44 protein-coding genes (1 of these 44 running past the window's edge) are annotated in these 57,671 nt (G+C 54.2%); 34 read left to right on the top strand and 10 right to left on the bottom strand.

Annotation, left to right across the window (positions count from 1 at the left end):
- From QZ554_RS00220 to QZ554_RS00145, 16 genes are all read left to right on the top strand, one after another.
- Positions 1-676, top strand: partial view of a GH32 C-terminal domain-containing protein gene (locus QZ554_RS00220; protein WP_297193258.1) — the 3' portion only. It extends 1,205 nt beyond the left edge of the window; only the last 676 of its 1,881 coding nucleotides appear in the window; the start codon falls outside the window, past its left edge; it ends in the stop codon at positions 674-676.
- An 800-nt stretch (positions 677-1,476) separates the two neighbouring features.
- The gene (gene rlmB / locus QZ554_RS00215) at positions 1,477-2,214 is read left to right on the top strand and encodes a 23S rRNA (guanosine(2251)-2'-O)-methyltransferase RlmB (RefSeq protein WP_297193256.1); all 738 of its coding nucleotides are present in this window, start codon (positions 1,477-1,479) and stop codon (positions 2,212-2,214) included.
- Positions 2,215-2,249: 35 nt separating this feature from the next.
- On the top strand, positions 2,250-2,885 hold the full coding sequence (locus QZ554_RS00210) for an L-threonylcarbamoyladenylate synthase (RefSeq protein WP_297193254.1): 636 nt from the start codon (positions 2,250-2,252) through the stop codon (positions 2,883-2,885).
- A gap of 21 nt (positions 2,886-2,906) precedes the next feature.
- Positions 2,907-3,356 carry an rRNA maturation RNase YbeY gene (gene ybeY, locus QZ554_RS00205; RefSeq protein ID WP_297193253.1) on the top strand — a complete coding sequence of 150 codons (450 nt, stop codon included), beginning with the start codon at positions 2,907-2,909 and terminating at the stop codon, positions 3,354-3,356.
- A 120-nt stretch (positions 3,357-3,476) separates the two neighbouring features.
- Entirely contained in the window at positions 3,477-4,211 is a 735-nt protein-coding gene (locus QZ554_RS00200; protein ID WP_297193250.1) for a type III pantothenate kinase, read from the top strand.
- Positions 4,208-5,518: a hypothetical protein gene (locus QZ554_RS00195; RefSeq protein ID WP_297193248.1), complete on the top strand. Its 1,311-nt coding sequence runs from the start codon at positions 4,208-4,210 to the stop codon at positions 5,516-5,518. Before QZ554_RS00200 ends, QZ554_RS00195 begins: the two co-directional genes overlap by 4 nt.
- A gap of 72 nt (positions 5,519-5,590) precedes the next feature.
- A complete protein-coding gene (locus tag QZ554_RS00190; protein WP_297193246.1) occupies positions 5,591-6,940 on the top strand; it encodes a hypothetical protein in 1,350 nt (449 codons plus the stop codon).
- 16 nt (positions 6,941-6,956) lie between these two features.
- Positions 6,957-7,694, top strand: a complete 738-nt coding sequence (lptC, locus tag QZ554_RS00185) for an LPS export ABC transporter periplasmic protein LptC (protein ID WP_297193244.1) — start codon at positions 6,957-6,959, stop codon at positions 7,692-7,694.
- 12 nt (positions 7,695-7,706) lie between these two features.
- Positions 7,707-8,957 carry a hemolysin family protein gene (locus QZ554_RS00180; protein WP_297193242.1) on the top strand — a complete coding sequence of 417 codons (1,251 nt, stop codon included), beginning with the start codon at positions 7,707-7,709 and terminating at the stop codon, positions 8,955-8,957.
- Between the two features lie 280 nt (positions 8,958-9,237).
- Positions 9,238-10,923 (top strand): putative transporter, encoded by a 1,686-nt coding sequence (locus QZ554_RS00175; RefSeq protein WP_297193240.1) that lies wholly within the window; start codon positions 9,238-9,240, stop codon positions 10,921-10,923.
- A gap of 19 nt (positions 10,924-10,942) precedes the next feature.
- On the top strand, positions 10,943-11,602 hold the full coding sequence (queC, locus tag QZ554_RS00170) for a 7-cyano-7-deazaguanine synthase QueC (RefSeq protein ID WP_297193239.1): 660 nt from the start codon (positions 10,943-10,945) through the stop codon (positions 11,600-11,602).
- 59 nt (positions 11,603-11,661) lie between these two features.
- Complete coding sequence (locus QZ554_RS00165; protein WP_297193237.1) at positions 11,662-12,414, top strand: exodeoxyribonuclease III; 753 nt, start codon at positions 11,662-11,664, stop codon at positions 12,412-12,414.
- 36 nt (positions 12,415-12,450) lie between these two features.
- The gene (gene tsaB, locus QZ554_RS00160; protein WP_297193235.1) at positions 12,451-13,143 is read left to right on the top strand and encodes a tRNA (adenosine(37)-N6)-threonylcarbamoyltransferase complex dimerization subunit type 1 TsaB; all 693 of its coding nucleotides are present in this window, start codon (positions 12,451-12,453) and stop codon (positions 13,141-13,143) included.
- Between the two features lie 11 nt (positions 13,144-13,154).
- Positions 13,155-13,628: a single-stranded DNA-binding protein gene (locus QZ554_RS00155; RefSeq protein ID WP_297193233.1), complete on the top strand. Its 474-nt coding sequence runs from the start codon at positions 13,155-13,157 to the stop codon at positions 13,626-13,628.
- Positions 13,629-13,862: 234 nt separating this feature from the next.
- On the top strand, positions 13,863-15,086 hold the full coding sequence (locus QZ554_RS00150) for a cysteine desulfurase (protein ID WP_297193231.1): 1,224 nt from the start codon (positions 13,863-13,865) through the stop codon (positions 15,084-15,086).
- 4 nt (positions 15,087-15,090) lie between these two features.
- Positions 15,091-15,696 (top strand): ribonuclease HII, encoded by a 606-nt coding sequence (locus tag QZ554_RS00145; protein ID WP_297193229.1) that lies wholly within the window; start codon positions 15,091-15,093, stop codon positions 15,694-15,696.
- 77 nt (positions 15,697-15,773) lie between these two features.
- On the opposite strand, the gene QZ554_RS00140 is transcribed toward QZ554_RS00145, so the two are convergent.
- The 3 genes from QZ554_RS00140 to QZ554_RS00130 are packed head-to-tail and all read right to left on the bottom strand — an operon-like array spanning position 15,774 to position 18,199.
- Entirely contained in the window at positions 15,774-16,484 is a 711-nt protein-coding gene (locus QZ554_RS00140; RefSeq protein WP_297193227.1) for a DUF4476 domain-containing protein, read from the bottom strand.
- Positions 16,485-16,503: 19 nt separating this feature from the next.
- The gene (locus QZ554_RS00135) at positions 16,504-17,493 is read right to left on the bottom strand and encodes a DUF4476 domain-containing protein (RefSeq protein ID WP_297193225.1); all 990 of its coding nucleotides are present in this window, start codon (positions 17,491-17,493) and stop codon (positions 16,504-16,506) included.
- A 25-nt stretch (positions 17,494-17,518) separates the two neighbouring features.
- Positions 17,519-18,199 carry a DUF4476 domain-containing protein gene (locus QZ554_RS00130; RefSeq protein WP_297193223.1) on the bottom strand — a complete coding sequence of 227 codons (681 nt, stop codon included), beginning with the start codon at positions 18,197-18,199 and terminating at the stop codon, positions 17,519-17,521.
- A gap of 641 nt (positions 18,200-18,840) precedes the next feature.
- Between QZ554_RS00130 and dapB the strand changes: the two genes are divergently transcribed.
- The 9 genes from dapB to QZ554_RS00085 all read left to right on the top strand — a co-directional run bounded on the left by dapB (position 18,841) and on the right by QZ554_RS00085 (position 32,209).
- Positions 18,841-19,569 carry a 4-hydroxy-tetrahydrodipicolinate reductase gene (gene dapB / locus QZ554_RS00125; RefSeq protein ID WP_297193221.1) on the top strand — a complete coding sequence of 243 codons (729 nt, stop codon included), beginning with the start codon at positions 18,841-18,843 and terminating at the stop codon, positions 19,567-19,569.
- Between the two features lie 16 nt (positions 19,570-19,585).
- Positions 19,586-21,031, top strand: coding sequence for a signal peptidase I (gene lepB, locus QZ554_RS00120; RefSeq protein ID WP_297193219.1), 1,446 nt, complete (start codon positions 19,586-19,588; stop codon positions 21,029-21,031).
- Positions 21,021-21,680 carry a signal peptidase I gene (lepB, locus tag QZ554_RS00115; RefSeq protein ID WP_297193217.1) on the top strand — a complete coding sequence of 220 codons (660 nt, stop codon included), beginning with the start codon at positions 21,021-21,023 and terminating at the stop codon, positions 21,678-21,680. Before lepB (QZ554_RS00120) ends, lepB (QZ554_RS00115) begins: the two co-directional genes overlap by 11 nt.
- A 10-nt stretch (positions 21,681-21,690) precedes the next feature.
- Complete coding sequence (locus tag QZ554_RS00110; RefSeq protein ID WP_297193215.1) at positions 21,691-22,347, top strand: WbqC family protein; 657 nt, start codon at positions 21,691-21,693, stop codon at positions 22,345-22,347.
- Between the two features lie 12 nt (positions 22,348-22,359).
- Entirely contained in the window at positions 22,360-24,444 is a 2,085-nt protein-coding gene (locus QZ554_RS00105; protein ID WP_297193213.1) for a S9 family peptidase, read from the top strand.
- A gap of 195 nt (positions 24,445-24,639) precedes the next feature.
- Positions 24,640-26,247, top strand: a complete 1,608-nt coding sequence (locus tag QZ554_RS00100) for a DUF4836 family protein (RefSeq protein WP_297193210.1) — start codon at positions 24,640-24,642, stop codon at positions 26,245-26,247.
- Positions 26,248-27,382: 1,135 nt separating this feature from the next.
- Positions 27,383-28,711, top strand: coding sequence for an alpha-L-fucosidase (locus QZ554_RS00095; RefSeq protein ID WP_297193209.1), 1,329 nt, complete (start codon positions 27,383-27,385; stop codon positions 28,709-28,711).
- Between the two features lie 8 nt (positions 28,712-28,719).
- Positions 28,720-29,472: a copper homeostasis protein CutC gene (locus QZ554_RS00090; protein ID WP_297193207.1), complete on the top strand. Its 753-nt coding sequence runs from the start codon at positions 28,720-28,722 to the stop codon at positions 29,470-29,472.
- A 28-nt stretch (positions 29,473-29,500) separates the two neighbouring features.
- Positions 29,501-32,209 (top strand): transglutaminase-like domain-containing protein, encoded by a 2,709-nt coding sequence (locus QZ554_RS00085; protein WP_297193205.1) that lies wholly within the window; start codon positions 29,501-29,503, stop codon positions 32,207-32,209.
- 288 nt (positions 32,210-32,497) lie between these two features.
- Here the strand turns inward: QZ554_RS00085 and truA are convergent, their stop codons facing one another.
- Positions 32,498-33,256, bottom strand: coding sequence for a tRNA pseudouridine(38-40) synthase TruA (gene truA / locus QZ554_RS00080; protein WP_297193203.1), 759 nt, complete (start codon positions 33,254-33,256; stop codon positions 32,498-32,500).
- Between the two features lie 21 nt (positions 33,257-33,277).
- Complete coding sequence (topA, locus tag QZ554_RS00075; RefSeq protein ID WP_297193201.1) at positions 33,278-35,632, bottom strand: type I DNA topoisomerase; 2,355 nt, start codon at positions 35,630-35,632, stop codon at positions 33,278-33,280.
- Positions 35,633-36,385: 753 nt separating this feature from the next.
- Here topA and QZ554_RS00070 point away from each other — a divergent pair.
- From QZ554_RS00070 to QZ554_RS00030, 9 genes are all read left to right on the top strand, one after another.
- Positions 36,386-36,991 carry a TetR/AcrR family transcriptional regulator gene (locus QZ554_RS00070; protein WP_297193200.1) on the top strand — a complete coding sequence of 202 codons (606 nt, stop codon included), beginning with the start codon at positions 36,386-36,388 and terminating at the stop codon, positions 36,989-36,991.
- Between the two features lie 34 nt (positions 36,992-37,025).
- Entirely contained in the window at positions 37,026-37,772 is a 747-nt protein-coding gene (gene fabG / locus QZ554_RS00065) for a 3-oxoacyl-[acyl-carrier-protein] reductase (RefSeq protein WP_297193198.1), read from the top strand.
- Between the two features lie 417 nt (positions 37,773-38,189).
- Complete coding sequence (locus QZ554_RS00060; protein WP_297193195.1) at positions 38,190-42,455, top strand: cobaltochelatase subunit CobN; 4,266 nt, start codon at positions 38,190-38,192, stop codon at positions 42,453-42,455.
- Between the two features lie 26 nt (positions 42,456-42,481).
- Entirely contained in the window at positions 42,482-43,162 is a 681-nt protein-coding gene (locus tag QZ554_RS00055) for a hypothetical protein (RefSeq protein ID WP_297193194.1), read from the top strand.
- Positions 43,163-43,171: 9 nt separating this feature from the next.
- Entirely contained in the window at positions 43,172-43,771 is a 600-nt protein-coding gene (locus tag QZ554_RS00050; protein ID WP_297193192.1) for a MotA/TolQ/ExbB proton channel family protein, read from the top strand.
- Position 43,772: 1 nt separating this feature from the next.
- A complete protein-coding gene (locus QZ554_RS00045; RefSeq protein WP_297193190.1) occupies positions 43,773-44,138 on the top strand; it encodes a DUF2149 domain-containing protein in 366 nt (121 codons plus the stop codon).
- A 376-nt stretch (positions 44,139-44,514) separates the two neighbouring features.
- Positions 44,515-47,649 (top strand): SusC/RagA family TonB-linked outer membrane protein, encoded by a 3,135-nt coding sequence (locus QZ554_RS00040; RefSeq protein ID WP_297193188.1) that lies wholly within the window; start codon positions 44,515-44,517, stop codon positions 47,647-47,649.
- A 6-nt stretch (positions 47,650-47,655) separates the two neighbouring features.
- Positions 47,656-49,086: a RagB/SusD family nutrient uptake outer membrane protein gene (locus QZ554_RS00035; protein ID WP_297193186.1), complete on the top strand. Its 1,431-nt coding sequence runs from the start codon at positions 47,656-47,658 to the stop codon at positions 49,084-49,086.
- A 124-nt stretch (positions 49,087-49,210) separates the two neighbouring features.
- The gene (locus tag QZ554_RS00030) at positions 49,211-50,452 is read left to right on the top strand and encodes a DUF4929 family protein (protein WP_297193184.1); all 1,242 of its coding nucleotides are present in this window, start codon (positions 49,211-49,213) and stop codon (positions 50,450-50,452) included.
- A gap of 163 nt (positions 50,453-50,615) precedes the next feature.
- On the opposite strand, the gene QZ554_RS00025 is transcribed toward QZ554_RS00030, so the two are convergent.
- The 5 genes from QZ554_RS00025 to QZ554_RS00005 all read right to left on the bottom strand — a co-directional run bounded on the left by QZ554_RS00025 (position 50,616) and on the right by QZ554_RS00005 (position 56,976).
- On the bottom strand, positions 50,616-51,503 hold the full coding sequence (locus QZ554_RS00025) for a YicC/YloC family endoribonuclease (protein WP_297193183.1): 888 nt from the start codon (positions 51,501-51,503) through the stop codon (positions 50,616-50,618).
- A gap of 733 nt (positions 51,504-52,236) precedes the next feature.
- The gene (locus QZ554_RS00020) at positions 52,237-53,232 is read right to left on the bottom strand and encodes a hypothetical protein (protein ID WP_297193181.1); all 996 of its coding nucleotides are present in this window, start codon (positions 53,230-53,232) and stop codon (positions 52,237-52,239) included.
- Between the two features lie 40 nt (positions 53,233-53,272).
- Positions 53,273-55,018 (bottom strand): hypothetical protein, encoded by a 1,746-nt coding sequence (locus tag QZ554_RS00015; RefSeq protein ID WP_297193179.1) that lies wholly within the window; start codon positions 55,016-55,018, stop codon positions 53,273-53,275.
- Positions 55,019-55,058: 40 nt separating this feature from the next.
- The gene (locus QZ554_RS00010) at positions 55,059-56,129 is read right to left on the bottom strand and encodes a hypothetical protein (RefSeq protein WP_297193177.1); all 1,071 of its coding nucleotides are present in this window, start codon (positions 56,127-56,129) and stop codon (positions 55,059-55,061) included.
- 280 nt (positions 56,130-56,409) lie between these two features.
- Complete coding sequence (locus QZ554_RS00005; protein WP_297193175.1) at positions 56,410-56,976, bottom strand: hypothetical protein; 567 nt, start codon at positions 56,974-56,976, stop codon at positions 56,410-56,412.
- Positions 56,977-57,671 lie beyond the last annotated feature (695 nt).

The raw sequence follows: 57,671 nt of genomic DNA, 5'->3' as shown, positions 1-57,671 counted from the left end.
GGCAAGCAACTGGCAGTATGCCAATGTCACCCCCTATAAGCAGAGCCGAGGTGTCAACGGCCTACCCCGTGAACTCTTCCTCTTCGAGGCTGGAGGACGCTCCTATGTCGGGGCACGTCCTGCCTCAGAGGTGACCAAGCTCCGTAAGGATAGCATCACCCTCCCCGAGGCTCGTCTCTCCGAGCGAGTGCGCCATGAGGATCTGCTTGCTCCGTACAGTGACGCCTTTGAGCTCGAGCTTGAGCTAACCCCTGAGGCAGGGGTTACTCAGGCAGGGGTTGTCCTGACGAATAAGCAGGGGGATCGCCTGCCTATCTTCCTTGACCTGTCCAAGGGACGTGTCGTGATGGATCGGACACAGAGTGGGCTGATCGCCTTCGGAGAGCAAGCTACCCCGCACGAGCGGGAGAGCGCAGACTGGCGCAAGGGGGATGGACTGAACTACCAGAACGACTTCGCCCTCTCCACTTGGGCTCCACTCGGGCTCTGTGCACGCAAGACCTACCGTCTACGTCTATTCATTGATCGTAGCCTAGCGGAGCTCTTTGTTGAGGGAGGGCGGATCGCTATGTCCAACCTCATCTTCCCCCGTACCCCCTACACCTCTCTGGAGCTCTTCAGCGAAGGAGGGAGCACCCAGATACGAGGCCTACACCTTTACCGCCTCGGGCTCTAGCCTCTAGGTTACTCCTGACCTATCCTCCCATATACTATAAACAAGAGGAGGGATGGCAAGCGGGGCATAGCTACGAAGGTATTATCCTCCCCCAAAGCCCCGATCACACTAGCGATGTAGAGCTCATCTCAAGTGCCCCTCATAGAGCCTATACTCACCTCATCTGAGGACACAGTATGTTCGCCCCCGTCACCTTACAGAGGCGATGGGGGCGAACGTTATATATCCATATCCCCCTCTCGGTATGTCCTCTAGCCTCCCTCTCTCGGAGTGTTCGATATAGGGCGAATTAGAGTGGAATAATTCACGCCTTACGCTCTCTAGCCACCTAAAGCAGGTGGATGTTCGGCTCCTCGGGATAGAGCTGACTCATGAAGTCTGGAGAGGGGGGAGTGCAATGTGGTCAAGCAGCATATACTCAAGACAGAAATATCTGTATCCTAGGAGTATACACACCAAGCATATACCTACTACCTAGGAGGGGTAAGTATACACGTGTGTACACAATAGTGTACCTGCGTGTACACAACTGTATACACACGTGTACACAACATCGCTCTAAGTATGTCCTCTGTAGAGCTCTCCCGTATGTTCATTCCTCGGGGATAACGCCTAGACATTCCATATATGGACCTATGGCTTCCTCGGACATGGACTAGCCACCCATAGAGCCAAAGGGCAGAGCATCCCCAATGAGAACAAGCATCGGAACTACCCTCTTCGGGGGGAGGGAAATGCGGGAGAGCTAATCTTTTGTTACCTTTGTCTTATAGAGATTAGAAACTCTAGGACTGTACTTAATGGGAAGAAATAACTTGATCTTCGGTATGCACCCCCTGCTCGAAGCACTAGAAGCAGGGCGTGAAATCGACAAAATACTACTAAAGCGAGGGCTAAGAAGCGACGAAGTAAATCGTATCATGGCTCTGGCACGTGAGCGTATCATCCCCCTACAGATGGTACCCGAGGAGCGTCTATCACGTCTGACTCGTGGACAGCATCAGGGGGTCATCGCCTTCGTCAGCGAGATCGAGTACACGTCACTAGAGCAGCTCATCCCTATGATCTACGAGCAGGGACGATCCCCGTTCGTTGTGCTGCTGGACGGCTTGACCGATGTGAGGAACTTCGGGGCGATAGCACGTACTGCAGAGTGCGCAGGCGTCGATGCCATCATCATCCCCGAGCGTGGGAGCGTGAGTGTGACAGCCGATGCCATCAAGACCTCGGCTGGTGCTCTGCACCGCCTGCCCGTATGTCGTGTCAGCTCTATTGCCTCCGCAGTAGCTCTACTGCAGCAGAGCGGACTCCAGGTGGTCGCAGCCTCAGAGAAGGCGAGTGACCTCTACACGGAGACGGATCTACGCCTTCCTCTGGGTCTCGTGCTCGGAGCCGAGGATCATGGGGTATCGACAGACGTACTGCGTATGGTAGACCACATAGTACGTATCCCCCAGGTAGGAGCTATCGGTTCGCTGAATGTCTCCGTCGCTGGTGGTATCCTCATCTACGAGGTCGTACGCCAAGCGAAGAAGTAGAAGTAATCCCCCTTGCCCTAAGACCTATTTAGACCATGCTCATCAAGCTCTACGCCGACAACCCCGACTATAGGCTACTTAGCCAGCTCATCGATCGGCTACGTGATGGGGAGATCTTCATCTATCCCACAGCCTCGGGCTATGCCTACTGCTGCGATGCCCTGAATGCAAGAGCCATCGAAGAGATCTGTAGGCTCAAGGGGATAGATGTGAAGAAGAAGGCCCTCTCCATCGCCTGCAACTCGCTGAGTCAGGTCTCCGAGTACTGCAAGATGAATGATCGTGCCTTCAAGTTCATCAAGGATCATGAGGTGAACTACACCTTCATCCTCCCAGCCTCGGGAGCTCTCCCCAAGATCTTCAAGCATCGTCGGGAGGTGGGTGTACGCCTAGCCCAACACCCGATCGGGCAGCTACTCAGTGAGCACCTAGGCAACCCTCTGATCACAGCCTCACTCCCCATAGAGGATAGTGAGGAGCCAGAGTATGCGACCAACCCCGAGCTCATCGACGAACGTTTCGGGGCACAGGTAGCAGGAGTCTTTGACGCTGGAGATATACCACTCGCCCCCTCTACGGTCGTTGATTGTACAGAGGAGCCCTTCGAGGTGCTCCGTATGGGACATGGTCGCCTAGCGGACGAAGAGCCATTATTGAAGAAGGAATATTAAGCCATAGAGATAGATATCATCATGATAGCCTTTTATTCGGATGAAGACGTCGAGGAGCCGAGACTCCGCAAGAAGCTCGTCCGTAGCTGGATCGAAGAGGTAGCACGTAGCTATGACCGCAAGGTAGGCGAGCTCTGCTACCAGTTCTGCGGGGATGAGCGTATCCTCCAGACGAATCAAGACTTCCTAGACCACGACTACTACACAGACATCATCACCTTCGATGAGAGTGAGGGGGATAGGATAGCAGGCGATATGCTCATCAGCCTAGATACGGTCAGGAGCAATGCCGAGCAGATCGGGACGGACTACGCCGAGGAGCTACATAGAGTGATCATCCACGGTGTACTGCACCTCTGCGGACTCAACGATAAGACGGATGAGGACGAGGAACGCATGCGCCAGGCTGAGGAGTCAGCCCTATCCCTCCTGAGAGCAGAGCTCGGGGAGGGAGAGTCTCTCCTCGACTAGGCATAGTGAGGTATATGCAGGGAGAGATGGGACAATGAATTATAGTGCCAGAGCTCAGAGAAGGGGGTTATTCCAAGGAAAAAGCGTTTCTTTGTGGTCTAATTGACTCTACCATTCTAAGTGAACTTAATCATTGACCAAGGGAATACCGTGTGCAAGGTAGCTGTAGCAGCCGAAGGAAGGCTCATACAGCACTATACCTACCCACACCTATCCCTACGCGAAGCCGGACAAGTGCTCTCTGCTCACCCAGGCCTAGAAGCAGCGATCTACAGCTCCGTAGCGAGAGTGGACAAGCCTCTACTAGGACTCCTCTCGGAGCGTCTGCACACAATGGTCAAGGTGGACGAGAAGACTGCCATCCCTCTGGAGGTGGCCTACGACCGCAAGCGACTGGGTAGTGACCGCCTAGCAGCTGTCGTCGGAGCATATTCCCTAGCACCAAAGGGAAGTGACTTACTGGTCATAGATTCGGGGACTGCGATCACCTTTGAGCGCATTACCCAGCTGGGAGTGTACCTCGGGGGGAATATCTCCCCAGGCCTCTACACGAGGCTCAAGGCGCTGAACCACTTCACCTCTCGCCTCCCCCTGCTCTCCGACCTAGAGGATACGACCCTAGGCTTCGGAGTCACGACGCAGGAGGCCATCAGTAGAGGTGTCCTACAGGGGCTCATCTACGAAGTAGAGGGCTACATCAAAGCTCTTCGTCAGACCAACCCCGAGGCAGTAGTCTTCCTGACGGGAGGCGATGCCCAAATGATACAAGAGCTCCTCAGCGAAGAGGTCTGTGTGGAGCCCGACCTAGTCCTCTATGGGCTAAACAAGATATTGGAGTACAATAGAGACAAATGATAACAAGGAAGAAGATCATCCACCAGCTCGTCTGGGCTGGGCTCATCGGAGCACTCAGTGCATCCTCTCTATACGGACAGGGCAATAGCGAACGCTCCCCCTACAGCCGCTACGGCTATGGGCGACTAGGCGAACGCCAGACCGCTGGTGCCCGTGCTATGGGAGGACTAGGTGCTGGGCTACGAGACCCCAACATCACCAACCCTGCCAACCCCGCATCCTACACGGCTGTAGACTCCCTGACCTTCATCATGGATCTAGCCGTATCTCTGCGAGGCTCCTACCTAGCAGAGGGGAGCAAGAAGGATAGCCGTATCCTAGGGAATATCGACTACCTCACGATCCTCTTCCCCGTGAGCAAGCACCTCGCCATCAGCGCAGGGATCACCCCCTACTCTACCGTTGGCTATCGCTTCGGTAGCACAGAGAAGCTCCAGGGTGATGAGAACCAGAGTCTCTATCAGCGAGCCTACTCAGGTAGTGGTAGCTTCAATGACCTCTACCTCGGGATCGGTGGACGTATCGGGCAGTTCTCCCTTGGGGTGAATGCCTCGTACCTCTTCGGCTACACGACCCAGCAGCATCAGGTGGTCTACAGCTCAGGGAAAAATGCGATCAACCCGATCGACCAGTCCCAGCTACACCTAAAGGGCTTCAAGTTCGACATCGGTGCACAGTATGAGCTGACCCTAGATGCCAAGCGTGGGCGTAGTCTCGTCCTAGGGGCGACCTTCGCTCCAGAGACGAAGCTCCGCTCCGAGGCTGTCTCTATGCAGTATCAGTACGACACCAAGACACAGCGTAGTACGCTCATCAAGGCTGACACGCTGACCTCTAGCGCACAGCATCTGAGCCCCATGAGTCTCTCCGCAGGGCTCACCTATCGCTATCAGGATGTCTTCAGTGTAGGAGCTGACGTCTCCTATATGAAGTGGAGTCGAGCAGGCGAAGCTGGTGCCGGTGCACAGTTCACTGACCGCTATCGTATCGCCCTAGGTGGCTCTTGGATCCCAGACTATCGTGGACGAAGCGTATTCAGTCGCTCCTACTACCGCTTTGGACTCAATGGCTCCAACTCCTATGTGAAGGTGCCTGCTCCTAATGGGGAGCTAGCTAGCTACAACCAGTACGGCGCTTCACTCGGTATCGGGATGCCACTCATTGATCGTCGCTCTCTAGTCAGCCTAACGCTCGACTACAGTTACCTGAAGCCTCGTGTCTCAGGCATGGTGAGCGAGCACATGATCGGTCTCACCGTGGGGATAACCTTCAATGAAGGATGGTTCCGCAAGGCGCGAATCAATTAAACTCACTAGGCAAAGAATAATCAAACACAGTATCGATCTATATCGATGTAACTAAATAGAAAACTAGACACAATGAAACTGAACAGAATGATCCTGGTAGCAGCCCTTGGACTCTTCTCCACGGCTGCTTATGCCCAGACGGGTAAGGCTTCAGGGACTCCTTTTGGCTCAGGACAGGACAGTATCCGTTGCCGCCAAAGCATCAGCCTATTCACCAGTCTCGGGAAGACAGGTAACTACCAAGATGCCTACGAACACTGGAAGAGAGCTTATGACGAGTGCCCTGCGTCCTCTAAGAACATATACATCATCGGGGCTAAGATCCTACAGTGGAAGCTCAAGCAGGCCAAGGACGATGCCAGCAAGAAGAAGGCTGTCTCTGCCCTAATGAAGCTCTACGATGATCGTGCTACCTACTTCGGCGATGATCCCAAGATGGGCGCAGATCAGATCATGCTTACCAAGACGAAGGAGTATGTAACAGTTATGGGTGACAAGGCTGACTTCACCGAGGTCTATACCTGGCTCAAGCCCGTCGTAGCTCGCTACAAGGGACAGACTCCTGCTGAGCTCCTCTACTACTTCGCTTACTCATCTCGTGCAGTAGCCCTACGTGACAAGACCAAGGCTGAGCAGTACATCAAGGACTACCTAGATGCAGCTGAATATGTCGAGGCTTCAGTAGAAGCAACGGCTAACAACCCAGAGGCTCGTAAGGCTGTCGATACCTTCAAGAATGGTATGGATGCTGAGTTCGCCCAGAGTGGTCTCGCTGGCTGTGAGATGCTGACGAAGATATACACTACTGCTAAGATCGAAGCGCACAAGAAGGATAAGTCCTATCTGACGACCGCCGTATCGCTCTTCAGCCGTGCAGGATGTAACAGCAACGAGTCTCTCCACGCCAGCAAGTACCTCTTCGACATCGAGCCCTCTGCTACAGCCGCTATGCAGCTAGCAGGTGCAGCGATCGAAGGGAACAAGCTCTCTGAGGCCTCTGAGTACCTCAACAAGGCTATCGAGCTAGCTAAGTCCTCCAGCGAGCGTATCAAGTGCTACGAAGTACTGATCCAGCTATCGATGAAGCAGAACAACATGGCGCAGGCTCGTAACTATGCCAATAAGGTACTAGCAGAGAACCCCAACTCAGGTCAGGCTCTCATCGTACTAGCACAGATGACGGCTAATGCTGCATCAAGCTACTTCCCTGATGACAAGATCAAGCAGCGCTGTGTCTACTACCTCGTCATCAACAAGCTCCGCCGTGCAGCTAGCGTAGACCCCAAGGTAGCAGGCCAGGCAAACCGCCTCATCGCCACCTACTCTCGCTTCCTCCCCTCGGCTCAGGACATCTTCATGCACCCAGAGATCAAGAAGGGTAGCACGCTCAACATCGGTGGCGAGTCTGTCGTCATCCCTTAATCTCATAGCTTAGACTATGCTTGACCTTCCTTCGCCGAGAGCGAAAGGGAAGCTATTAGGACTCCCTACCAAGGACATTCTGCCCTTGGTAGGGGGTCTCTTTCGTTCCCCTCTGGCTCCATTAGCTCAGACAGCACTCACCCTGCTGGCTATCCTCTTCATGGCAGCCTGCTCCAAGGAACGTGTGGAGACGAAGAGTCTCAACGTCAATATAGACTCTCTCTACACAGCCCGTATGATCAAGCTCAATACGCTCATCTCTGACTCGGGGCTGATACGCTATCGTATGACTGCTCCCGTCCTACTGATCTATGAGCGTCCCGAGCGTAATGAGTGGGTATTCCCTAAGGGACTACTCCTGCGCCCCTATGACACGATCAGCGGTAGCAAGGTCTTCATCAAGGCCGACTCGGCTATACGAAGCACCGCTAACGAGGAATGGGAACTGATCGGCAATGTCCAGGTACAAGGCCCCCAAGGACAGCGCCTACACACTCATCGCCTCTTCTGGCAGCGAGATCAGCGGCGTCTATTCTCGCACGACACGACCTATTTCTTCACAGAGGGGAGAGAACTACGTGGCTCCAGCTTCGAGGCCACAGATGACCTCAGCTGGTATCAAATCCTCAATAATAAGGGAGTCATCGAGTACGATGAAGAGGCTACAACCACTACACCAAGTCCTACTCCGACTCCCACCACTGTCCCCACTCCGAAGCCTGACAGCCTTCCGAAGAAGGTTCCATCTAAGTAGTCACTCTTGGCAATGCTGTATCTATATATCCTACTTACCCTCGTTGCCTCCGCCCTCTTCTCGGGGATGGAGATCGCCTTCCTCTCCTCGGACAAGCTACGTCTGGAGCTGGATAGGAACAAGGGTGGACTCTCCGCCAAGATCCTAGGGCTCATATATAGTCGCCCTGACCGCTTCATCACGACGATGCTCCTAGGGAACAATGTAGCCCTAGTCATCTATGGACTCCTGATGGCAGAGCTCATGGAGCCTTGGCTTATATCTATCCTGGGAGACAATGATGGGATCATCCTCCTAGCACAGTCCATACTAAGTACACTACTCATCCTCTTCGTAGGAGAGTTCCTCCCAAAGGTTACCTTCCGAGCCAACCCCAACCGGACGATGCGATTCTTCTCGGGGCTGGTATTCCTTATCTATATCTTACTCTACCCCTTTGTACTGATCATCGGGCTCATCACCCGTGGAGTACTCCTACTAGCAGGTCAAAAGACGAGCAGTGTCGCTATCCGCCCAGCCTTGTCCGCCCTCGACCTCGAGTACTACCTCACCCACAGCTCCGATGATGGGCAGGCCTCTGGCATAGAGACCGAGGTCAAGATCATTCAGAATGCCATCTCCTTCTCTGGCCTTCAGGTACGAGACTGCTTACTTCCCCGCAATGAGATCGTTGGGGTAGAGTACGGCGTGACGGAGGCTCACCTAGAGGAGCTCTTTGTCCGCACTGGACTCTCGAAGATCATTGTTTATCGAGAGAATATTGACGATATCATCGGCTATATACACTCCAGCGAGATGTTCCGTAGTGGGGACTGGAGGGAGCGCATTGTCCCCAGCATCTTTGTCCCTGAGAGTATGCAGGCCAGCACGCTGATGAAGCTCCTCATGCAACGCAAGAAGAGCATCGCCATCGTCATCGACGAGCTCGGCGGGACAGCAGGCATGGTCACCTTAGAGGATGTCGTAGAGGAGATCTTCGGAGATATTGAGGATGAGCACGACCACAAGAAGCGTATCGCTAAGCGAGTGGACGACCGCACCTATATCTTCAGTGGGCGTATGGAGATAGACGACATCAACGAGCAGTTTGAACTCTCGCTACCCGAGGATGAAGACTTCATGACGATAGCAGGCTTCATCCTACATCACCACTCAAGCATACCTTCGCAGGGCGAGATCCTAGAGATCAACGGCATTCGCTTCGAGATCCTTCGTTGCACCTCTACGAAGATTGTGCTTGTGAAGATGATCCTCCCCGAATAGCTACCTCCCCTTCATCTCCCCCAGTGCAAGATGCTAAGGGCTATCTCTATGATACAATAGGCTAGCGAGTGACTTCCTGCCAACAAATGGTATCAAGTAGCCTAGGGGATCTATACAGTTGTATAAGTGGCTATCAAGTACAGATAGATCCTGGCACAGCGTATATCAATAGTCACGCTGTAGAACAAGGCGATAAGTAACCAGCCTTAGCCAAAAAGTGGTAATTTTGTCGATGCTGAGACCTTACTTGCGGGTCTAGCTCGTGTAGATAGTAGACAGAATGGATACAATCAATGCTTGGCTACGTGATGTCTTCGTCACTCCCTCCGTCCTACAGACCCTCGTGATGCTCACATTGGTCTCGGCTATTGGCTTGATACTTGGCAAGCTACGAGTCGGGAAGTTCTCCCTTGGGATCACATTCGTATTCTTTGTGGGGATCCTAGGGGCACACTTCGGTGTGAAGGTGAACGCAGGGATGAATAGCTTTGCACAGACACTTGGCTTGACGCTCTTCGTCTATGCCCTAGGAGTGGAGGTCGGCCCCTCGTTCTTCCCCTCACTGAAGAGGCAGGGCTTACTCTACAATGGGCTGGGACTACTCTTGATTGCACTAGCACTGATGCTCGTCATCATCCTGCATTATGTCTGCAATGTCTCCATGCCGAACATGCTCGGGATTATGTCAGGAGCAGTGACCAACACCCCAATGCTAGCCGCTGTACAGAGTACCCTACAAGATATCTTGGGCTCAGGTGGGGCCCGACAGGTAGCAGACCTTGCTCTAGCCTGTGCCCTAACTTACCCCCTTGGTGTCGTTGGGGTAATCCTTGCACTCATCTTCCTACATTACATAGATCCTAACCGAGGAAAGGATACACAGCAGTCAGAGTCGAAGACCACCTACATCACAGAGCTAGAACTGACGAACCCAGCCCTCTTCGGCCGAAGTGTCCTAGAGGCAGTAGGACTGATAGAGAAGAAGTTCATCATCTCCCGTATTTGGCGGGGGAACAACCTAATCATACCCTCCTCTCAGACCATCCTTGAGCAGGGAGACCACCTACTGGTCTTGATCCACAAGGATGATCTACGTGTCCTAGAGGTCTTCTTCGGACATCGAGCTGAGTCCAGAGACTGGAATAAGCCTGACATCGACTGGGATGCCATCGATGCCCAACTCGTATCCAAGCGTATCATTATCACCAACTCCAAGGTCAATGGAGTCAAGCTCGGAGCTCTTCGCCTACGCAATGAGTATGGAATCAACATCACACGTATCGACCGAGCAGGTATCGAGATCCTAGCTACACCCGACCTACGTCTACAGCTAGGTGACCGCCTGACTGTCGTCGGGGAGCTACAGCAGCTAACCAAAGTAGCCTCCTACCTCGGAGACTCCATCAATACCCTCGACAAGCCCAAGCTCGTGAGCTTCTTTGCTGGGCTTACCCTAGGGTGTATCATCGGCTCTATCCCCATTGCCATCCCAGGGCTAAGTATGCCCATCAAGCTGGGGTTAGCTGGTGGGCCTATCATTGTAGGAATCCTGATGGGAGCCTTTGGCCCTCGCTTACGTCTAGCGACCTACATGAGTAATAGTGCCACTCAGCTCCTCAAGCAGTTTGGTATCATCATCTACCTAGCGGGGCTGGGACTAGCTAGTGGAGAGCATTTCTTTGATACGATTATACATGGTGATGGATTCCTGTGGATAGGGCTTGGCTTCTTGATCACAGTCCTACCTACAATACTCGTCGGTCTCCTCTCCCTCTTTGGCTATCGCAAGACACACGCAGAGACCGTAGGAGTACTATGTGGAGCTATGGCGAACTCTATGGCGCTAGAGTATGCAATGAGTATCAATGAGTCTCGCTCCAGCTCTGTAGCATACGCCATCGTCTATCCAGTAGCGATGTTCGTACGCATCATCTCTGCTCAGATTCTCCTTAGCTTCTTTGTCTAAGCCCCCAATCACTCGAAGAATGAATAACAAGCATGGGCTCATCGTCCTCTCTGGTGGGATGGATAGTGTGACCCTTCTCTACGAATATCAAAAGGATATTGCGCTGGCAGTCTCCTTCGACTACGGCTCTAAGCATAATGCACGGGAGCTCCCCTTCGCTCGCCTACACTGTGAGCGACTCGGCATAGAATATCTCGTGATCCCACTTGGCTTCATCGGTCAATACTTCCATAGTGCTCTCCTCTCTAGTGGAGGAGCCATCCCTAAGGGAAGGTACGATGAGGATAATATGGCCTCGACAGTCGTTCCCTTCCGCAATGGCATCATGCTCTCCATCGCTGCTGGGCTGGCCGAATCCAGAGGACTTGACCGAGTATATATCGCTAACCACTTCGGCGATCATGCCATCTACCCCGACTGCCGTAGCTCCTTCATCCGTCCTATGCATGAAGCTATTCATGAAGGCACGGGAAATCATGTCTCTATCTCTGCACCCTACACTGATCTAACAAAGGGTGAGATAGCCGCTCATGGCAAGAAGCTCGGTATCGACTACGCAGAGACCTGGAGCTGCTACGAAGGGGATACGATCCAGTGTGGCACCTGTGGCACCTGCATCGAGCGCAGAGAAGCTATGCAGGAAGCAGGGATTATAGACCCAACACAGTACAAAGAATAGCATAATAGCCTCGGGCGAACAAATGATCTAAGCCGAGGACAAACAATTCAAGACAATCAATGAAGTTTATTTCGTGGAATGTGAATGGCCTACGTGCTGTCTTCGGCAAGGGCTTCCCAGATATCATCAAGGACTTAGATGCTGACTTCGTCTGCCTACAAGAGACAAAGATGCAGGCTGGACAGCTAGATGCTGATCTACCCAGCTATATGAGCTACTGGAACTATGCCGAGAAGAAGGGCTATTCTGGTACGGCTATCTATACCCGACATGAGCCTCTGAGTGTCTCCTACGGCATAGGCATCGAGCACCACGACACGGAGGGTAGAGTAATCACACTCGAATACCCAGACTACTACCTCGTCACCGTGTATGTGCCTAACTCTCAGGATGACCTTCGCCGTCTCGGCTATCGTATGACGTGGGAGGATGACTTCCGAGCCTATCTGATGGAGCTTGACCAAAAGAAGCCTGTGATCATCTGCGGAGACCTCAATGTGGCGCACAAGGAGATTGACCTAAAGAACCCCAAGAGCAATCGACGCAATGCAGGCTTCACCGACGAGGAACGAGGGAAGTTTACCGAGCTTCTTGGCTCAGGCTTCATCGACACCTTCCGCTTCTTTCATCCTGATCAGGTAGACATCTACTCCTGGTGGTCGTACCGATTCAAGGCTCGCGAACGTAACTCAGGCTGGCGCATTGACTACTTTGTAGCCTCCGAGCGACTGGCTCCTCGTCTCCGCTCAGCTAGCATACATACTGAGATCTATGGCTCTGACCATTGCCCTGTAGAGCTCATCCTAGAGTAAGACGTGTCAGACCTCACCACATACATTCATACGGATATGATACTTTGCATAGAGACCTCTACTACTCGCTGTAGTGTCGCCATAGGCTGGGGGACAGAGGTCATTGCCCAGCGTGCTATCGAGGCTCCCGAGGGCGGACACGCCTCAGCTCTCGCACCAATGGTAGAAGAGGTACTTCAGGAGATGAAGGCTAGAGACCTCTCTCTCAGTGCCATCGCCGTCAGTGCTGGCCCAGGCAGCTACACAGGGCTACGTATAGCGACCTCCCTAGCTAAGGGACTCTGTCTCGGGCTACGGCTCCCTCTTATAGCAGTCGATACCCTTGAGCTCTTAGCTCGAGGGGCTATTGTCCAGCTTCCAGAGGGAAGCCCTGTGACGATTGTCCCCATGCTCGATGCTCGACGTATGGAGGTCTATACCGCACAGTTCACAGCAGAGGGCAGACGTCTCACCGAGGATGCTCCTCTGGTACTAGACGAGCAAGCATCCCCGCTAAAACAAGGCAAGTACATCCTCGTCGGTAATGGAGCGACCAAAGCACGAGGCCTATGGCCCGAGCGGGACTACGAGGTCTGGGACGAAGGCTTTGCACCCGAAGCCTCGGTAATGATCCCACTTGCCACTGCTCACTATGAGGCTAAGGACTTCGTGGATACAGCCTACTGGACGCCCAACTACCTCAAGGAGTACGTTGCGGTCATTGCCAAGAATAAAGTACTGGGCCGCTAGCCTATCTCCTTGTGAGTACCTCCAACATTCCGATTAACCAAGTCATCCTAACGGGGGTGGTAACGGACGAACCTATCGTCCGTTACCTTGCCCCTGATTACCCCGAGGTACGTCTAAGGCTCATGACCAGCGAGCAGCTATCCCAGCGTCTCGTAGGCAAGACCTATGAGCAGAGGTACTGGCACCGGATAGTGCTGCGTGGCGAGGCAGGGAAGTACGTAGAGACCCACGTGCATGAGGGGGATACTATCTCTGTCGCTGGGCGAATCGAGTATGCGACAGAGAGTGATCGTGCTGGTAATCTCTCCCACATCACCGAGATCGTCTGTCAGCATGTACAGCTGCGGGAGGAAGCTATCCCAGCTCAGCAGACCAAAGTCTCGCCCTCTACACCTTCCCCCCCCGATCAGGAGACGACGGCAGACTCCCCTAAACTCGACTATAGCGACTACTCTCCCTCCACGGATGAAGACCCTCTAGCCTAAGGGATAGGCTCTTACTGAATAAAGGATAGCCTTTCCTAATCTGTCGGGATAAGCTATTGCGCCTCTCTCCCGAGACCTCTATTACCACCCCTACACACCTCCCCTACACGCTCTTACTTCTCCCTAGATATATACCCATCCACAGCCAAAGACGGACGCTGGGGGAGGAGAAGTCTTGTTTTCCGTACTTTTGTCGTGCTTTTAATGGTATAACAGACTAGGATAAATCAAGCTATGTACAGCTTAGAAGATATAAGAAAAGAGTTCCCCATACTGAGTAAGGAGGTACACGGTAAGCCCCTTATCTACCTCGACAATGCAGCTACAACCCAAAAGCCCCTATGCGTAGTAGAGGCCATCAACGAAGCCTACTACTCGGCCAACGCCAATGTGCATCGAGGGGTACACTATCTCAGCCAGCTCGCTACTGAGCACCACGAGGAGGCTCGTCGGCGTGTCGCTCGTTTCATCGGAGCACCTTCACCTGAAGGCCTCATCTTCACACGAGGCACGACCGAGGCCATCAACCTCGTAGCCTACTCCGCAGGTGAAGCCTTCTTCCTGAACGAAGGTGATGAGATCCTCATCAGCACGATGGAGCATCACTCCAACATCGTCCCTTGGCAACTCCTCGCAGCTCGTCGTGGCGCCAAGCTCAGGGTCATCCCGCTGACTCCCGATGGAGAGCTCGATATGTCCGCCTACCGAAGCCTACTCTCCCCACGCACACGCCTCGTCTCAGTCGCCCATGTCAGCAATGTCCTCGGCACGGTCAATCCCGTAGAGGAGGTCACACGTCTAGCCCACGAGGTGGGCGCACTTGTCCTCATCGATGGGGCACAGGCTGTGGCACATACTCGGGTGAATGTAGAGGAGATCGGGGCGGACTTCTACGCATTCAGTGCGCACAAGATCTATGGGCCTGTAGGCATCGGTGCCCTCTGGGGTCGTCCCGAGGTACTGGAGCAGATGCCCCCATATATGGGAGGGGGAGAGATGATCGAAAAAGTAAGCTTCGAGAAGACGACATACAATGTACTCCCCTTCAAGTTCGAGGCAGGCACACCTGACTATGTCGGGTCTACTGCCTTCTCCGTTGCCCTAGACTTCGTCGAACGGCTAGGGATAGAGGCCATCGCACATCACGAGGAGGAGCTCCTAGCCTATGCGACAGAGCGACTACTGAGTGAGTTCCCAGAGAGCTACATCCTTGGCACTGCTCCCCACAAGGGGGGGATACTATCCTTTGGGATCGGGAAGATACACCCCTTCGATCTAGGTACGCTCCTTGATCACATGGGAGTAGCTATTCGCACGGGGCATCACTGCGCCGAGCCCCTCCTGCACAGCTACGGGTACGAGGCTGTGGCACGTGCTTCGTTTGGGCTGTATAACACTCGGGAGGAAGTAGATTACTTCTTCGAAGCACTCCATCGGGTCGTCCCGATGCTCCTCTAGGTGTATGGCTAGGCAAGCAAAGGTACACACGCCCCTACTCCCTACCTTCGGCCACGAAGGACTCATCGAGTGTGGCTGTGACGAAGCTGGTCGTGGCTGTCTGGCAGGGCCCGTGGTGGCTGCTGCAGTAATCCTCCCCGAGGGCTTCTCTCATCCCCTACTCAACGACTCCAAGCAGCTGACAGAGCGACAGCGAGAGCTCCTACGCCCCATTATCGAGCAGGAGGCTCTAGCATGGGGAGTAGGAAGTGTATCCCCCGAGGAGATCGACCAGATCAATATCCTACGGGCTTCCTTCCTAGCGATGCACCGAGCGATCGATGACCTTATCCTCCGTCCCCAGCTCCTACTCATTGATGGTAATCGCTTCACCCCCTATCCAGATATTCTCCATGAGTGTATCGTAGGGGGAGACGGCAAGTATATGAGTATCGCTGCGGCCTCGGTACTAGCCAAGACCCACCGAGATGCCCTAATGCTTCGCCTAGCTACCGAATACCCTGGCTATGGACTAGAGGTGCACAAGGGGTACCCGACCCCGGCACACAAGGCAGCTATCCGTAGGCTTGGCCTCACCCCCATTCACCGGAAGACCTTCGCCATTCGCTAGGCAGCCCCAGCCTAAATAGCAGAGCCCCCTATCGACCTCGGTCGATAGGGGGCTCTGCATATCTGTGGGGATCATACCTACCACTCTGAAGAGGGGGAGGAAGTAGACCTCCGCTCTAAGATCTTCCGAGCTTCGTCTCGTTCCATACCTTCGTCAAAGAACTCAAGTAGGCGACCGATGTTGTAGCCCCTCCTTAGCCGTGGTGCTATAATCCGCAGGGCATCTAGCTGCTCCTCCTCGAAGTCGAAGACCCCAAGAATCTGTATCGCTTGCTTCACGGAGTAGGTGCAGCGTAGCGATGTCTGTCGTAGGAGGGCTAGCTGCTCCTCGGGGAAAGCCTCCTCTCGTAGCTGACGAAGGAAGTCATTGAAGTCCTGCTCCTCTTCGTTAAGCCTCCTCTGCTGCCGTGATGCGGGTGGTACAGGCCGAGGTGTAGGAGTCTGTCCGGGCTGGACAGTGAGGGTACGTGGCATACGCTGATTAGAGAAGTAGTCAGCCCCCTTCCCCTCGACGAAGCTGTAACGAACCAGGCTATCCTGAAGGAAGGCTGCCTCGATCGTCAGTGAGTTGCGATAGGTATCAAGGAAGTAATAGGACCAAATCTCCTTTCCTCCCGCTGCCACCTCTTTCCCTCTTGGTGATCCAAGCAGTGTTAAGACCTGCTGCCGAGTCATCCCCTGAGCCATCTTATGCACCGCCGTACGCTGGCGAGCTATCGTAGCGCACGAAGAGGAGAGAGCAAGCACCCCCACCACGAGAGCTAGGACCTTCATTGCATGTCTCTTCATAGGGTCTATCTTGTTGGGCTTATTCTGTGAGACCTAGGATACGGCGAGCCTGCTGCTGGGCGTTGTCGAAGTCGAAGAGGTCTATGAGGCGATAGGCATTATAGCCATCCCGTATACGTAGGGCGACCGCCTCTAGTACCTGTAGCTTCTCCTTATCCCAGGTAAAGAGCTTGAGTAAGCGAGCTACCTGAGCGACAGTGAACGAGTTGTATCGTGCGGCATCTTGGATATAGCGGATCTTGTCCTTGTCCCAGGTCTGTCGCTCTACTACGCTTAGGAATTCCTCGAAGCTCTCCCTTGGCTCGACCTGACCGCCATAGCGGGGATCATACTCCCTCGGTACGGGAGGCACACGCTCTAGGATCTGGCGAGCCCGATCCTGGGCTGGTCCATAGGAGAAGAGCTCCAGCAGACGGAAGGCATTGTAGCCATTCCTCAGTCGTGGAGCAAGTGCCTCTAGTAGAGCGAGACGCTGTTCGTCCCAGTGGAAGAGGGTAATAAGCCGTCCAGCCTGATCGACCGTGAAGAGGCTGCGCCGAGCCACACTCTGGATGAAGCCTATACGCTCCTCTTCGAAGGGGATACGACGTACCTCACCGTAGAAGTCCTCGAAGGCTCGAGCCTCCTCCTCCAGCACCCTCGGGTCTGGATAGCCTCCTGGTACTGGGGTTGGGACGGGGCTAGGAATGGGTACTACGGGACCCGAGCTCACATGACGATCTTGCTCCACTACACTCTGACGGCTGTCATACTTGGAGACACGATCCTGAGCGAAGGTCACCGTCACATCTAACTGCCTAGATAGGATGTCTGTGTAGACGTACTCCCAGGTCTCGGTGCCATCATCCTGGACACTCTTGTTCTTAGGTGCACCCAGCAGAGCTGTGATCTGCCCCTTGGTCATTCCTCGTTCGATCTGATTGACTTTGCTCCGAGCCTTCCCCACACCCCCACAGGAGGTCGTGAGGGCGAGGACTAGGCATACGAGAGCCCATGCATATTTCTTCATTGGTAGTATTATGTTGGGGGTTTCTTTAACGTGTCAGGCCGAGGATGCGCCTAGCCTTCTCCTGATTGCTAGAGAAGGTGAATAGGTCTACGAGCTTATACGCATTGTAGCCATCCCTCAGACGTGGAGCAAGGGCTTCCAGCACCTCGAGCTTCTCGCTATCCCAGGTGAAGAGGCGCAGAATGCGGGCAGTCTGCGCCACAGTGAAGACGTTGCGACGAGCAGCATCACGGATGAAGCGTATCTTATCCTTAGTGAAGTGCTTATCTGCGATCGCCCTTAGGAAGTCCTCAAAGGATTCTCTATCACGCTCGTCCTCATAGCGAGGATCCTGTGGATAGCTTGGGTAGCGAGGGTTAGAGGGGTAAGTAGGGTTAGATGGGTAGCTTGGGTAGTCCCTCTGTGAGCGGCGACGCTCCCAGTCGTCTCCGTTGTAGGAGTCCATACGTACGACACGGTTGTCATAGAAGGTGACGACCACGACCGAGGTCTCCCCTAGGATGTTGGTACGGCGATACTCCCAGTCCTCAGAGCCGTCTGTGGCGAGACGACGATAGGAGGGTGTGCCAAGAATATTGGTTACCTCACGCTTGGTCATACCACGCTCAATGCGGTTCGTCTCACTTCGATTAGTGAGCATAGACAGATCGCAAGAGGTCAGACTGAGTCCGAGGGCAAGAGTGCAGATGCTGAGGAAGATCTTCATATCTATATCCTAATTAAAAGGTTCATCGGCAGGACAGTGACGATGTACTACATGGAGTCGTCCCACCTACCTGCCGTAAAATTACACTTTTTTCCCCGCTCACATACTATCCTCCTGCTCCACACCTCATCTTTACATTCCACTCCACTGTACGACTCATGGTCAAGGGATCGGGGCAAGCCCAACAGCGACTCGGGCTATGGAGCTCCAGCCCCCCTAGCTGTGCCCTGTGGCTAGTGTGGTGACGCCTTTTCTACGGGTGTGAGATAAGCCTCCCCTAGGACATACCGAGAGCGCACTTGTGTACACGTGTGTATACAGTAGTGTACACGCCTGTATACAAATGTGTACACGCGTGTACACATTTGTCTCCTCGTTATAGGGACTGAGGCGGGGTAATTAGGGGGGCTCCCCCCTGGCTGAGGAGGAGCGTACCCGAGCACTGTAGAGAGGGCTGGCTACAGGCAGAGGAGATGAGGGTGAGGGGTCAGAGGTGAAGGCCTTCACCAGACACTCTGTCTCGGTGGACGGGGGGTGTGAGTAGGCTGTTTTCGTTATCTTTGCGAGTAATACGAATGCGCTAAGCGTGAAGGGCTGGCACTAAGGGAAGCTCCATGCAGCCCCCACACCCAACAAATAAGATGAAGAAGCTAAAGATCGTACTCATCGGCTACGGCAAGATGGGACATGTCCTAGAGCAAGTAGCCCAGAGGCGAGGACACGAGATCGTACTAACGATAGATAAGGGAGACGAAGATCGCTTTGACGACCTGCGTTTCCTCACGGCAGATGTAGCGATAGAGTTCACTGCCCCACAGATGGCCTATGCCAATTGCCTCAGAGCCCTAGAGCGTGGCATCCCCACTGTCTCTGGCACGACTGGCTGGAGCGAGGATCTGCCGAAGCTAAGGAAGCTATGCAAGGAAGGGGGTAAGACCTTCTTCTGGGCTTCGAACTTCAGTATCGGAGTGAACCTCTTCCTCCAGATCAACCGTAGAGTAGCAGAGCTCATGAAGGCTGCCCCTAGCTATCAGCTAAGCCTAGAGGAGACCCACCACATACACAAGCTCGATGCCCCTAGTGGCACAGCCATCACACTAGCTGAGACGATCCTAGACGAGCGTCACGAGCTCAGGAAGTGGGAGCTCACCGATGAACCCAGCCCACATGTCCTGCCCATCAAGGCACACCGTGAGGGCGAGATCGCTGGCATCCATACCGTACACTATACGTCAGAGGTAGATAGGATTAGCTTGACTCATGAGGCCTTTGGACGTGAAGGCTTTGCCCTAGGAGCGATCCTAGCTGCAGAGTACGCCACCAAGCACACCGGCTGGCTCACTATGGAGGATATGCTGAACGTACACTAATCAAAGCACCCAAGGAATGAAAAGATACCCGATCGAAGGACAGAGTGCACGCCGACAACTATGGACCCGCATCAAGGGCGGGATTATCATCGTCCTCTTCATCATCTTTGCCCTATGGGCTGGGCTATGGTGGCTTCTGCTCCTGCCCCTACTCATCGACTTCTACTTCACGAGGTTTATCAATTGGCGTTACCTGCGCAAGCACCCCAATCCTCTGGTACGTACCCTAGGGGCTCTGCTGGAGGATGTGGTCTTCGTCGTGCTGATGGTGACCCTCATCTTCACCTACTTCTTCCAGAACTTCGCTATCCCCTCTTCCTCGCTGGAGAAGACACTCCTTATCGGAGACTACCTCTTCGTCAATAAGCTAAGCTATGGGCCTCGTGTCCCGATGACACCGATCGCCCTACCGCTGGCACACAATACAGCCTTTGGGCGAAAGTCCTATCTGGACAAGCCTTCACTGCCCTATCGCAGACTTCGTGGCCTAGGACAGGTAGAGCGCAACGACCTCGTGGTCTTCAACTTCCCTGCTGGAGACACCGTTGCCCTCAACATGCCCAACCCCGATTACTACACCCTCTGCGCTGCCTACGGGCGTGATGCCGTGTGGGCAGACAGGGCACAGTTTGGGGAGATCGTCTACCGCCCCGTAGACCGTCGTGACCACTACGTCAAGCGGTGTATAGGGCTACCTGGGGAATTCTTCGCTATCAAGAACAACCAAGTCTACATCAATGACAAGGCGATCGAGAACCCGAAGAATATGCAGCTGAACTACTTCGTCCAGACCGATGGCACCCCGCTCCCCCAAAGCCTACTTGACGAGCTCGAGATCAACGACCGTGATGTACAGCTCCTCTACACCTATCAGGCAGGCGATCAGGCAGATCTATCGGGATTCATCCGCCAGATGCGCCTCTCGATGACTCCGATCGAAGGGCGTGGCTATGGACTCATCTATCACCTGCCTCTGACCGAGGAGATGAAGGGACGACTACAGGGCGAGCCCTATGTCCGTACAATAGATGTGGAGATAGCTCCTCGGGAGAGCACTGGAGACGTCTATCCCCTTGGACTCAAGACCGGTTGGACACGTGATAATTATGGTCCTCTCTTCATCCCCCGTCGAGGCATGAAGATCAACCTCACTCCCACGACTGTGGCTGCCTATAGCCGTTGTATCCGGAACTATGAGGGCCACAGCCTAGAGCAGAGGGCAGACGGCACCTACCTAGTGGATGGGACTCCACAGACGACCTATACCTTCGGCATGAACTATTACTTCATGCTCGGGGACAACAGACACATGTCAGCTGATAGCCGTTACTGGGGCTTCGTACCCGAGGATCATATCGTCGGTAAGCCTGCCTTCCTCTGGCTATCGATCAATAACGAACGCCCACTGCTGAGCGGAGGTATCCGTTGGGGCAGGATGATGAGACTGATCCATGGCAAGTAAGGATAATAAGGTTCGGAACTGGCTCCTATACGGGGCACTACCGCTGGGGATTCTCGTCCTCGTAGTCGTACTTCGCCTCTTCGTCCTAATTCCGTTTAGGGCACATACACGTACGATGGAGCCTAAGATACGGCAGGGAGCATGGGCTCTTGCCTTGAGGGGGAAGACACCACATAGAGGGGATGTCGTCCTACTGCAGGTGCAGCAGGTCACTGGAGACAAGCGTCATCATCAGCTGGCTCTAGGTCGGGTCATTGGCCTACCAGGAGACTCGATAGAGCTCCTTAAAGGCAAACTCTACGTCAATGCACGACCACAGAAGGACTATCGAGCCAAGCGCACCGATGAGAGCTACGCTCTTCGTGTACCCCGACGCAAGGGTGTATATACGATCTCTCCCCGTAGCCTCGTAGCCTATCGCACGGCACTCCTCAGTGAGGAACGCCTAGGACTGGCTCGTGACCGCCGAGAGCGACTAGGGACAGATACCAGTACCTGGATCGAGAAGCTACGACGTGACCCTCGTCGCACCTTCTACCGAGACTACTACTGGGTGCTCATTGATCAGCCAAGTCAAGCCCCAGACTCACGTCATCTAGGGATCATCCCAAGCGAAGCCATCGAGGGAGTCGTCCTCTTTGCCCTCTAAGCCCTAGTACGTGCAGTCTCCCTTCTCGCTCCTCCTCTCTACGGCCTACGCTCCACCTGTGAGCTACTTCACCAAGCTCTATCATATAGGTGAAGGGCTCGTGGGGATCGAGGCTGAGGAGAACTATATCAAGCAGACCTACCGCAACCGCTGTCATATACTTAGTCCCAACGGACTGCAGGCGCTGACGATCCCCGTGGAGCAGTCCCCGAGTCTCAAGACTCCTATCCGTGAGGTACGTATCTCGGAGCATGGCTCGTGGCGACACCTTCACCTACAGGCATTGAGCACGGCATACGGCTCTAGTCCTTTCTATGAGTATTACATAGATGATCTACTGCCGATCTATGAGCGGGGGTATAGGTATCTATGGGACTTCAACGAAGCCCTCTTCACACAGCTCCTACAACTCCTACACCTAGAGGTGTCCTGGCAGGAGACGGAGGCCTTCACACCTCTGGGCTCACATCCAGAGGATTGGCGGTATGGCTTACGTCCCAAGCATCCCGAGCCTAACCCGACCTTCGTGCCCCGTCCCTATCATCAGGTCTACCGAGACCGCTTTGGCTTCGTCCCTGATCTCAGCATCCTCGATCTACTCTTTGATATGGGCCCGGAGGCTCTACTCATCCTTCGGGACAGCTACGTCTGTCCCACAATCCCCTAAACGAAAGTAAGCGTGTACAAGCAATCCCACTTCCCTACTCCCCCTCAGGCAGAGGCTAGACCCGAGCTACTACGTCACCTAGACACAGAGCGCACAGACCCCTTCTACTACATGCGAGATAAGTCCTCCCCCGAGGTGCTCTCTTATCTACAGGCAGAGAATGCCTACACCGAGGAGGTCATGCAGGGGACAAAGGAGCTGCAGGAGACGATCTATCAGGAGATCCTCGGGCGTATCAAGGAGGATGACCAGAGCTACCCTACCCTACGCCGAGGCTACTATTACTACACCTGCACGGAGAAGGGGAAGCAGTACCCGACACACTACCGCTACGAGGCTAAGGCCTTCGAGGCCGAATGGGGCGAGCATCCAGAGGCTGTCACAGGCGGAGAGCTCCTCTTCGATGTCAATGCCTTGGCCGAGGGCAAGCCTGCCTTCATCTTTGCAGGCTATGCCATTAGCCCAGACAATCGTCTAGCAGCTTATTTCTCCAACGATACGGGCTCCTACGCGGAGTTTGAGCTACGCATCCGGGACCTCGTGCGGGGCGAAGACCTCGACTTCTGCCTGCAGGGTGTCTCTTCGTTGGCTTGGGCAGAGGACAGCGAGACCATCTACTACAGCCTCATAGACGACACTCTGAGGTCCTCGCGCATCTATGTCCAGCACCTATCGGAGCCCGGGGCTGAGCTCCTATATGAGGAGCTAGACGGACGCTTCTCCTGCAGTGTCAGCGAGACGAAGACACGTGAGTTCATCTTCATCTCTACCTCCAGCAGCACGACCAGCGAGGAGTACTACCTCTGGAGCTCGGGCGAGGATAGAGACCCCAAGCTCTTCCTGCCAAGAGAGGCTGACGTACGCTACTCAATCCTCTCGCACAGAGACCGCTTCTACATCTACTACAAGGATAAGGAGCACCTAAATGGCATGGTCTATACCGCCCCACAGGCAGAGGTCTCTGAACGTCTAAGCTGGACGCTCCTCATTCCCCACCGAGAGGATGTACGCCTTGATAGCATCGGTGTCTACCAGGACTATATCGCCCTAGAAGAGCGACGAGAAGGACTGACCGAGATACGTATCCTCACCAGCCAAGGTCAGGAGCAGGGCAAGATCCACTTCCCCGAACCCGTCTACACGATCAGTCTACGTGGCAATAGCCAGTATGAGGCCACGACGATACGCTATGTCTATTCCTCGCTCAATCGCCCCTCCTCCCTCTACGAGTACGACCTCACGACAGGCGAGAGTCGCCTACTGAAGGAGCAAGAGGTCGGCGGAGGCTTCTCCCCCGAGCGCTACATCGTGGAGCGCAGATGGGCGACAGCACCTGATGGGGCACGTGTCCCGATGGCTCTACTCTATCGTCGAGACCTCGTACGGGATGGCTCTGCCCCCGCTCTCCTCTATGGCTATGGGAGCTATGGGATAGCGATGGATGCCCACTTCGGGGTATCTATATTCAGCTTGGTCGATAGGGGCTTTGTCTATGCCCTCGCACAGGTACGTGGGGGGAGCGACCTAGGTGAAGCTTGGTACGAGGAGGGCAAGTTCCTGAAGAAGCGTAATACCTTCACCGACTTCATCGCCTGCGCCGAGCACCTCATCCAGGAGGGATATACCTCATCCGAGCGACTCACAGCTATGGGAGGTAGTGCAGGTGGGCTACTCATGGGTGCTGTGGTGAATATGCGCCCTGAGCTCTTCCACGCAGTCATCGCACAAGTCCCCTTCGTAGATGTCGTGACGACGATGCTTGATGAGACCCTTCCCCTCACCACGGGCGAATATGAGGAGTGGGGCAACCCCAATGATCCCGAGTATCTGCAGTATATGCTCAGCTACTCCCCCTATGACAACCTCCACTCAGGGCCCTACCCGCACCTCCTCGTCACCGGTGGACTCAACGACTCGCAGGTACTCTTCCACGAGCCCACGAAGTATGTCGCCAAGCTACGTACCCTCAAGACCGATGACCACCTCCTGCTCCTACATATGGATATGACCTCTGGACACGGAGGTGCCACAGGACGCTATGACGGGATACGAGATACAGCATTCGAGTATGCCTTCCTACTGATGACCCTCGAGTAAGACACACAGAGCCCCTTCCATCAGAGCGAGGAGAGAGAGCACTCTCCCATACTAGCCCCATCAGATCTACGAAGGCGATCTGATGGGGCTAGTCTCTAGTAGCACCCGTTGAAAAAATCAGTACCTTTACCCCATAAACTAACGTAGGGAGAGCATCGCCTCCCTGCCTATTATTCATCCTAATCACTCCATAGCATGTGCACCAAGCTTCGTTACTATCTAGGTATACTTGCTCTAGCTGCCCTCACCCTTGCCAGCTGTAGCAAGAGTCAGGTCTACGAGCAAGTCATCCCCGCTGAAGCGGACTTCGTCCTCTCAGTATCTGTAGACCAGCTCGTCAAGAAGTCGGAAATTCTATCCAAGGAGAACAAGGCACTCCGTGATCAGCTCTTCCCCAACTCCAATGCCCCAGAGGCCAAGGTCCTAAGACCTCTCCTCGAAGATCCCTCGAAGGCAGGTATCGACTTCAAGAGCCCTGTCTATCTCTTCACTACACCTGACCTCCAGGGTGCATTCCTGGCTCGCGTATCTGACGAGGGAAAGCTCAAGAAGTTCCTCACCGACCTGAACCAAATCAAGAATCCTCAGGCCACCATGGAGCTGAAGGATGGTATCTCGATCCTAAACGATACGGGAGATAACGCCGTCGCCTTCACCAAGGATGCACTCCTCATCCTCATCCCCACCACCCAGACCAAGAAGGATATGCGTGTGGAAGCTATCCAGCTACTCAAGCTCAAGGAGGGCAAGCGTTACCACGAAACCTCATCCTTCAAGGAACTCAAGTCCAAGAAGTCAGACCTATCCCTTATCCTTGACTACAAGAAGCTCTTCTCACTCTACTCATACTATGCATATGGCCAACTCAACCCCGACCAGCTCGCTGCCCAAGGGATAGATATGAGCAAGATGCAGATAGCGCTACATATCAACTTCGAGAGCGGAGTGACTACCACCGATATCAAGTACATATCCGAAGACAAGGCAACCCTAGAGAAGTTCACAAAGCTCAGCCAGACCATCTCTCCAAAGAAGAGTGAGAACAAGTATGGTAAGTTCCTCACTAAGGACAACCTCTTCGTCATGAATGGCTATTGCAGCGGTCCTGAGATTGTCAATGTCTACAAGGATAACCCTGCATTCACCAGGGTCTTTGAGGCCCTAGGAGAAATGGGTATTGAGCCCTCATCGCTCTTCAGCCTAGTCGATGGTGAGTTCGCTCTATCCATCTCCTCGCTTAACCCACTTAGGAGCGCTGGCGTTCCAGTCACCATCTATGCTGAGAGTAAGAACCCTCAAGGAGTCGATGCAATCGCCCAAGCGATCGAGGAGAAGAGCAAGCAGTCCACTGACTCAACAATCGAAGTATGGAGCTATGACCAGCCATACACCCTACAGAGCGAGGGGGACCACCAGTATGTCGCTCATAAGGAGGGAAATCCATCCCTATACTTCGGCTATAAGGACGGCTCCACCTACTTTGCTCTAGGAGATGAGGCCAAGGCTACTCTCTTCAAGGAACAGAAGCCTAATGTCAGCGAAGCTACCTACTCCTCCATCCTCAAGGGACACTCCGCCTCGATGGTACTCGACCTCAACTACCTCCTCACAAGCACCCCTGTCGGATCCTTTGTTATGAGCTTTGTCCCCAAGAAGGTATCAGACCGCCTGAAGGCTCTCTCCTACCTCTCAGCAACCAACGATGGAGTGAACGGACACATGGAGCTCAAGCTAAACACGAAGGAGAACCTACTGAAGCTCCTTACTGATCTAGCTCGCATCATGACCGTAGAGGACAAATAGCCTCGCCCGACCCAAGGGATACCACCTGCAGGCTATCCCGTCACAGAGCTGACCTACCTCTAGGGTAGGAAGCACCGAAGCCCCTCGGTAGACTCTCGCCTCAAGGCGATAGCTACCGAGGGGCGTCTCCGTTCTATTATGAGAGCACACCTCTGTAATGAGGGCTCCAGCAAGCCTGCCCTTAAATCAAATTCCCCCTCTAACCCTTAGCCCAACCTACCACAAACAGCTCCCTACCCGCCTTTTCCAATCCCCACGAATACCCCTCCATAATGCAGGTAAAACGACCATTCCGAGAGGGCTGGAGAGGACTCGGTATGTTCGCACTAGAGGACTCGGTATGTTCGCACCCATCACCTATGTAAGATGACGAGTGCGAACATACCGAGACCGATTTACCCCTCTCAGTATCTCCTCTCCAACCCTCTGGAAAAGCCCAACACATAGGAGGTATGAACGGCTTAGGACTCATCCATTGTTACCTGCACTGGGATCCCCACTTACTCCCTATATCAAGGAGCATTTTCCCTCCACTTCCCTCCTTCTTAGGATGGCTAGAGCCATCCCCCGTAGGAGGATAGGATGGGTTTAGCCACTTTTATACATCCCCCCACACAGAGGGAGACAACACTCTCTTGTCTTTTGGCTCAATAAAATGGGTAGGGCTGACGCATGAAATCACCATAGTGCGAGGGCAAGGTTCTCAAGGAGCATAGGCCGAAAAGATAGAAGTGTCCGCTAGGTGTAGATATGCCAAGCGAATACCTCCTACCTAGGAGGGATGAGTATACACGTGTGTACACAACTGTATACCCACGTGTACACAACTGTATACACGCGTGTACACAAGTACGCTCTAAGTATATCCTCTGTAGGGCTCGCTTGTATATCTGTTTCTTAGAGATAATGTCTAGGATCTCTAGGGATGAGCTAGGGCTCCCTAGGATATGAAATGATACCCCCAAAGATCTAAAGGCTGGAGTGTGTGAGCGAGATCATGCGTCGTCCCCTTTGCGAAGGGGGAGAGCATACATGTGTCATTTTGCTCAATTGGAGGGCTGGTTATCTAAGGAATTCGTTATCTTTGGTATACAAACTATATAGCATACAATTAACTTCTTTTGCTTGATTTGATATGAATAGTGTACGTACTACGCTCTATGCTGCAGGGATAGCTCTTGGGCTCCTTGCCTCCTCTCCGCATGCCTCAGCCCAGCAGGACTACAAGCCTACGAAGGAGAACCTCCAGGCACGTGAGGCCTTCCGTGACAAGGGCTTTGGGATCTTCCTCCACTGGGGACTCTACAGCACCTTCGCTCAAGGCGAGTGGTATATGACCAATGCCAATATCGACCATGCCGAGTATGCCAAGGCCGCCGCTGGCTTCTATCCCTCTCACTTCGATGCCGCAGCTTGGGTAAGTGCCATCAAGGCCTCGGGAGCAGGCTACCTAACCATCACCTCGCGCCACCACGATAGCTTCTCTATGTGGGACACGAAACAGAGCGACTACAACATCGTCAAGGCTACCCCCTTCCGCCGAGACATCCTCGCAGAGCTGAGGGATGAGTGCCGCAAGCAGGGCTTGGGCTTCCATATCTATTACTCCATCCTTGACTGGCATCGTGAGGACTACTACCCCATCGGACGTACAGGACGAGGTACGGGTCGCAAGAGCCACGGTAGCTGGGACACTTACGATGCCTTCATGAACGCACAGCTTGCCGAGCTCGTACGAGACTACGGAGCAGAGGCTATCTGGCTGGACGGAGAGTGGGATCAGGATGAGAACCCAGGCTTCGACTGGCGATATGACAAGATGTACGCCAATATCCATAAGATCAACCCAGCCTGCCTGATCGGGAACAACCACCATAGCGCACCACATCAAGGCGAGGACTTCCAGATGTTTGAGCGAGACGTCCCCGGAGCTAACACCGCAGGGCTATCAGGTCAAGACATCAGTAAGCTCCCCCTAGAGACTTGTCAGACGATGAATGGTATGTGGGGCTACAAGATCATCGACCAGAACTACAAGTCCGACACCACCCTCATCCGCCTACTTGTACAGACAGCAGGACGCAATGCTAACCTCCTACTGAACATCGGCCCTGAACCCTCGGGTGCCCTCCCTGCCCTCGCACTAGACCGCCTAGCCAAGATCGGCTCCTGGATGAAGGTCTATGGCAAGACCGTCAAGGATGGTGTACGTGAGGGAATCCTGCCCCCTCTGGAATGGGGTGTGACCACCCAGCGAGGCAAGACGCTCTACCTACACATCCTCGACTGGAAGAGCCGCATGCTCTCCCTACCTCTGACGGATCGAGTACAGCGTGTTGTCTCCTTCGACACTCAGCGTCCCATCCCCTACACCCAGACCAAGGCGGGGCTGACCCTGACCTTCGACAAGGCTCCACACGAGCTCAATGCCATCGACTATATCGTCGAGGTTACACTCAAGTAAGGGCGCACATGGACTATCGTATAGAGAACTGTGCTTCCTCTGCCACCAGTGCCCTCAGGGCACAGCAGGGAGGTGCCTACCGAGTAGAGCTCTGTGCAGCCCTACCTGAGGGAGGCACGACCCCGAGCTATGGCGAGATCTGTACCGCTCGTCGCCTCCTAGACATCAAGCTCAACGTCATCATTCGCCCCCGTGGAGGGGACTTCCTCTACACCCCGATCGAGCAGGAGATCATGCTCCACGACATCGAGCAGGCTAAGCGCATCGGCGTAGATGGAGTGGTCATCGGCTGCCTTACCCCTGAGGGGGAGGTCGATAGACCGCTCATGGCTCGGCTCATCGAGGCAGCTGGTGGGATGAGCGTGACCTTCCATAGAGCGATCGATATGTGCCGGGATAGGGAGGCTGCGCTGGAGACCATCATAGACCTCGGCTGCTCGCACGTACTGACCTCAGGCGGACACAATACCGCCCTAGAGGGAGCCGATGAGCTCGCTCGTATGGTCCGGCAGGCTGCAGGCCGTATCGTCATCATGCCAGGTAGTGGTGTGAACCCGACAAACATAGCTCAGCTAGCTGAGCGTACGGGAGCTAGCGAGTTCCACTTCTCGGCTCGTCACCCTACCCCTAGTGGTATGCTCTACCGACACGCAGGGGTCTCCATGGGCGGGACAGTCACCATAGACGAGTACAGCCTCCTAGAGACCGACCCCGAGCTGATACGCTCTGCACTCTCTGCACTCAAGCAACTACACTCATAGCAACATAAAGTACCTTCATACAGACAATATGCGCACACGGATGATATTTACCCTCGCCCTTGCCCTCCTACCGACCCTAGGGCAGGCGAAGGAGGTAAAGAAGCCCAGTCGGCAGACCATACAGGTCCAGAGTGACCTAGCGAAGCGAAGGGCTGCCTTCAAGGAAGGCAAGATCTTCGACATCTTCCAGAGCAAAATGACTCCAGAGGAGCGTGATGCCCTCACCTTCCTCTACGCCTACATGCCGAGCAACGACCTCATCAACCGCTCGGGTCAGTTCTTCCTCGACCACGTACGTAGCTCTCTCAGGGCTCGACAGGAGCTTCCCTGGGGTAAGAGTGTACCCCAGCTTGAGTGGCTACACTTCGTGCTCCCGCCACGAGTCAATAACGAAGCCCTCGACTCGGCTCGCCTCGTCCTCTACGATGAGCTGAAGGATCGGGTGAAGGGGCTATCCCTGAAGGAGGCTGTACTGGAGGTCAACCACTGGTGTCACGAGCACGTAGTCTATACACCAAGTGACTCCCGCACCTCCTCACCTCTAGCGACCATCCGTACTGCCTACGGGCGTTGTGGAGAGGAGTCCACGCTCCTCGTCGCAGCCCTACGTACCATAGGCATCCCAGCCCGTCAGGTCTATACCCCACGCTGGGCACATACGGATGATAACCATGCCTGGGTAGAGGCTTGGGTAGATGGGCAGTGGTACTTCCTCGGGGCATGTGAGCCCGAGCCTGTGCTCAACCTAGCTTGGTTCAACGCACCCGTCTCTCGTGCTATGCTCGTACATACCAAGGCCTTCGGACGCTATGATGGCCCCGAGGCTGTCATCAGTCGTACCCCGACCTATACGGAGATCAATGTCATAGATAACTATGCCCACACGGGCAAGATCATCGTAGAGGTCGTAGACGCTAAGGGACAAGCTCTGCCCCACACCTCGGTAGACTTCAAGGTGTACAACTACGGAGAATTCCACACCGTAGCTCGCCAGAAGACAGATGCCAAGGGACGTACGACCTTCATAGCCGGTAGAGGGGACATGATCCTGTACGCTAGTCGGGCTGTGGGCAATAGCTTCCGCTACGGACTGCAGCAGGTGACCTTTGGCAAAGATAGCCTTGTGCGCCTCACCCTTAACCATAGCCCCGAGGAGAAGCTGGACCTAGACTTCACCATCACCCCTCCTAGAGAAGATGCTCGCTACCCCGAGGTGACCAAGGAGCAGCGTGCCGAGAATGATCGCCGTATGGCTGAGGAGGACTCCATACGAGTGCGCTATGTATCGACCTTCCTCACGAAGCAGCTTGATGGTCTCGATGCACGAGGCAACTGGCAGACGATACGTACCTTCGTAGACACAGCTAAGGATAAGGAGCAGGCTCTAGCGCTCCTACGTGTGATCTCCGCCAAGGACCTACGAGACGTAGAGCTAGAGGTACTGAGGGATCACCTCACGAATACCCAGCCCCTCGAAGCCTTCGCCTCCGATGCTGCGCTCGTGATGAACTATATCTACAACCCTAGAGTATCTACCGAGCCCCTGACCAGCTACAAGAGCCTATTCCTCTCTGCCGTACCTCAGGAGCTACAGAAGGCCTTCCGCAGTAGCCCCGAGGCGCTACGTCAGTGGTGCATCCGCTCCATCACGATAGATGAGGCAAACAACCCGCTCTCCTATCCCATCGAGCCACTCGGCGTATGGCGCACGAGACGAGCTGACCGCCACTCACTGGGCATCTTCTTCGTATCACTCGCTCGTACCATGGGCTGGCCTGCCCGCATTGATGGTGTCACGGGTAAGGTACAGTACTACGAGGGCAAGGCTTGGCACGATGTGACCTTCGAGGCTAGCGCACACAAGGCTACTGCCCAGCAGGGGACACTTCGCCTAAGCTACAAGGACAATGGTATCATCGACAATCCGAAGTACTACTATCAGTTCACCCTATCTAAGTTCGGGAAGGATGGCTCACTCGACCTACTGAGCTATGACGAAGGAGACAATGGCCTAGAGCAAGGCACTTCGTGGGCAAAGACCTTCAAGGATGGCGCCCCCATGGATGCAGGGCACTACCTCCTCGTCTCTGGCTCCAGACTTGCTAGTGGTAGCGTACTCGTCAATGTCAAGACCCTATCGATCTCTGCAGGCAAGACCACAGACGAAGCTCTCGTGATGCGTAGAGACACCACCGCTGTAGCTGTCCTCGGGAGCTTCAACTCGGAGAACCTCTACGGCTACCTCGGAGAGGCTCAGTCCTTGACTAAGACCTCCGACATCACGGCAGCACAGCCTCAGGAGCGCTCGCTCCTCTCTACCACAGGCCGAGGCTACTACATCCTAGGTATTCTCGGAGCTGGCGAAGAGCCTACAAATCATGCCCTCAAGGACATCATCGCCGAGCGTGAAGTCTTCGAGCACTGGGGGCGTAGCCTTGTGCTCCTCTTCAAGGACGAGACAAGTCGCTCACGCTACCGCAGTGAGGACTTCCAAGGTCTACCGAAGGGTACTGTCTTCGGCATCGATGCCACGGGCAAGATACTAGATGAGCTACGCACCTCGATGAAGCTACGTAGTGGCGACCTGCCTGTCTTTGTTATCGCAGATACCTTCAATCGTGTCGTCTTCGTCTCACAGGGCTACACGATCGGTCTCGGTCGTCAGCTACGCAGTGTGATCACCGCCCTCGAGCAGGAGCAGTGCACCGAGCCAACACGTACCTGCACCCAGCCCTAAGCTATCATCCTCTCGTGTATGCTCTCCGTAGCATACACGAGAGGAGCTAAAAGGAACTTCGCCCCCCAAGGTCTAGCTAGACCTTGGGGGGCGAAGTCTTTTATTTCGGTATTGAAATACTAACCTAAAATCAAAGCAGACGAAGGAGAGCCCTAGAGCGTAATCTTGGTAATTACCAGCTAGGAAGTATTATCGAAAAAAGAAAGGCTACTACCCAACGAGAGTAGTAGCCCACGAGTCAAGCCTAGAGTAAGCAATGAATACTGCTAACGATGGGAGCCAAAGAGACTAGAGGTAGAGCTCCTCTGGATAGCCAACTGCCTCTAGGTAGAGTGCGTGAGCAGGGGCAGAGGCTCCTGCTAGAGCTCGATCCTTGGCAGCGATGATCGCAGCAAAGTCCTCAACAGAGAGACGAGACTTACCGACGGCGAAGAGTGTCCCTACAATGGCACGTACCATATTACGCAGGAAGCGGTCAGCCGTGATGGTGAAGATCCACATCCCCTCCTCTGCTCCTATCTGCCAATAGGCCTCTAGGACACGGCAATCATTCGTCTTTACATCTGTATGGAGCTTACTGAAGCTGGTAAAGTCCTCGTAGTCCATCAGCCTTTGTGCAGCCTCATTCATCCGCTCGAAGTCCATAGGGAAGTACAAGCGGAGCATACGCCCCTCTGCGAAGGGGTTCTTCCTCAGCGTCACATAGTATCGGTAGGTGCGGTAGGTAGCACTGAATCGAGCATGCGCCTCCTCACGTACTGCCTGCACTCCGTGTAGTGCGATGTCCTTGGGCAGGAAGCGGTCGGCACGGAAGACAAGCTCTCGCACCTCCTCTAGCTCCAAAGGTAGGTCTACATGGGCGACCATTCCCCGAGCATGCACCCCTGCATCTGTCCTCCCTGCCCCTACGATAGGGATCGGTGTGGGTGAGCGAAGGATCGTGCCTAGAGCTTGCTCGATCGTCTCCTGTACAGTCACGGCACTGGGCTGCGTCTGCCAGCCACTATAGGCCGTACCATCGTAGCTAAGGGTGATGAAGTAGCGCATATCGGGAGGACGAGGTGGAGGCTAGGCCTTGGACTTACGTCCTCGGGTCGTCGTACCCTTGCTTGCCGAACTCTTGCGAGCAGGCTTGGCGGGAGCTTCGGAGACGATCTTCATGCAGTCCTCATAGGAGAGGCTTTGGGGATCGACATCCTTGGGGAGCTTGTAGTTCCCCCCCTTGTACTTCATGTAGGGGCCGAAGCGCCCATCACGTATCTGGAGTTCAGCGTCCTCAGCGAAGGTCTTGAGGAGACTCTTCTCCTCGCTGGCATGCTTTTCCTGAATGAGCTGGATGGCCTGCTCCTGGGTGCAGGAGAGGGGATCCATATCCTTGGGCAGGCTATAGTACTTGGCCTTGTGACGCACATAGGGGCCAAAGCGTCCGTTTGCCACGGTAAGGGGCTCACCCTCGTACTCTCCGATTACCTTGGGTAGGTCGAAGAGGGATAGAGCTTCCTCTAGTGTAATGGTCTCGAGCGACTGCCCAGACTGTAGGGAGGCGAAGCGTGGCTTCTGCTCATCCTCTGCCGTGCCTAGCTGTGCCATGGGGCCGTAGCGACCGATGCTCACCGAGACCTGAAGGCCGGTACCCGGCTGCTCACCTAAGATACGCTGTCCGACACGATGCTCACTACGCTCTGTGCTCACTCGCTCTACGGTGGGATGGAAGTCTTCGTAGAAGGAACCAATAGTCCCCGTCCAGGCATTCCCCCCTTCGGCTATAGTGTCAAACTCCGACTCTACGCTCGCCGTGAAGTTATAGTCCACGATGCTGGGGAACTGGGCGACGAGGAAGTCATTGACGACGATCCCCACATCCGTAGGGACGAGCTTGCCCTTGTCGGCGCCATAGAGTTCCTTACGCACCTGACGCTTGATCGCACCGCCGTCACTGCTGAGGACGACGTAGTTGCGCTCCTGCCCCTCACGGTCAGCACGCTCTACATAGCCACGGTTCTGGATCGTCTGGATCGTAGGGGCATAGGTGGAGGGGCGACCGATACCGAGCTCCTCCATCTTGCTAACCATCGAGGCCTCGGTGTAGCGTGGGGGACGCTGGGTAAATCGTTCCTCTGCGAGGAGCTTCGTGAGAGTAAGGCTTTCCCCCTCCTTCATAGGTGGGAGGAGCTTCGTTGTCTCGGGTGTCCCATCTTCTGCCGCTGACTCCATGTATACATCTAGGAAGCCACGGAAGGTGATCACCTCCCCTTGTGCCGTGAAGGCATACTCCGAGCCCTCGACAGGTAGGGTCACTACTGTGCGCTCTAGCTGGGCATCAGCCATCTGCGAGGCTAGGGTACGCTTGCGGATCAGGTCATAGAGACGCTGCTCCTGCGGGGTACCATCGACCTGCTCTCTATCTATATAGGTAGGGCGAATGGCTTCGTGCGCCTCCTGTGCTCCCTTGCTCTTGGTCTGGTACTTGCGTGGCTGGTGGTACTCCTTACCTGGGTGTCGTGCGATCTGCTGGGCGATGGCATTGAGAGCCTGGTTGGAGAGGTTCACCGAGTCGGTACGCATATAAGTGATGTGCCCCGACTCATAGAGGGACTGCGCTAGGCGCATCGTCTGAGAGACTGAGTAGCCAAGCTTATGTGCTGCCTCCTGCTGTAGCGTAGAGGTCGTGAAGGGTGCTGCTGGGGATCGGCGTGCAGGGCGACGTGTGATAGATCCGATCGCAAAGGGTAGGGTCAGGCAGGACTGCATCAGGGCACGTGCCTCCTGCTCATCTGCGAAGCGGTGATTGAGCTCCGTGCGTAGGCTCTCTCCCGAGGAGAGGGCAAAGTCTGCTTGTAGCCTAAAGGCTGACTGCGGGACGAAGGCATTGATCTCTCGCTCTCGGTCTACGATCAGGCGGACAGCCACGGACTGCACACGCCCAGCAGAGAGTGAGGGGCGGATACGCTTCCATAGTACGGGCGATAGCTCGAAGCCCACGATACGGTCTAGTACACGGCGAGCCTGCTGAGCATCTACGAGGTTCATATCTATATCCCGAGGATGCTGTAGAGCCTCCAGGAAGGCCTCTGCCGTGATCTCATGGAAGACGATACGTCGTACCTTCTCGGACTCCAAGCCTAGTGCTTCCTTGAGATGCCAAGCGATGGCCTCCCCCTCACGGTCTTCATCGGAGGCGAGGTAGACGAGGTCTGCCTTCTTGGCCTGTGCCTTGAGCTCCTTGACGAGCGTCTTCTTATCATCGGTGATGACATACTCGGGACGGAAGTTGTCCGCTACGTCTATGCTGAAGGAGTGCTGTCTCAGGTCACGTACGTGGCCTGCACTCGCCATCACTCGATAGTCTGTAAGCTTATGTTTCTTGAGGAAGCCTTGGATGAGCTCCGCCTTCTTGGGTGACTCTACTATTACTAAGTTCATTTATCTATGGATGCCCTGCGTTGCTTAGATGTGTGAGGGAGGTAGCGTAATGGCTTACCCTACCTGTTTGCCTGCAAAGGTAGCAAAAAGCATATATCTCTCAGAGGTAAGCCTCACGAGTTCACCTCCTTTCTCTATGAGAAAGATCTTCCGTCCTACCCACCATTCTTCCCCAACGAGTCCTAACGAGAGGGCGAAAAAGTCCCCCTATTATATTATGGAGTATGACGTACTCCCCAAGCGCACTACCTACGGGATATTATCCCCTTAGGAGAGGAGTCGGTATGTGCGCTCTAATCACCTTACATAGGTGACAGGGACGACCATTATATGTTCGCCATCCTCTTCTCGGTATGTTCGCACCAGTCACCTTACATAGGTGATTGAGGCGAACATTATATGTACTATACTCCCCTTCTCGGTATGTTCTCTTCATCCCTCTCAGAATGCCTGATATAAAGGGAGTTCATCGCCCCATCAATAGCCCACACTGGGGGATAGGGTGAGCTGTGACTACGGGCGGAAGGAGAGGTGATGTAGAGTATGGGGAAGTAGCTGCGGGATGCATGCCACACAGAGAGCGAGAGGAGGACTGACGATGAGCGCACTGCACGTTTTAGGCAAATGTGCGCAGTTTTTCGTAGCTTTGTAGTATCAAGTATTCCCTAAGGGACTACCCAGCAGACTGGGGTATCATACAATAAATTACAGACAAGTAGAGTCCACCTCCATATATAGAATAGACTTAGACGCATGGCGACTATCCTGAAGACAAAAGATCTGATGATCGAAGTAGCACGGCAGCTCTTTGCTCGTTTTGGTTTTACCAATACGACGATGAACGATATTGCCGATGCCTCAAAGAAGGGTCGCCGTACGCTCTACACCTACTTCAAGAACAAGGACGAGATCTACCACGCTGTGATCGAGCGAGAGCTCCATGGCCTATGGCATGACCTTGAGCTAGTCAAGCGTCTACCGATCAGTGCCGAGGAGAAACTCATGACGATGATGCTTACCCATCTGGATAAGATTAAGGACCTAGTCCTGCGCAATGGCTCTCTGAGGGCAGAGTTCTTCAAGGACATCTGGCTCGTGGAGCAGGTACGCATGGACTTTGACCGTAAGGAGATCCTACAGCTCGAAGAGCTCTTGAGGGAGGGGAAGCTCACTGGACACTTCTCTGTCGAGAATACTCGCCTAACAGCCTACCTCCTACAGAATATCGTCAAGGGGATGGAGGTACCCTTCATCAGCGGAGCATACCGCTCGCAGGGTACGGTGGATGAGATACGGCAGGTCGTCCGTCACTTCCTACTACATGGGCTCATGCAGCCTAGTAAGGGGGAGTATGAATAAACTTAGCAATCCATATTAACTAAAGACAAGGAATATGAACTTACTATCTGGCAAGGTAGCCATCATCACAGGCTCTGGTCGTGGGATCGGGCGTGCTATAGCACTGAAGTATGCACAGGAGGGTGCAGACGTCGTCATCACTGACCTCAAGATCGATGAGAGCGTAGAGGCTTTCGTCCGTGAGCTAGAGGCTCTAGGTGTACGTGCCAAGGCCTACTCCTCCAATGCTGCAGACTTCGAAGCAGCCCATCAGCTCATCGAGCAGGTCGTCAAGGACTTTGGCCGTGTAGACGTCCTAGTCAATAACGCTGGGATCACACGTGACGGTCTCATGATGCGTATGACCGAAGACCAGTGGGATCTCGTGATCAATGTCAATCTGAAGTCCGCCTTCAACCTCATCCATGCCGTTACCCCCGTGATGCTCAAGCAGCGCAGCGGTAGCATCATCAACATGGCCTCCGTCGTCGGTGTATCGGGCAACGCAGGACAGACGAACTACTCTGCCTCCAAGGCTGGTATGATCGGTCTGGCCAAGAGTATCGCCAAGGAGCTCGGCTCTCGTGGTGTACGTGCCAATGCGATCGCCCCAGGCTTCATCATCACCGATATGACGCACGCTCTGAGCGAGGAAGTACGCAAGCAGTGGGAGGCTCAGATCCCGCTCCGTCGTGGCGGTACGCCTGAGGATGTAGCCAACGTAGCTACGTTCCTCGCTAGCGACCTCTCCTCCTATGTCACAGGTCAGACGATCCACGTCTGCGGTGGTATGAATATGTAGCATCTACTTAGCTCTACTCTAGGGACGTTTCCCTTACTAGACCCTACCATGCTCCCACTACAGAAGAGCTGGACAAGGGCTAGACAAGAGGCAGAGACAGCATGAGGGCAGGGACTACACTCGGTGTAGTCCCTGCCCTCATCGCATCTATACACAGACCCTCTCATGAGGGGTCAGTGACTCCCTCGGATTCCTCCCTGACGACACAGCTTCCCGAGGGGTATATCTGCCGTACCTATCTATGCCTAACACGCCACACCTTTCTCCCTGAAAAATCACCACTTATAGGTATTTCACAGCGCTAGGGGGTGGTGTACCTTTGCAACTACTTGCTGTATCCCTATACTGCCATATACTATGGAATAGGTACTTACGGCAACACACTCTTTAGGATATACGACAAACGATATACAGCAGATGAGTGACAAGAAGAGACCTTCGCCTAGACGTAAGCGTATGATCATAGGGCTAATCATCGCCCTGATCCTCGCCGTAGGCAGTTACTTCGTATGGGGGCACTATGGTGCCACCACACGTATTGCACTAGTGAACTTCCCTGGTTATCTCTCCTCAGGGATCATCCTCTCTAATGAGAACGCTCATGTCAAGTATGACGAGCTCAAGCAGGAGGATATAGATCGCTTCGGGAGCTATGACTGTGTCCTAACCTTCGGGATGGGGCTCAAGTGGAATGAGCAGCAACGTGCAGAGATCAAGAAGAAAGGCAAGAAGGGGCTCCAGCTCCTCGTGCTCTATGCCACCACCGAGGAGAACGAGATCAATACCCTCGGAGACCGTCACGCCCAGAGAATCAACGAATATATGGGTAGCGGCAACAAGAAGAACTACCGAAGCCTAGCGAACTACATCCGCAAGTATGTCGATGGCAAGAGTTGGTTTGCCCCCAAGCCCGACTCCGTGGCTGACAGCTCTACCGAGGTATACTACCATATAGACGAGGAGGTCGCCTTCGAGAAGCTCGCAGACTATGAGGCCTACATGAAGAAGAAGGGCTTCTACCACGAGGGAGCGAAGAAGGTACTGATGATCGGAGGACTCAACGACCCCTTCAGCGGGAATAAGCAGAACCTCGATAGCATCATCATGAGCCTACATCGCTCTGGGCTCAACGTCTATCCCGTGACGAGCTTCACTGACCGCCTTCGCTTCCTACAGGAGGTCTCTCCCGACCTTGTCATCCACTTCCCCCACGGACGCATCTCCATGACGGGCGGGGACGCTGTCGTCGAGTACCTACGTGAGCGCAACATCCCCGTCATCGCTCCCCTAACCCTGATGACTAGCCAAAAGGACTGGGAGGAGGATGCACAGGGTATGATGGGGGGCTTCCTCTCACAGACCATCGGGATGCCCGAGCTAGATGGTGCCGTCTACCCCTATGTCGTGACCACACAGGAGGAGAATAGGCAGGGACTCTATATGCTCCGTGCGATCCCAGACCGACTCGAGAAGCTCACTCGCCTAGTCCATAGCTTCCTCAACCTCAAGACCAAGCCTAATCGAGATAAGAAGCTTGCCATCTACTACTTCAAGGGTCCCGGACAAGAGGCTCTCGCAGCGCAGGGACTTGAGGTCGTCCCTTCTCTCTACAATCTCCTTCGTCGTCTCAAGTCTGAGGGCTACAACCTCACGGGACTACCCGAGGATGTCAAGACCTTCGAGCGTCAGATCATGACCGAGGGGCCCATGATCCAGTCTGTAGCAGGAGGACAGATGGAGGAGTATCTAGCGCACGGACATCCCGCTTGGGTGAAGAAGTCCGAGCTAGAGCAGTGGATCCAGCAAGACCTTACCCCCAAGCAGATCAAGGAGCTCAAGGAGACCTATGGAGACGTACCCGGTCAGTATATGACTCGTATGGTCGGTGGGACACCAGAGCTGGCTACGACACGTATCCAGTATGGCAATGTCGTCCTCCTTCCTCAACCCGTAGCTGGTATCGGCAGTGACAACTTCGCCATCGTCCACGGAGCCGCCTCGCCCCCACCCTACCCCTACGTGTGTGCCTACCTCTGGGCACGACATGCCTTCCAGGCTGATGCCATCATGCACTTCGGCACACATGGTAGCCTAGAGTTCACACCACAGAAGCAGGTAGCCCTAAGCAACCACGACTGGGGTGATGCCTTGGTCGCTCCCCTCCCACACTTCTACTACTATACCATAGGTAATGTTGGGGAGAGTATGATGGCCAAGCGTAGGTCTTATGCAAGCCTCATCTCCTACATCACCCCACCCTTCGATGAGAGCAAGACTCGCCATACCTTCACCACGCTCCAGCAGGCTATCGAGAAGTACTACGACCTGCAGGATGCTACCGCTAAGGATCGACAGAGCCTAGAGGTCAAGAAGCTCGCCGTAGGACTAGGCATACACCGAGAGCTACGCCTAGACTCGATACTCACCCAGCCCTACTCAGCCAAGGATGTTGAGCGTATCGACAACTTCGCCGAGGAGATCGCCTCTGAGAAGGTCAATGGTACACTCTACATCACTGGAGCACCCTACGCTCCAGCCAAGGTGACCTCCACCGTCGTAGCGATGAGCGCAGACCCTATTGCCTATGCCAAGGCTCGCCTAGATCGCCTTCGCTCCGCCAAGCAGATAGACAACACCAGCAATAAGCATCGCTTCTATCAGCAGTACTTACAGCCCGCCCAGCAGCTCGTCCTACGAGTACTCTCCTCACAGTCCCTCAGCCCTAGCCTAGTACTCTCCTACGGAGGAATCACACAGGCAGAGCTTGATCAGGCTCACAAGATCAATCCCCCCAAGGGACGAGGTGGGATGAAGGCAGCCATGATGGCTAGCCAGCAGGGGAAGCCCACAGACGGGAAGCCCAGTAGCGCTCCTAAGGATCCCTCTGCCAAGAATCCTATGGGTATGGGTAAGGCCATCAGCCAAAGCAATGCCCAAGGGAAGCCAACCGGACAGTCCAAGGACTCTATCAGTAATGAGCCAAGCAAGCAGGAGCGAGATAAGGCTGAGGCTATCACCGATCTAGAGCGTGCTATCCTAGCTATCCTTACCAATCATCGAGCGATCACCGAAAGCCCACGACTGGAGCTAGACGCTACGATCAATGCCCTCAACGGAGGCTTCACCGCTCCATCACCTGGAGGTGATGCCGTGGCCAATCCACAGGCCGTACCGACAGGTCGCAATCTCTACTCTGTTCGGGCAGAGAGCACCCCTTCGCAGCGTGCCTGGAGCCAAGGTGTCCAGCTTGCCCAAGCTACGCTGAAGGCCTACAAGGAGCAGCATGGCAAGTATCCCACGAAGGTGAGCTACACCTTCTGGAGCAGTGAGTTTGTCGAGACCGAGGGTGTCACGATCGCCCAGGTACTCTATATGCTGGGTGTAGAGCCCGTACGTACGCAGTTTGGCTCGGTCGAGGATGTTCGACTGATCCCTACCTCGGAGCTTGGTCGGCCACGTATCGACGTGGTGATCCAGACCTCTGGACAGTTCAGAGACCTCGCAGCCTCACGCCTCGCCCTCATCACTAAGGCTGTGGAGCTCGTTGCCAGCCAAGGCAAGGAGAGCGAAGAGAACTATGTCGCCCAAGGGTCTATCAATACAGAGAAGGAACTCGTAGAGCAAGGCCTCTCCCCCAAGGAGGCCCGTGCTCTAGCCAACGTACGTATCTTCGGTGGTATCAACGGCATGTATGGTACGGGGATCCAAGAGATGGTCACCGCTGGAGACAAGTGGGAGCAGGAAAAGGAGATCGCCGATGTGTACCTCAACAACATGGGAGCAGCCTACACGGGGAAGAAGGAGGACTGGGGACGCTTCGTCAAGCCCCTCTTCCGTGCAGCGCTCAAGAACACCGATGTGGTGATCCAACCCCGACAGAACAACACCTGGGGCGCCCTCAGCCTAGACCACGTCTACGAGTTCATGGGCGGGCTAACCCTATCCGTGCGTAACGTCACTGGCAAGGATCCCGACACCTATCTGGCGGACTACCGCAACCACAGCCACATGCGCATGCAAGACCTCAAGGAGGCTATCGGTGTGGAGAGCCGTGCCACCGTCCTCAACCCCGAGTACGTCAAGGAGGCCCTCGCAGGTGGAGCCAATAGCGTAGCGAATATCACCGAGGTCGTCACCAACACCTACGGATGGAACGTCATGAAGCCCGAGGTCATCGACAAGGAGCTCTGGGATAACCTCTACGATATGTACATCCGTGACGTACACGGGCTAGGTGTCACACAGGCCTTCGAGGGGAAGAGCCCTGCAGCCCTTGAGGAGCTCACTGCTGTGATGCTCGAGACGGCACGTAAGGGGATGTGGCAAGCTTCGCCCGAGCAACTCTCGACTCTAGCGGCTCGCCACACCGAGCTAGTAGCTAAGTACGGCCCCTCTGGTGGTGGGATGACGACGGAGAACCACAAGCTCCGTGACTTCATCGCACAGCATGTCTCCCCTGAGACAGCCAAGCAGTACAAGGGCTCTATGCAGCACCTAGACCAAGGCTCTGACGCTAATGCCTCTACTCAGGATGGTGTGGTGATGAAGCGAGAGACCGTCTCCGACAGCACAGGCTCGGTGACCAAGAGCTTCAGTGGGCTCTATGTCGTGGCAGGGGTGGCCGTCCTCTTCGTCATCCTGCTCATCGTCCTGAGGATCAAGCGCCGCAGAGATGCCGAGTAAGTCCTATCGTCCCTAGCTACACTGCGATGGAACTAGTCGTACAGATCCTCATGCTCTTCATCGTCGTAGGGACGGCTGTCCGTCTCTCCTTCGAGCGAGTCTGGGTCTCCCTCCTCTTTGGCCTAGCAGCTGCTGCCTTCGTCTACCTCACGTATCCTCTTGCGATAGAGCAGACCAAGACAGGGCTAGCAGGCTACATCGCTGACCGCTCTCTGAGGGAGTATGCTGCGATCTTCATCTCTCTCGAGGTGGCATTACTTGTCGGTTACAGCTTCTCTCGCCTTGAGCTCCCTCGTACGAAGCGAGCTAGGCTCATCGCCCTCGGACTAAGACTCTACCCTGGGCTGCTTATCTTCCCTGTCCTCTTCTATCTCCAGTCTACGCTCATCTTCGCCCTGCCGGGAGTAGACTTCGGCGTAGTCTCTCTCCTTCTGGCTGTGGGCAGTCTTCTACTGCTCGTAGGCCTGAGCTACCTCATGCGCTATCTCCTCCCCGAGGAGGAGCTTCGCCTAGAGGTGTACTTCCTCGTACAGCTCTTCGTCTTCATCCTCGGCATCATCGCCTCAGTGGAGGAGACGATACGGACAGCACCCACAGAGAGCCCGATCGAGTGGCGGGGGCTAGTCCTCACTCTAGGAGTAGCTGGTCTATGCTTCGTCCTAGGAGTTTTCGCACAGCGTATCAAGCAATATCTTAAGCATAAATAATACGACGAGATGGATCAGATCTCAAAAGTTCTCTTTACTATCGCCAATAGTCTGCTCATACCAGACATTCTCTTCCTCATTCTGCTCTTCATCCGCTCGCTACTGCTTGTCGGGAGCTTCTACAATAGCTTCATGCAGCGCAGACACATCGCTACACTACTAGGGGATACCCGCCAGCTGACCGCAGAGCGTCTGAATGAGCTAGCAGAGAAGTTTCCACATAAGAATCGCTCCCCCTTCGTAGAGTATCTCGATGACCTCATTAGGCGTGAGGGCCTCACCGAGGATTACGTAAACTTCCAGCTCAGCAACTATGAGAACCTCTGCGAGAAGGACCTTACACTCTCCAAGCTCCTGACCAAGATAGGTCCAGTCCTAGGGCTCGTAGGTACGCTGATTGCTATGAGTCCTGCTCTCGTGGGTCTGTCCTCTGGGGACATCGGAGTGATGGCATACAACATGCAGGTCGTCTTCGCCACTACCGTCGTCGGGCTCGTCATCAGCCTAGTCGGGCTGATTACCCTCCAGTACAAGCAGCGCTGGTACACACGAGACGTGAATATCCTCGAGTACGTATCCTCACTCCTCCTCGCCTCAAAGACCAAGTAGTATGGCACGTAAAGCCCGCCGCCCCAACAAGCTCATGCAGGGCGAGGACACAGACCCACTAACCGTCGTAGTCAATCTCTTCGACGTAGCGATGGTCTTTGCCGTCGCCCTCATGGTCGCTATGGTCATGAATATGAACATGACCGAGATCTTTACTCAGGAGGACTTCTCCATAGTGAAGAACCCTGGGAAGGACAACATGGAGATCATAACAAGGTCTGGGAATAAGATCGAGCGGTACACCCCCTCTCGGGAGAAGAGTGACAAGTCCAGCTCACGTGGACGCCGTGTAGGTGTCGCCTATGAGATGGAGGATGGCAATGTCTACTACGTCCCCGAAGAGGCAATGCCCGAGGAGAAGAAGTAGCAGCATAGGAGCTCGTCCGCTAGTCTCCTCATATATCTAAAAGGGATAGGTGAGGGAGAACTCTAGACCTTGGCCTAGCCCTCCTCCCTCTACCTCCATTTCCTATATCCACAATGCTATCTGGCTAGAGCTTCGGATGAAGCTCTAGCAGATGCTTGGTTTTCTTTTAGCCCCGTTGATGGAGCTGCGCTTTGTCCCACAGATGAGGACATAGGACTCTTTAGACAGAGAGTTACATTCTGAAGGAACGATTCTCCACAAGACAAGATAGTCAGAGCCCCCTCTAGTCATCGCATCAGGAGATGCGTGTCATCTGTCATCCTAGAGATAGAGGGAGCATATCCGTATCCCCGCTATACAAACAAGCTTTACATTTATGAAGAAGCCTATACTACCGCTCAGCCTTGGCCTTAGCCTAGTTCTAGCCTTCTCCTCGGGCATCTCTGATCTACGAGCAGAGGGTACCACCTCTATGCAGCGACCTATGACCTATACGATCACAGGGGTAGTCGTAGATAGCTCTGGGAGCCCTCTCGTGGGTGCAGCTGTACGGGCCGCTGGGATGAAGACTTCGACTGATAGGGAGGGACGATTTATCCTACATCTAGCCTCTCGCCCTTCGCCCTCTGGAGTCACAGTACGTGTCTCCTACCTCGGGATGAAGACTCGCGAGGTCGTCTATCGAGGCCAAGCCCTACATATCACCCTCAGCGAGGATACCCAGCAGATAGGTGAGGTGGTCATCACAGCTCGCCCCAACATCAATGCCCTAGATCTGCGCTCTCGCTCAGGTGTCGTAGCAGAGGTAGATATGAAGCAGCTCCAGCAGAAGCCTATGATAGACCTTGCCCTAGCCCTGCAGGGGTCTGTCCCCGGACTCACGGTCATCAGCCGAGGTGAGCTAGGAGAGAAGCCCGAGATACGTATCCGAGGGAACAACTCCTTCGTCAAGGGAGATCTAGCCAACGAGCCCCTGTATGTCCTAGATGGCAAGATCATCTCCCCCCAAGCCTTCATGACCCTCAATCCCCTAGACATCCGAGAGATTAAGGTGCTCAAGGACGCTGTAGCGACAGCCCTCTACGGGATCAAGGCTGCCAATGGAGTCCTCGAGATCTCCTCCCGCCGAGGTACAACTGGGCCAATGAGTATCAGCCTAAGCTCCAGCCTCGGGGTTACCCTCAGGGGCAGGCAGACGACTACGATGATGCAGACCGAGGAGAAGCTAGAGATCGAGCGGCGCATGAGAAATGTGAATACCCCAGGCTATCTCTTCTCCTCTGACTTCATCAGCACTGCTACGCTCAGTGATCTACGGCAGGCCTACCAGTCGATCCTTGGTATCGCCCCCACCTGGACCCGAGACGATTACTTGGCCTACGGGGCACGACAGCTGGACTCCCTAAGACGAATAGAGACCGACTGGTGGAAGCTACTCATCCGCCCCAACACCTACCAGAGCCATAACCTCAGCCTACGAGGAGGGAGCAAGGAGGTGACCTACTATGTCTCGGGGAACTTCACCCGACAAGGTGGACAGCTGGAGGGCAACGACACCAAGCGCTTTGCTCTCGCCAACAGCCTAGACTGGCAGAACAAGATAGGCTTCATCTCCCTAGGCTTAAGCGGGGGATATGCCAAGACGAACAGCCCCAACAGCAGTAATTACTCCCCCCAGCAACTCGTCTACGATCTCAACCCCTACGAGTCAAAGGACTCTCCCATCCTCTTCTCCCACCTAGGACGTAGGTATCAGGATCTGACCTATCAATTCCGACGCTGGAGCAAGGAGGTACGCTTGGGCTCTAGCCTAAGTGCCAACCTCCGTCCGCTACAAGGGCTACAGCTGGATGCTATCCTAGGTATTGACTACGTACTTAGCGAGAGCGAACAGATCACACCTGCGACAGCCTACGACGAGGTGACCCGACGCAAGCCTACGGAACGAGGAGTCATCACCGTGGGGAAGAATACAGACTTCAACTACTCGGCCAACCTACGTGCGACCTACACCAAGGTCTTTGCCGATAAACACGACCTAAGCATATCTGCTAATACCGACTATTACTACAACGAAGGCCGCATCCTCAGCGTCACGGGACACGGCATAGGACGGCAGGAGTATCTAGCTGGAGTGAATAAGGCTCTGACTAGCCCTGACCTACGCCCTGACTTCGGTGGCACTAATAGCACCTCAGCACAGCTAGGCTTCGGACTAGCACTAGGATATACCTATGACAGCTGGATTGATCTCTTCGCCGCCTACAAGGCGGATGCCTCTAGTCTCCTCCCCCGAGACAAGCGCTGGAACACAGCCTGGGCGCTAGGAGGAGGACTCCATCTGACACGGCTCATCCCTCAGCTACGTGGGGGGAAGGTCATCACGGGGCTTAACCTCAAGGCTTCCCTAGGCCTCACGGCTAGCCTCGGTGGGATCACCTCGGCCTCTGCCGTACCGATCTTCTCCTACCAGCAGTCGAGATTCTATGCAGAGCAATACCGCCTCATCCGCCTATCCGCTATGTACAACGAACGCCTCAAGGCAGAGCAGCTCAAGAGCATTGACCTTGGCCTAGGAATACAGATCGCAGGTGCACACTCCCTGGATCTCAACCTCTATCAGCGGGATACCAAGGATGCACTCCTAGAGCGAGAGATCCCCTCCAGCAACGGCTTCTCCTCTATGCTCGATAATGTCGGTAGCCTACGCAACGAGGGTATAGAGCTATCAGCTAGCTCACGCATACTAAATAGTGGAGACTGGCGACTGAGCCTACGTGCCTCCCTTGCGTATAATCGCAGTAAGGTGCTTGACCTCTACGGCAAGCAGGTGATCTATACGAATAGTGATAACATCATACCCGACTACGAGGTGGGCAAGCCCTACGACTATATCTACGGACTAGATGCGCTCGGGGTGAATCCCTTACGAGGGGAACTGATGTTCCGTGACCAAAAGGGGCAGGAGCAACCCTTCTCGAAGGAGATCAAGAGAGAGGACCTCATCCCCCTTGGCTTCCGAACTCCACCCTATACAGGGTCACTATCATTATCGCTAGGCTATGGAGCACTAGAGCTAGAGGCACAGCTCTACTATGTCTTCGGAGGGATCAAGAGCTACTCCATGACCTACGTCCGTGGAGTCGAGGGGATCAACAAGAATGCCATCCGTGGTCAGCTTGATCGTACTTGGTTTACCCCCGGGGATGTAGACAAGCTCTACCCCTCGCCACAGAGTGGTACACAGACCTACAACAATCTCTCCAGCTATCCCAACACGAGAATGATAGCCAAGAGCGACTATCTACGTCTCTCCATGCTGAGTCTACGCTACCGCCTCCCAGCACGTCTCTTAGCCCAGACCTCGGGGGTCGTCAAGTATGCCTCCGTCGCCCTACAGGGCTCGAACCTATTCACCCTCTCCCCCTACAAGGGCGGGAGCCCTGAGTCGGGCACGTATGACCTGAGCGTGCAGCCCGTCCTCTCCCTCAACCTCAACCTTAGCTTCTAGTCTCCTATGCATCAGCTGATTCGCCCCCTACTGCTTACCCTCCTCGCTCTAGGCATCTCCGCTTGTAGCCTAAATATCCCTGTGGAGAACGAGCTGACTGACCCCAATGCCATCACGTCGGTGCAGACCGCCTACGAAGCTCTAACCTCGGCCTACACCTCCTATCCCAAGGAGTCCTACCGCCTCAGTCTCCTCTCGGACGACTTCGTACCTACCTTCACCGCCGGCCAAGACCCTAGTTCCTCCCGCCTATATAGCTACACCGATGCCGAACTTCGGGATCTATCCGAATCTCTATGGCAGGGCTACTACGAGACCATCCGAGACCTCAATGCGGTCCTCGTTCGCCTTCCCTCCCTACGCTCCACCCTCACCACACTGGAGAGGCGCCAGCTTGACTACCTAGAGGCCGAGGCCAAGACATTGAAGGCTCTATGTTACCTAGAGCTCCTGCAGCTCTTCGCTACCCCCTATAGTGATACGGCACATCCTGCAGGTATCATCCTCAAGGATCGTGTAGAGCGTGAGGAACTCCCTCGTAGCACCAAAGCCGAGGTAGCTGACCGAATAGAGACGCTACTAAACGAAGCCATCACGACCTTCGCCGCCTCGGGAACTCCTGCCTATGGATCTGTCCCAGGCTTCCTAGGTAGAGAAGCTGCAAAGACAATCCTTGCTCGTCTTCGCATCTATCAGGGCAACTGGAGCGGAGCAGAGGAGGCCACTACGGGACTTATCCCCGAGCAGATCACGAGGGCACTCATCCCGGAGCAGAGATCAGACTGGAGGAGTGGCGATCAGAGGTTTGCCCTCTTTGCCAACACAGTGCCCAGCAGCTACTTTAGCCGTATCTACCTGCAGGAGTCCAACAAGAAGGGTAGCCTTGCCTACCAGCTTCCCCAGCGCCTATACCTCGAGGAGCGTGATCTGCGCCATCATAGCTATGTCGTAGACAGTACCCTCACCGTAGACGCTACGACCACTCGAGCTCTACAGCTACCGGGCAAGTACGTACACCTCATCCTCGAGCGAAGTGCTCCCTCACTGACCTATGTCGTACGTCGCTCCGAGCCCATCTTCCTGCGTGCCGAGGCTCTAGCCCGACAGGGAAAGGAAGACGAAGCCCGTACCCTCATCAATGCATATCTCTCCGCCTGCCAGTCTGCCCCGATAGCCCCAAGCCATACGGGAGCGCAGCTCCTAGAGGATATACTGCACGAGAAGCAACGGGAATTCGTAGGAGAAGCACTACGATTCTATGACCTCAAGCGGCTCGGCCTACCCATCGTCCACTATAGCCCCAACGAGACACGTATCAGTCTCACCATCCCCGCCGATAGCTACAAGCGTACACTCCCCATCCCGCTCTCTGAGCGATCCAACTCCCGCATAGGAGCACAGAACCCTGGCTGGCCCGACAACCTTCGCCAGCCCTAACGCCCTCATTAGACCTATCAGACCCATTAGACTTATCAGACCCATTAGACTTATCAGACCCATTAGACCTATTAGACTCATTAGACTTATTAGACCTACCATCCCCATCACCCCTACAATGAATATGACTAGACCGATCACCACCGTCCTATATACCCTACTGGCTCTCCTTGCCCTAGGTCTCACCTCCTGCCGTAAGGACTCTCCCACCCCCAATAGATACACGGGGCAAGATAAGGTATACCTCTCCCTAAGCGATGGGACGAGGTCAGGTACGATCTCCAGCCTAGAGACTCGTCCTATCCGTGTCCTCATCCGACTGACACGTCCCGTAGAGCAACCTCTGACCCTATCCTTTAGTCTAGAGGGGTCAGCAGCTCCCTCTCTCAGTCTCTCCTCCCAGATAGTGACCATCCCTGCGGGCTCCTTCGAGGGTGAACTCTCTATCACCCCTCACTTCAAGACCCTAACCGAATCCCTAGAAGCAACCCTACGAGTCACCTCCCCACTCCCCTCAGATGGAGACCTAACCCTACGGGTCACCCCCATAAGGTCATGGAGCCCTACACCCGAGCAAGAGAAGCTCATCGCTGGCTACAAGGCCAAGGGGATCGACCTCTCCCGAGTACTGGGCTTCCATTCGGTCTCGGGGACGGTGGACTTCGCTGGCTTCGGAGAATATGACTACGGACCCACAGATGCTCCCCTCAAGGAGGAGCGAATGAGCCTCTCTAGTGAGATCATGCGTGTGGAGCTCAGCAGGCACGCCACGGCAGATCGTCCTATCCTGACCTTCTCCTACAATGCCTTTGGACTCAATGCCATCCTAAAGCGTATCTGGTATGCCCTATCAATCAATAACGACTTTGAGTTTCGTCAGCAGGAGGAGTCTATGGCCGTTGCTCGTGAGATCGGCTGGGAACGTGATAGCCCTGAGACCTTCAACGTCACCCTAGACAACATCCGCCTCGATAGAGGACAACTCACCTATACGGGACTTCGCTCCGAAGGTATTCCGAAGGACTTCCCCTTCCTCGTACAAGGGCTCTATACCTCCGATCCTATTGTCATCCCCTTCACCTACGAGACCTCAGTCATTGATCGGGTCCTCGCTGAGATCAAGCGTACTCCAACCTTCCTCGATAGGGTGACACAAGTCAATGGCTTCAACCTCTACTCGCTACTTAGCAATACGGGGATCGATGAAGATCATACTGAGAGTATCGGCGGGAGGACTGGGAGCTATATCGCCCCTCAGGGCACGATCGATCTCACGACGGGACGAATGACCTTCACCTTCCCCCTCCACGTAGAGAACTCTGATCACTATACCATTGTCCGAGTGACTACCGAACCCAAGAAATAGACATCTCCCTTCCCCACCTTCCCTAAAGCACAGAACAAGTGAGACGCACCACAGCTGAGACCCTCATACGGTCTTAGCTGTGGTGCGTCTCACTTAGATGGGATGCTACCTATGGCTTGTCCCCATACCCACTCCCTACAGAGAGCGAGTGAAGAAGAGAGGACTAAAGGATATTCAGCACCTGCTCCTTGATCTGCTCCAGTTCGTCCTTCATCTGTACGACGAGCTGCTGCATAGTGGCATGGTTACTCTTAGAGCCCATTGTATTGATCTCACGCCCGATCTCCTGAGCGATGAAGCCGAGGGTCTTACCCTGCCCTGGGTTAGGCTGATCCAGCACCTCTAGGAAGTAGCTTAGGTGATGTGCTAGACGGGACTTCTCCTCATTGATATCCAGCTTCTCTATATAGAAGATCATCTCCTGCTCTAGGCGGGAGCTATCGTAGCCTCCAGCAGGAGCTATCTTGGCAAGCCCCTCCTCCAGACGCTGACGAATAGCAGCGATCCGCTCTGCCTCGGGGATGATAATCTTACCTAGGAGCTCTGAGATCTTAGCGATACGAGTAGCACAGACTTCGTAGAGCATACGCCCCTCCTGCTCTCGGAAGGCATTCAGTGCCTCTACGGCCTGGAGGGTGGCAAGGCGCACGGCCTCCCATTCCTCCTTGCTCACCTCGCAGGTGCGTACGCTCTCGCTATCCATGACTCCGGGGAGACGTAGGAGAGAGACGATGTCAATAGGGGTATCGATCCCTAGCTCTGCGTTGATTGCACGGAGCTGATGGACATAGCCATGGAGAGCCTCTTTGCTAATGGGGGCAGCATTACCCTCTAGGGCATCATCCTCCATCGTGATGGAGATGTCTATCTTGCCCCGCTGTAGACGATCAGCGATTAGGGCTCGGAGCTCCAGCTCACCCTCACGGTAGGCGGAAGCTATACGTACGGAGAGGTCAGCTTGCTTGCTATTGAGAGACTTGATTGCGACGGTGATGGTGCGGGTATCGAAGCGAGCCACAGCCTTACCGAAGCCGGTCATAGAGTATATCATATAACTGTCCTTTTTTCTATACAGACAAACATACAAAATATATACGAAAAAACACACATCCCTACACTCTTCCCCCCTAGGATATAGAGCTGACTCATGAAATCCCTGCCGTGCGAGAGCAATGTAGTCAAGGAGCATACCCCGAAGATAGAAGTATCCGTGTCCTAGCTCTAGACATACCCAGCGTAGACCTACTACCTAGGAGGGATGAGTATACACGTGTGTACACAACAGTATACCCACGTGTACACAACATCGCTCTAAGTATCTCCCCGGGAGGGCTCTTGCATACAGCTCTCCTCGGGGCTAACGGGATACGGCTAAGGCTCCCTAGGACATGAAATAATATCCCCTAAGAGCCAAAGAATGAAGTGTGCAAAAGAGATCATGCGTCGCCCCCACCCTAGGATAGGACTGAGGATATAGTCAGTCCAGTGTGTCTAGAGTGGATAGGGCTTCCCTGCCTATCACTCGCACTAGAGGGCTGAGTAGCAGGGTAAATATGTCACAGTTCCGTCTTTAGACAAAGTCTATCCAAGGTATGCCCCTATATACACCAAGCTCCCAGTCCTCGGACTCTTCCCACCTCGGAGAGAAGGGGATCGTAGTCTGAGGGCTGGGAGCCGTAGAGTACAGATAGAGGAGCATTCCTCTACCTCTCACAATAGTGTACCACTAAGCTCTATATCATGGAGAGCAGAGATGCGAGAGCCTAGTAGGAAGAGAGAAAAGATTACTTCTGTGGATATTCCTGAGCACTCCCCTTAGATCCCTTGGGGAAGTACTTGACCTTCCAACCCTTCCTCTGGGCAGTCCTTATCACAGCATCACTCACCACGTTCTCATCGCCCTGCTCATCATAGAGGACAAGCTCTCCACTCTGAGCCGAAGGTAGCGAAGATGAGAGCTGGGTAAGGGCTGATTCGGCGAACTTATTCCGATAGATATGTAGGAGCATTAGACTCGGATTCTGACTGACGTCTAGTGTCGTCAGCTTATTCCCAAAGCAAGTCAGCTTCTGTAGCTTGGTACATCCTGTCACATCAAGGGTCGTAAGGCTATTACCCGAGACATAGAGCTGGGTAAGGGCGGGACAGCGTGTGACATCAAGCTCCTTTAGCTGGTTGTCACCGCAGGCGAGCTCATCTAGGACGCTGTTCTCCCCTAGGCGGAGCTCCGTCAGAGCATTCTGGTAGCAGGAGAGCGTCTTTAGGTGGATATTACCACTGGCATCTAGGGCTGAGAGCTCACTGGCATAGCAGCCTAGGGCTGACACCTCTCCATAGATCGTGATCACGGGAGCATCAATCACTCGGGCAGAGTAGTGGTAGCTCATCGCTCCAAAGCGTTCTACCTCCTCGCCCTTGTCCTTCTTGCCATTATTATTGAGGTCTACCCACACATCCTTGCGCTTGTCCTGTGGGGCATCGACCCAAAAACGGATCTTTCCCCCTCGTGCCCTCCCAGTAAGGAAGACGAGGTGAGGCTGCTGCTCATCTAGGACTGGGCGAGTAGTCCAGCCCTCGAAGCGGGGCTTGGGTTGAGGTTTGGGTTTAGGTGCTGGAGGATCGATTGGCTTGGGTGGCGTAACGATCCCAAGGTCGGGCTTAGGCTCCTCGGGTGTTCGTCCTCTGCGGGAACAAGAGGCACTAACGAGTGTAAGGAGGAGGGCAACAGAGAGTGCCACGAGGTATCCTCTCCTCCTTCGGTATAGGTGATTCGTATCCATAAGTTGTGCTTGTATGAAAGTGGAGTATAAAGAGAGGGAGCTACGGAACGAACTTCCAGCCACGAGCCTTGATCTGGCTCTGTTGCTCTGGGCTAAGACGTCGTAGCTCTATAGAGAGACTTCCCTCCCTACCTGCAGAGAGCTGGGGTAGAGAGGTGGCTAGCAGAGCTAGATCTAGGGAGGGAGTTCCTTTTAGCTTGAGCGTCTTGAGGAGGAGGCTCTCTACCACCCTAACCTCCCGAAGCTTGGGATTGTCCGAAGCATCAAGGCTCTGTAGGAAAGAGGTCTGCCCCTGCACGGGTGTGAGGTCAAGGAGAGTAAGCTCCGTAGAGGCTACCTGCAGTTCATCCAGTACTCGAGGCCAGAGGACCTCCGTCAGAGGATTATGACTAATCGTAATACGTCTAGTCTTGACTAGAGGACGGAAGTCTAGCTTAACAAGTTTATTCGATGAAGCATTGAGGTACTCTAGGTTCTCATACTTCGGTGCACCGAAGATCAGCTTAGCGAGGTGGTTATTCTCTAGTCGTACATTCTTGAGATTGGGTTGCTCAGTCAGATCAAGCTCAGTGAGACTATTATCAGCGAGGTTAAGTGTCGTGAGGTCAAGGGCTCTCGGCAGTGAGATCTTTTGGAGCCTACCCTTAGAGGCTGAGAGGGTCTGTAGCTTGGTCTGCGCCGAGAGGTCTAGGCTCGTCAGTTCGCTCTGTGTGATCACGAGGGTACGTAGGACAGAGGGTGTAGGGAGATTAAGCTCCCGTATAGGGTTATGCCCGATACTTAGATTGACCAGTTGCTTAGCCCCTGTGGCCTCGATTGCAACGAGACCGCCCTGCTCACTCCAGCTAACGACACCTATCATAGGGAAACGGGATATATCGAGACTCACCTCCATCGCCACTAGACTAGCTGTAGGTGACTGATGCAGGAGGCTATTCGTCTCTGTCTCGCCTTCATCGGTCTCCTCTTCGTCATCACCTCCGTCGCCACTAGGGGTATATACATCCAGTGTAGCGGCAGAACCATGGAAGATATAGACGGAGGGGTATCCATTCCGTGGATGCTCCAGTATGCCCATGCCATCTGGGAGGTCTTCTCCCTGGTCTTTCACTCCATTGTAGTTCTTATCTAGCCAGAGTCCCTTCGCTACTCCAAACTCATAGTTGAGGCTCTGCCCATCTTTAGCCCCATCCTTAGGTTGTAGACGTATGATGAGGGTGGGCTCCTTAGGGTCAATGGCTGTACCAGAGGGGCGAAGGATTCTCCAGCCCTTTGCCTCTAGGCTCTGAATGAGCGGAGTAGATAGTTTCTCCTCCTCGACATGTAGGGTACGTACTGTACCCTCTCCACTTGGGCTGAGCACCTTGATGATCTCTCCCAAGTTCAAGTCCGTTATAGAGGTCTTAGCCAGCTTAATCTCTGTCAGCGAGGCAAGTCCCTTTCCTTGGATCTGCACGACTGCGCTCCCCGTCAGGTCAAGCGTAGAGAGGGCTCCGTAAATCCTTAGGCTAGTTATTCCACTTGGTATAGTATAGTCATGCTTTGTAGAGGTGATCTCCTCCCCTGTGTCCTTGATCCCATTGGCGTTGAGGTCTAGGTAGCTCTGTCCAGAGGATTCTAGCGGTGTAGCTGAGAGGCTTAGCGTCGTGGCCTCAGAGGCTATGCCTAGCGTGAGAGATAGCTGTGGTGCCTCCGGAGTAGGGGTAGGCTGAGGCTCGTCCCCCCCAGCACGGCAGGATGCGAATAGGAAGAGCCCCGATAGGGCAAATGATGTACTTATCTTCATAGATCTGTCTTCGTTTACTTAGTAGACTTATAGGGTTTGGTTACTTGGCTTTGATGAGGCGTACAGTGCGAGCCATGATACGATCAGCATGGATGGTATGCGAGGCATCATTCTTTCCGAAGCCCATCGCCGTAGCAGAGAGATCGTCGTAGCCCTTGCTGGAGGACCAATATTCACCTACCACCCCAAGCTGGATAGGCAATCCATGGAGCTCTCGGATACCAGCTGCGGGCAGGACGAGGGTATGATCATCCCAGCGAAAGCTCGCCCAAAATCCCTCAGAGGCAATCATACTAATATCACCATGGAACTGCTCTCCGAGGTAGCGTGTCGTAATCTTCATGCTGTAGCCTCCTCGGGGGTCTTCCTCATTCCGTGAGTACTCGTAGCGGAAGGCTGTCAGCTGGCTATTGTCAGTAGCATAGCCCTCCCCCACTCTCTTGCTCTTCCCAAAGCGGAGGGCATAGCCCACATGTTTCCCCGTGGAGATGAATGTCTCGTCATATCGCTTCGTCACACCTGAGAGGGTGATCCGCTCGGTATAGGTGAAGTGCCCACCCTGACCATAGTTATATAGGACATTGTAAGGGAAGAGGGCTCGGAACTCTAGGAAGGTAGGCAGACGGTAACCATCCACATGGATAGCCTGAGCCTCTGCAAAGGAGAAGAAACCAGAGGCGACTGGATCCTGAGTGGTCACGAAATGTTCCCCATCAGGAGCTACATTGTGAGAGGCGAAGAGCTCCGTGGGCATCTCTGGGCGCGTCCCTGTGATGAAGAACTCATAGCTACGAGAACGATCCGTGAGGGTATCCCGCACCGAGATGAGAGTCGTACCATAGGCGAGACCTGTGACAGAGAGCTTGCCATCAGTGATAGAGACTGAGGCAACCTGATCATTGGTATTCATCGTGAGGGTACAGAAGCGGAAGGCTCCTTGATCAAAGATACGGGTCTGCCCTACCTCTAGGGGGCGCTCCTGCAAGCGATGGCTAGGGGGAGCGGGAGGCATGGTGGGTGAGACTAAGGGAGCCTCTGAGCTACATGCCCCGAGCAGGGCGCTGAGCAGGGCGAGGCCGGACAGCCTCAGGATAGGATTGGTTTTGTCCATAAATAGGCTTGGTGGGGGAGCATAGCTACGGGCTCCCCGAATTTGGTTATTTACTTGTTCGAGGGAGAGGGCTTGGTCGAGCAGTTTCCCTCGAAGGGGGCTGTACAAAGATAAGGCTTTTGGTGCTACCTAGCGGGAGGGGAGAGGGGATAGGAGCAACTAGCATCTCCCCTACTAGCAAAGAAGAGGAGCAGGTACATCCCTGCACCTGCTCCTTGAAAAGCATAACATAACTAAAAAAGAACAGCGTTCTATGAGAGAAACTTCTGTCTATGGGTCGTTACTTCGTAGCCTCGATATTGATTGTCACCCGCTGATTTGCATCTGCGAGAGCTTTTAGGCCGAGGTAGATAGGATCAGTATCAGGAACCTTACGTGTGGACTTATAGATCTCTGCAAAGATCTTGATATACCATCCGGGGAGTGTAATCTCTGTCATCAGTCGCTTGTCCTGAAGAGTCACAATCCCGATTGATAGCTCCTTAGGCATTCCGGTAAGATTCAGGAAGAGTGTCCCCTTAGCATTGACCTTTAGCTCTCCAGCTTGTGTCTGAGCACCAGGGAAGGTCTTGCCCTCCTTATTAATCAGTTCGTACTTACCCTGCTCGATCTTGATGGTGTTGATCGTACCGAGCTTCATCAGCGCATCTCCAAGGAAGAGCTCCTGGATGTTTACTTCAGTCCCTTGTACAGAGATTGTACTGGGGGTAGTCTTTACTGAGGTGGCAGTATATGTTCCGTCGAAGGGATAGGGGTTCGTAGGATCCTTCTTTTTATCACAGGAGATTGCTACAGCGAGGGTAGAAGCGCCTAGGAGGAGCGCAAGAGCCATTTGTTTTAGTCTCATTTCGTTTTGATATTGATAAGTTAATGTACTTACTTTATTGTTTGGATTGCGAGGTGGTACCACAAAAGTAAGAATATCTATTTAGGTTGTACCCACCACCCTGCATCACACTCTAAGATAACGCACTAGACATTGGCTAGCGGTATATCTAAGCGACTAGAAGTAGAGCTGATTCCACCATTCCTACCCATCACTCATGATACCCCTAGGAGCGGACATATAATGTTCGTCCCAATCACCTATGTAAGGTGACAGGAGAGGACACGGTATGAACGCACCCATCACCTTACATAGGTGATGGGTGCGTTCATACCGTGTCCTATACACCCTTCTCGATATATCCACTCCTACCCCTCTCAGAATGTCCGATACAGAGCATATTACAGAGGCTATTCCCATAATGTAATAACTCTTCCCTCTCTATCCTTCACCGCTCTGTGAGTACAGCCGCCACAGACTCGACTCCAGTCCTAAAGGAACCCTCATAATGAGGTCAAGGATTTTCCTCCCCCAACCTTCCATAAAAATCTCACACAACATAAATAAATAAAAGAAAGGAAGTTACACCAATACACAGATCCCCAAGGAAAGGATACACGGGTAAAGGTATTGCAGGAGTGGAGAAGTTGTATTACCTTTGCACCGCAAGACAGGTGAAGCAACACTCTTCCTTAGCTCAGTCGGTTAGAGCATCT

Source organism: uncultured Porphyromonas sp., from assembly GCF_915070105.1.
GTDB lineage: Bacteria > Bacteroidota > Bacteroidia > Bacteroidales > Porphyromonadaceae > Porphyromonas.
The sequence above is the reverse complement of the archived record's forward strand: the minus strand, read 5'-3'. Positions and strand labels throughout refer to the sequence as shown.

Coding starts and splice junctions, on each gene's coding strand:
- rlmB (WP_297193256.1), top strand. CDS start 1,477: ATGGGAAGAAATAACTTGATCTTCGGTATGCACCCCCTGCTCGAAGCA.
- QZ554_RS00210 (WP_297193254.1), top strand. CDS start 2,250: ATGCTCATCAAGCTCTACGCCGACAACCCCGACTATAGGCTACTTAGC.
- ybeY (WP_297193253.1), top strand. CDS start 2,907: ATGATAGCCTTTTATTCGGATGAAGACGTCGAGGAGCCGAGACTCCGC.
- QZ554_RS00195 (WP_297193248.1), top strand. CDS start 4,208: ATGATAACAAGGAAGAAGATCATCCACCAGCTCGTCTGGGCTGGGCTC.
- QZ554_RS00190 (WP_297193246.1), top strand. CDS start 5,591: ATGAAACTGAACAGAATGATCCTGGTAGCAGCCCTTGGACTCTTCTCC.
- lptC (WP_297193244.1), top strand. CDS start 6,957: ATGCTTGACCTTCCTTCGCCGAGAGCGAAAGGGAAGCTATTAGGACTC.
- QZ554_RS00180 (WP_297193242.1), top strand. CDS start 7,707: ATGCTGTATCTATATATCCTACTTACCCTCGTTGCCTCCGCCCTCTTC.
- QZ554_RS00175 (WP_297193240.1), top strand. CDS start 9,238: ATGGATACAATCAATGCTTGGCTACGTGATGTCTTCGTCACTCCCTCC.
- queC (WP_297193239.1), top strand. CDS start 10,943: ATGAATAACAAGCATGGGCTCATCGTCCTCTCTGGTGGGATGGATAGT.
- QZ554_RS00165 (WP_297193237.1), top strand. CDS start 11,662: ATGAAGTTTATTTCGTGGAATGTGAATGGCCTACGTGCTGTCTTCGGC.
- tsaB (WP_297193235.1), top strand. CDS start 12,451: ATGATACTTTGCATAGAGACCTCTACTACTCGCTGTAGTGTCGCCATA.
- QZ554_RS00150 (WP_297193231.1), top strand. CDS start 13,863: ATGTACAGCTTAGAAGATATAAGAAAAGAGTTCCCCATACTGAGTAAG.
- QZ554_RS00145 (WP_297193229.1), top strand. CDS start 15,091: ATGGCTAGGCAAGCAAAGGTACACACGCCCCTACTCCCTACCTTCGGC.
- QZ554_RS00140 (WP_297193227.1), bottom strand. CDS start 16,484: ATGAAGAGACATGCAATGAAGGTCCTAGCTCTCGTGGTGGGGGTGCTT.
- QZ554_RS00135 (WP_297193225.1), bottom strand. CDS start 17,493: ATGAAGAAATATGCATGGGCTCTCGTATGCCTAGTCCTCGCCCTCACG.
- QZ554_RS00130 (WP_297193223.1), bottom strand. CDS start 18,199: ATGAAGATCTTCCTCAGCATCTGCACTCTTGCCCTCGGACTCAGTCTG.
- dapB (WP_297193221.1), top strand. CDS start 18,841: ATGAAGAAGCTAAAGATCGTACTCATCGGCTACGGCAAGATGGGACAT.
- lepB (WP_297193219.1), top strand. CDS start 19,586: ATGAAAAGATACCCGATCGAAGGACAGAGTGCACGCCGACAACTATGG.
- lepB (WP_297193217.1), top strand. CDS start 21,021: ATGGCAAGTAAGGATAATAAGGTTCGGAACTGGCTCCTATACGGGGCA.
- QZ554_RS00100 (WP_297193210.1), top strand. CDS start 24,640: ATGTGCACCAAGCTTCGTTACTATCTAGGTATACTTGCTCTAGCTGCC.
- QZ554_RS00095 (WP_297193209.1), top strand. CDS start 27,383: ATGAATAGTGTACGTACTACGCTCTATGCTGCAGGGATAGCTCTTGGG.
- QZ554_RS00090 (WP_297193207.1), top strand. CDS start 28,720: ATGGACTATCGTATAGAGAACTGTGCTTCCTCTGCCACCAGTGCCCTC.
- QZ554_RS00085 (WP_297193205.1), top strand. CDS start 29,501: ATGCGCACACGGATGATATTTACCCTCGCCCTTGCCCTCCTACCGACC.
- truA (WP_297193203.1), bottom strand. CDS start 33,256: ATGCGCTACTTCATCACCCTTAGCTACGATGGTACGGCCTATAGTGGC.
- topA (WP_297193201.1), bottom strand. CDS start 35,632: ATGAACTTAGTAATAGTAGAGTCACCCAAGAAGGCGGAGCTCATCCAA.
- QZ554_RS00070 (WP_297193200.1), top strand. CDS start 36,386: ATGGCGACTATCCTGAAGACAAAAGATCTGATGATCGAAGTAGCACGG.
- fabG (WP_297193198.1), top strand. CDS start 37,026: ATGAACTTACTATCTGGCAAGGTAGCCATCATCACAGGCTCTGGTCGT.
- QZ554_RS00060 (WP_297193195.1), top strand. CDS start 38,190: ATGAGTGACAAGAAGAGACCTTCGCCTAGACGTAAGCGTATGATCATA.
- QZ554_RS00055 (WP_297193194.1), top strand. CDS start 42,482: ATGGAACTAGTCGTACAGATCCTCATGCTCTTCATCGTCGTAGGGACG.
- QZ554_RS00050 (WP_297193192.1), top strand. CDS start 43,172: ATGGATCAGATCTCAAAAGTTCTCTTTACTATCGCCAATAGTCTGCTC.
- QZ554_RS00045 (WP_297193190.1), top strand. CDS start 43,773: ATGGCACGTAAAGCCCGCCGCCCCAACAAGCTCATGCAGGGCGAGGAC.
- QZ554_RS00040 (WP_297193188.1), top strand. CDS start 44,515: ATGAAGAAGCCTATACTACCGCTCAGCCTTGGCCTTAGCCTAGTTCTA.
- QZ554_RS00035 (WP_297193186.1), top strand. CDS start 47,656: ATGCATCAGCTGATTCGCCCCCTACTGCTTACCCTCCTCGCTCTAGGC.
- QZ554_RS00030 (WP_297193184.1), top strand. CDS start 49,211: ATGACTAGACCGATCACCACCGTCCTATATACCCTACTGGCTCTCCTT.
- QZ554_RS00025 (WP_297193183.1), bottom strand. CDS start 51,503: ATGATATACTCTATGACCGGCTTCGGTAAGGCTGTGGCTCGCTTCGAT.
- QZ554_RS00020 (WP_297193181.1), bottom strand. CDS start 53,232: ATGGATACGAATCACCTATACCGAAGGAGGAGAGGATACCTCGTGGCA.
- QZ554_RS00015 (WP_297193179.1), bottom strand. CDS start 55,018: ATGAAGATAAGTACATCATTTGCCCTATCGGGGCTCTTCCTATTCGCA.
- QZ554_RS00010 (WP_297193177.1), bottom strand. CDS start 56,129: ATGGACAAAACCAATCCTATCCTGAGGCTGTCCGGCCTCGCCCTGCTC.
- QZ554_RS00005 (WP_297193175.1), bottom strand. CDS start 56,976: ATGAGACTAAAACAAATGGCTCTTGCGCTCCTCCTAGGCGCTTCTACC.